This is a genomic window from uncultured Tateyamaria sp. (assembly GCF_947496075.1).
Taxonomy (GTDB): Bacteria; Pseudomonadota; Alphaproteobacteria; order Rhodobacterales; family Rhodobacteraceae; genus Tateyamaria.
This window is the reverse complement of record NZ_CANMBJ010000007.1, coordinates 53196-103494: the sequence shown is the minus strand read 5'-3', so window position 1 is coordinate 103494 and position 50299 is coordinate 53196. Positions and strand designations below refer to the sequence as shown.

At 56.2% G+C, this 50299-nt stretch carries 46 protein-coding genes and 2 pseudogenes (1 of these 48 running past the window's edge); 11 read left to right on the top strand and 37 right to left on the bottom strand.

What is annotated here, in order from left to right:
* From Q1A51_RS23260 to Q1A51_RS23220, 9 genes and pseudogenes are all read right to left on the bottom strand, one after another.
* Nucleotides 1–76, bottom strand: a pseudogene (locus Q1A51_RS23260) (sulfopyruvate decarboxylase subunit alpha); the annotation flags it as partial.
* Nucleotides 77–116: 40 nt separating this feature from the next.
* On the bottom strand, nucleotides 117–530 hold the full coding sequence (locus Q1A51_RS23255) for a universal stress protein (RefSeq protein WP_299606198.1): 414 nt from the start codon (nucleotides 528–530) through the stop codon (nucleotides 117–119).
* A 33-nt stretch (nucleotides 531–563) separates the two neighbouring features.
* Entirely contained in the window at nucleotides 564–1544 is a 981-nt protein-coding gene (locus Q1A51_RS23250) for an alcohol dehydrogenase catalytic domain-containing protein (RefSeq protein WP_299606195.1), read from the bottom strand.
* Complete coding sequence (locus tag Q1A51_RS23245; RefSeq protein WP_299606192.1) at nucleotides 1541–2302, bottom strand: SDR family oxidoreductase; 762 nt, start codon at nucleotides 2300–2302, stop codon at nucleotides 1541–1543. Before Q1A51_RS23245 ends, Q1A51_RS23250 begins: the two co-directional genes overlap by 4 nt.
* Nucleotides 2295–3602, bottom strand: coding sequence for a histidinol dehydrogenase (gene hisD, locus Q1A51_RS23240; protein ID WP_299606190.1), 1308 nt, complete (start codon nucleotides 3600–3602; stop codon nucleotides 2295–2297). The genes Q1A51_RS23245 and hisD overlap by 8 nt, the downstream gene beginning before the upstream one ends.
* Before the next feature lie 12 nt (nucleotides 3603–3614).
* On the bottom strand, nucleotides 3615–4943 hold the full coding sequence (locus Q1A51_RS23235) for a TRAP transporter large permease (protein ID WP_299606188.1): 1329 nt from the start codon (nucleotides 4941–4943) through the stop codon (nucleotides 3615–3617).
* Nucleotides 4944–4955: 12 nt separating this feature from the next.
* Nucleotides 4956–5468: a TRAP transporter small permease gene (locus Q1A51_RS23230; RefSeq protein WP_299606186.1), complete on the bottom strand. Its 513-nt coding sequence runs from the start codon at nucleotides 5466–5468 to the stop codon at nucleotides 4956–4958.
* A gap of 114 nt (nucleotides 5469–5582) precedes the next feature.
* Nucleotides 5583–6731 (bottom strand): TRAP transporter substrate-binding protein, encoded by a 1149-nt coding sequence (locus tag Q1A51_RS23225; protein WP_299606184.1) that lies wholly within the window; start codon nucleotides 6729–6731, stop codon nucleotides 5583–5585.
* A 22-nt stretch (nucleotides 6732–6753) separates the two neighbouring features.
* Nucleotides 6754–6939: a hypothetical protein gene (locus Q1A51_RS23220; RefSeq protein ID WP_299606182.1), complete on the bottom strand. Its 186-nt coding sequence runs from the start codon at nucleotides 6937–6939 to the stop codon at nucleotides 6754–6756.
* A gap of 144 nt (nucleotides 6940–7083) precedes the next feature.
* Here Q1A51_RS23220 and Q1A51_RS23215 point away from each other — a divergent pair, with 144 nt between their 5' ends.
* Nucleotides 7084–8103, top strand: a complete 1020-nt coding sequence (locus tag Q1A51_RS23215; RefSeq protein ID WP_299606204.1) for a LacI family DNA-binding transcriptional regulator — start codon at nucleotides 7084–7086, stop codon at nucleotides 8101–8103.
* Nucleotides 8104–8675: 572 nt separating this feature from the next.
* Here the strand turns inward: Q1A51_RS23215 and Q1A51_RS23210 are convergent.
* From Q1A51_RS23210 to Q1A51_RS23185, 6 genes are all read right to left on the bottom strand, one after another.
* Nucleotides 8676–9401 carry a hypothetical protein gene (locus Q1A51_RS23210; RefSeq protein ID WP_299606180.1) on the bottom strand — a complete coding sequence of 242 codons (726 nt, stop codon included), beginning with the start codon at nucleotides 9399–9401 and terminating at the stop codon, nucleotides 8676–8678.
* Between the two features lie 799 nt (nucleotides 9402–10200).
* Nucleotides 10201–10650, bottom strand: coding sequence for a cyanase (gene cynS, locus Q1A51_RS23205; protein ID WP_366870330.1), 450 nt, complete (start codon nucleotides 10648–10650; stop codon nucleotides 10201–10203).
* Between the two features lie 19 nt (nucleotides 10651–10669).
* Complete coding sequence (locus Q1A51_RS23200; protein WP_299606174.1) at nucleotides 10670–11149, bottom strand: nuclear transport factor 2 family protein; 480 nt, start codon at nucleotides 11147–11149, stop codon at nucleotides 10670–10672.
* A 4-nt stretch (nucleotides 11150–11153) separates the two neighbouring features.
* Nucleotides 11154–12065 (bottom strand): ABC transporter ATP-binding protein, encoded by a 912-nt coding sequence (locus tag Q1A51_RS23195; protein ID WP_299606172.1) that lies wholly within the window; start codon nucleotides 12063–12065, stop codon nucleotides 11154–11156.
* Nucleotides 12066–12075: 10 nt separating this feature from the next.
* On the bottom strand, nucleotides 12076–12909 hold the full coding sequence (gene ntrB, locus Q1A51_RS23190) for a nitrate ABC transporter permease (protein WP_299606170.1): 834 nt from the start codon (nucleotides 12907–12909) through the stop codon (nucleotides 12076–12078).
* Nucleotides 12909–14297, bottom strand: coding sequence for a CmpA/NrtA family ABC transporter substrate-binding protein (locus tag Q1A51_RS23185; protein ID WP_299606168.1), 1389 nt, complete (start codon nucleotides 14295–14297; stop codon nucleotides 12909–12911). The genes ntrB and Q1A51_RS23185 overlap by 1 nt, the downstream gene beginning before the upstream one ends.
* A gap of 477 nt (nucleotides 14298–14774) precedes the next feature.
* Here Q1A51_RS23185 and Q1A51_RS23180 point away from each other — a divergent pair, with 477 nt between their 5' ends.
* Nucleotides 14775–16331, top strand: a complete 1557-nt coding sequence (locus Q1A51_RS23180; RefSeq protein ID WP_299606166.1) for a sigma 54-interacting transcriptional regulator — start codon at nucleotides 14775–14777, stop codon at nucleotides 16329–16331.
* A gap of 712 nt (nucleotides 16332–17043) precedes the next feature.
* Here the strand turns inward: Q1A51_RS23180 and Q1A51_RS23175 are convergent.
* From Q1A51_RS23175 to Q1A51_RS23160, 4 genes are read right to left on the bottom strand one after another with little or no spacing between them, the layout of a single operon-like run.
* Nucleotides 17044–19425 carry a 1-deoxy-D-xylulose-5-phosphate synthase N-terminal domain-containing protein gene (locus Q1A51_RS23175; protein ID WP_299606164.1) on the bottom strand — a complete coding sequence of 794 codons (2382 nt, stop codon included), beginning with the start codon at nucleotides 19423–19425 and terminating at the stop codon, nucleotides 17044–17046.
* Nucleotides 19426–19438: 13 nt separating this feature from the next.
* Nucleotides 19439–19999, bottom strand: coding sequence for an OsmC family protein (locus Q1A51_RS23170; protein ID WP_299606162.1), 561 nt, complete (start codon nucleotides 19997–19999; stop codon nucleotides 19439–19441).
* Nucleotides 19999–21315 carry a PLP-dependent aspartate aminotransferase family protein gene (locus tag Q1A51_RS23165; RefSeq protein WP_299606160.1) on the bottom strand — a complete coding sequence of 439 codons (1317 nt, stop codon included), beginning with the start codon at nucleotides 21313–21315 and terminating at the stop codon, nucleotides 19999–20001. The genes Q1A51_RS23170 and Q1A51_RS23165 overlap by 1 nt, the downstream gene beginning before the upstream one ends.
* Nucleotides 21316–21345: 30 nt before the next feature.
* Nucleotides 21346–22551, bottom strand: coding sequence for a methionine gamma-lyase (locus Q1A51_RS23160; protein WP_299606158.1), 1206 nt, complete (start codon nucleotides 22549–22551; stop codon nucleotides 21346–21348).
* Nucleotides 22552–22645: 94 nt separating this feature from the next.
* Here Q1A51_RS23160 and Q1A51_RS23155 point away from each other — a divergent pair, with 94 nt between their 5' ends.
* A complete protein-coding gene (locus tag Q1A51_RS23155; RefSeq protein ID WP_299606156.1) occupies nucleotides 22646–23125 on the top strand; it encodes an Lrp/AsnC family transcriptional regulator in 480 nt (159 codons plus the stop codon).
* Here Q1A51_RS23155 and Q1A51_RS23150 read toward each other — a convergent pair.
* The 9 genes from Q1A51_RS23150 to Q1A51_RS23110 all read right to left on the bottom strand — a co-directional run bounded on the left by Q1A51_RS23150 (nucleotide 23122) and on the right by Q1A51_RS23110 (nucleotide 32995).
* The gene (locus tag Q1A51_RS23150; protein WP_299606154.1) at nucleotides 23122–23904 is read right to left on the bottom strand and encodes a TetR/AcrR family transcriptional regulator; all 783 of its coding nucleotides are present in this window, start codon (nucleotides 23902–23904) and stop codon (nucleotides 23122–23124) included. The two genes, Q1A51_RS23155 and Q1A51_RS23150, sit on opposite strands and share 4 nt — an antisense overlap.
* On the bottom strand, nucleotides 23837–24262 hold the full coding sequence (locus tag Q1A51_RS23145) for a hypothetical protein (protein WP_299606152.1): 426 nt from the start codon (nucleotides 24260–24262) through the stop codon (nucleotides 23837–23839). Before Q1A51_RS23145 ends, Q1A51_RS23150 begins: the two co-directional genes overlap by 68 nt.
* A gap of 175 nt (nucleotides 24263–24437) precedes the next feature.
* Nucleotides 24438–27227 carry an FAD-dependent oxidoreductase gene (locus tag Q1A51_RS23140; protein WP_299606149.1) on the bottom strand — a complete coding sequence of 930 codons (2790 nt, stop codon included), beginning with the start codon at nucleotides 27225–27227 and terminating at the stop codon, nucleotides 24438–24440.
* Nucleotides 27224–27490 (bottom strand): sarcosine oxidase subunit delta, encoded by a 267-nt coding sequence (locus Q1A51_RS23135; RefSeq protein WP_299606147.1) that lies wholly within the window; start codon nucleotides 27488–27490, stop codon nucleotides 27224–27226. The genes Q1A51_RS23140 and Q1A51_RS23135 overlap by 4 nt, the downstream gene beginning before the upstream one ends.
* A 13-nt stretch (nucleotides 27491–27503) precedes the next feature.
* The gene (locus Q1A51_RS23130) at nucleotides 27504–28757 is read right to left on the bottom strand and encodes a sarcosine oxidase subunit beta family protein (protein ID WP_299606145.1); all 1254 of its coding nucleotides are present in this window, start codon (nucleotides 28755–28757) and stop codon (nucleotides 27504–27506) included.
* A 14-nt stretch (nucleotides 28758–28771) separates the two neighbouring features.
* Nucleotides 28772–30061 (bottom strand): TRAP transporter large permease, encoded by a 1290-nt coding sequence (locus Q1A51_RS23125; RefSeq protein WP_299606143.1) that lies wholly within the window; start codon nucleotides 30059–30061, stop codon nucleotides 28772–28774.
* Nucleotides 30058–30639: a TRAP transporter small permease gene (locus Q1A51_RS23120; protein ID WP_299606141.1), complete on the bottom strand. Its 582-nt coding sequence runs from the start codon at nucleotides 30637–30639 to the stop codon at nucleotides 30058–30060. Before Q1A51_RS23120 ends, Q1A51_RS23125 begins: the two co-directional genes overlap by 4 nt.
* Nucleotides 30640–30700: 61 nt before the next feature.
* Nucleotides 30701–31693 carry a TRAP transporter substrate-binding protein DctP gene (dctP, locus tag Q1A51_RS23115; RefSeq protein WP_299606139.1) on the bottom strand — a complete coding sequence of 331 codons (993 nt, stop codon included), beginning with the start codon at nucleotides 31691–31693 and terminating at the stop codon, nucleotides 30701–30703.
* 963 nt (nucleotides 31694–32656) lie between these two features.
* Nucleotides 32657–32995: a RidA family protein gene (locus Q1A51_RS23110; RefSeq protein ID WP_299606137.1), complete on the bottom strand. Its 339-nt coding sequence runs from the start codon at nucleotides 32993–32995 to the stop codon at nucleotides 32657–32659.
* Nucleotides 32996–33018: 23 nt separating this feature from the next.
* Between Q1A51_RS23110 and Q1A51_RS23105 the strand changes: the two are divergent.
* The 3 genes and pseudogenes from Q1A51_RS23105 (at nucleotide 33019) to Q1A51_RS23095 (ending at nucleotide 34616) form a co-directional block, all read left to right on the top strand.
* Nucleotides 33019–33680: pseudogene (locus Q1A51_RS23105) on the top strand (type 1 glutamine amidotransferase domain-containing protein).
* Between the two features lie 15 nt (nucleotides 33681–33695).
* A complete protein-coding gene (locus Q1A51_RS23100) occupies nucleotides 33696–34106 on the top strand; it encodes a hypothetical protein (protein WP_299606135.1) in 411 nt (136 codons plus the stop codon).
* Nucleotides 34107–34118: 12 nt separating this feature from the next.
* Complete coding sequence (locus tag Q1A51_RS23095; protein WP_299606132.1) at nucleotides 34119–34616, top strand: EamA family transporter; 498 nt, start codon at nucleotides 34119–34121, stop codon at nucleotides 34614–34616.
* 429 nt (nucleotides 34617–35045) lie between these two features.
* Here Q1A51_RS23095 and Q1A51_RS23090 read toward each other — a convergent pair whose 3' ends face one another.
* On the bottom strand, nucleotides 35046–36065 hold the full coding sequence (locus Q1A51_RS23090; RefSeq protein WP_299606129.1) for an IS110 family transposase: 1020 nt from the start codon (nucleotides 36063–36065) through the stop codon (nucleotides 35046–35048).
* Nucleotides 36066–36656: 591 nt separating this feature from the next.
* The gene (locus Q1A51_RS23085) at nucleotides 36657–37277 is read right to left on the bottom strand and encodes a TetR/AcrR family transcriptional regulator (RefSeq protein WP_299606128.1); all 621 of its coding nucleotides are present in this window, start codon (nucleotides 37275–37277) and stop codon (nucleotides 36657–36659) included.
* Nucleotides 37278–37988: 711 nt separating this feature from the next.
* Here Q1A51_RS23085 and Q1A51_RS23080 point away from each other — a divergent pair.
* Nucleotides 37989–39281, top strand: a complete 1293-nt coding sequence (locus Q1A51_RS23080) for a hypothetical protein (protein WP_299606125.1) — start codon at nucleotides 37989–37991, stop codon at nucleotides 39279–39281.
* Nucleotides 39282–39545: 264 nt separating this feature from the next.
* Here the strand turns inward: Q1A51_RS23080 and Q1A51_RS23075 are convergent, their stop codons facing one another.
* Nucleotides 39546–41852 carry a TRAP transporter fused permease subunit gene (locus Q1A51_RS23075; protein ID WP_299606122.1) on the bottom strand — a complete coding sequence of 769 codons (2307 nt, stop codon included), beginning with the start codon at nucleotides 41850–41852 and terminating at the stop codon, nucleotides 39546–39548.
* A 31-nt stretch (nucleotides 41853–41883) separates the two neighbouring features.
* On the bottom strand, nucleotides 41884–42939 hold the full coding sequence (locus Q1A51_RS23070) for a TAXI family TRAP transporter solute-binding subunit (RefSeq protein ID WP_299606120.1): 1056 nt from the start codon (nucleotides 42937–42939) through the stop codon (nucleotides 41884–41886).
* Nucleotides 42940–43075: 136 nt separating this feature from the next.
* On the opposite strand from Q1A51_RS23070, the gene Q1A51_RS23065 reads away from it, so the two are divergent.
* The 3 genes from Q1A51_RS23065 to Q1A51_RS23055 all read left to right on the top strand — a co-directional run bounded on the left by Q1A51_RS23065 (nucleotide 43076) and on the right by Q1A51_RS23055 (nucleotide 45721).
* Nucleotides 43076–43585, top strand: coding sequence for a MarR family transcriptional regulator (locus tag Q1A51_RS23065; RefSeq protein ID WP_299606117.1), 510 nt, complete (start codon nucleotides 43076–43078; stop codon nucleotides 43583–43585).
* Entirely contained in the window at nucleotides 43582–45228 is a 1647-nt protein-coding gene (locus tag Q1A51_RS23060) for a sulfatase-like hydrolase/transferase (protein ID WP_299606114.1), read from the top strand. Before Q1A51_RS23065 ends, Q1A51_RS23060 begins: the two co-directional genes overlap by 4 nt.
* Before the next feature lie 160 nt (nucleotides 45229–45388).
* Complete coding sequence (locus Q1A51_RS23055; RefSeq protein ID WP_366870328.1) at nucleotides 45389–45721, top strand: recombinase family protein; 333 nt, start codon at nucleotides 45389–45391, stop codon at nucleotides 45719–45721.
* A 40-nt stretch (nucleotides 45722–45761) separates the two neighbouring features.
* On the opposite strand, the gene Q1A51_RS23050 is transcribed toward Q1A51_RS23055, so the two are convergent.
* The 5 genes from Q1A51_RS23050 to Q1A51_RS23030 form a co-directional block, all read right to left on the bottom strand.
* On the bottom strand, nucleotides 45762–46043 hold the full coding sequence (locus Q1A51_RS23050; protein WP_299606107.1) for a hypothetical protein: 282 nt from the start codon (nucleotides 46041–46043) through the stop codon (nucleotides 45762–45764).
* Nucleotides 46040–46294, bottom strand: coding sequence for a hypothetical protein (locus tag Q1A51_RS23045; RefSeq protein WP_299606104.1), 255 nt, complete (start codon nucleotides 46292–46294; stop codon nucleotides 46040–46042). The genes Q1A51_RS23050 and Q1A51_RS23045 overlap by 4 nt, the downstream gene beginning before the upstream one ends.
* A gap of 91 nt (nucleotides 46295–46385) precedes the next feature.
* Nucleotides 46386–46772: a hypothetical protein gene (locus Q1A51_RS23040; RefSeq protein WP_299606100.1), complete on the bottom strand. Its 387-nt coding sequence runs from the start codon at nucleotides 46770–46772 to the stop codon at nucleotides 46386–46388.
* Nucleotides 46773–47049: 277 nt separating this feature from the next.
* A complete protein-coding gene (locus tag Q1A51_RS23035; protein ID WP_299606097.1) occupies nucleotides 47050–48027 on the bottom strand; it encodes a hypothetical protein in 978 nt (325 codons plus the stop codon).
* Nucleotides 48028–48311: 284 nt separating this feature from the next.
* Complete coding sequence (locus Q1A51_RS23030) at nucleotides 48312–49466, bottom strand: helix-turn-helix transcriptional regulator (RefSeq protein WP_299606094.1); 1155 nt, start codon at nucleotides 49464–49466, stop codon at nucleotides 48312–48314.
* A 595-nt stretch (nucleotides 49467–50061) separates the two neighbouring features.
* On the opposite strand from Q1A51_RS23030, the gene Q1A51_RS23025 reads away from it, so the two are divergent.
* A protein-coding gene (locus Q1A51_RS23025; protein ID WP_299606091.1) for a hypothetical protein crosses the window boundary here: on the top strand, nucleotides 50062–50299 show its 5' end (the start). The gene runs 755 nt beyond the window's last position; 238 of the gene's 993 nt are visible here — the first part of the coding sequence; its start codon is at nucleotides 50062–50064; its stop codon lies off the right edge, out of view.

Genomic DNA, 50299 nt, shown 5'->3' with positions numbered 1-50299 from the left:
GTTTGCAGGGCACCGTCGTCACAAACGAAATGTCGTTCGCAACCAGATCATCGGTAATCTTCTTGTCTATGGTCATGTTTCGGAGGTGCCTTTCTTGAAGGGGAAGGAGCGCGCCGTCATGAGGGCGCGCGATGCACATGGACAGCGCAACTGGCGTGCCGCACAACGCGGGCGGCCGTTGAGCCAAGGAAATAATCGCTGAGACCGGGTTTGTGAGATCCCATCACAATGCAATCGACGCCATTCGCCTCCGCATAGTCGATGATTGTGCGCGCGGAATGGCCCTTGACGATCACGGGTGTGACACCCGGCTGTCCAGACAGTTTGTCTTCCAAACCGGCCCGCGCTTTTTCAAACCCGGCGGCAACAGTTTCTTCGTCCAGATACGCACTGACAGAGCCTTGGGGGGCCTCATGAACGTGAAGGGCGAAAACCTGAGCATCTTTTGCACGCAGCGCGTTGGCAATCTCAAGCGTGTGGGTCGACACGCCATGGTCCAGCGCCATCGGCACGAGGATTTTATGATACATGCAGTGTCTCCATTTTGTTGGTTATCATGGATGTCAGGCCCACGGATTGAGGATGATCTTGGGCGCCGCAACCGCTCCTGACCGCAGATCGGCAAATGCCTGCGGTCCATCATCCAGGCTGCGGTGTTCTGCCCAGTCCAACAGGCCGAGCGATCCATCGAAAATCGCGGCGCACGTATCACGGAAGTCCTGCGGCGTGTAGGTGTAGGTTCCGATGAACGTCACCTCCTGCAAGGTCATCCGCCGGATGTCGAGGCCACCTGTATCTTCTCCCAACCCAACGTGAACGATCACACCACCCGGCTCAGCCAAAGCAGAGGCTGCCGCGCGTGTCGCAGCGTATCCGACGGCGTCGATCACGATGCCATACTGACCTGTCCCCGCGGGGACACTTACCTCATCACATTGATTTTCAAGGAAAAGGCGTCGTGCGTCATTGGGCTCCGCAATTGTGACGTCGTTTAGCCCTTGGGCTTTCAAAGCCAGCGAAGCGGCCAGTCCGATGGCGCCGCCACCAAGAACCAACGCCGTTCTGGATGCGTCCGGATCAAGGGCCACCAGGCCCAAACGGACGGAATGCCAGCTGACGGCCAAAGGTTCAGCCAAGGCCGCCTTCTGCAATGGGACGTGATCCGGAACAAGGATGAGATTATCGTCTTGCATCGCCAAGTATTGTGCAAAGGCCCCTTCGCGCGGCGGCATGGAAATGATCATGCGATCCGGACACAGATTATCGCGGCCCGTTCGGCATGCAGTACAGGTGCCACAGCTGACCAGCGGGTTGATCGTAACCCTTTCACCGTCACGCGCACCGCCTTCAATCACACCTGCAGCCTCATGGCCCAGGATCAGAGGCGCGGGACGCCTGTCGTCATGTCCGAGATAAGCGTGCATGTCGGACCCGCAGATGCCGGAGGCCTCGACACGAACCAGCGAATGGCCTTGGCCGACCTCCGGGCGCAGGACGTCGCGCACGCCAAGCGTTTCTACACCTTCATAAACCAACGCTTTCATTTTGCTGTGAACCCTCCATCGACCATCAGCGTTTGCCCGGTCACGTAGCCGGAGGCGTCAGAACAGAGAAACAACATCGGGCCATCAATATCTTCCAGAAGCCCATTTCGGTTGATGCAGGTCTGGGCAGCATTGCGCTTGGCCCGGTCCGGGTCGGAAAACACGGCCTTGGTCAGTTCAGTTGGGAAAAACCCGGGCCCGATTGCGTTGGCCGTTATTCCATCTGCAGACCACGCTTCGGCCATGGCGCGGGTCAACTGGGCAATGCCTGCCTTGGTCGTGCCGTAAGCGATGCCGCCGGGAAAGGCGCGCGTGGTTTGGAGTGACGCGAAGTTCACAATCCGCCCCCACCCTTTGGCCTTCATCGCGGGAACCAGCGCCTGGCTCAGGAAGAACGGGGCCGAGATGTTCAGTGCCACGGTCTGATCCCAACCTTCGGGAGTCACGTCGTCCGCCGCCTGCCGGGTGTTGATACCGGCGGCGTGCACGATAATGTCAGGCGCGCCGAATGGTGCACTGATCACTTCGACAATGCGCGGGACTGCGTCCCGGTCTGCGACATCCGCTGTAACGTAGTCGCAGCTTGCGCCGATCTCGTCCTGCAAATCCCGTAGTGCCTCTGCACGACGGGCCACGCCCACCACACGTGCACCGGCCCCGGCCAGTGCGATGGCCGCGCGCCGACCAAGGCCAGAACTGGCCCCGGTCACACAGGCCACACGCCCGGTCAGGTCAAAAAGGGATCGTGGATCAGCCATTGGCGGTCAGGTCGAACGCTTCATCGGGGAAGTACTTGGCCAGACGGACATCAGCCGCACGGGCGTGCCCTTCCATCCCTTCAAGCCGGGAAATACGCGCTGTGGCTTCGGCCACCTGCTTCGCACCTTCGCGTGTGGCACGCTGCCATGTGACGATTTTCATGTACTTGTGAACCGACAAGCCGCCGGTGTAATTTGCGGCCCCCGACGTGGGCAGCACGTGATTGGTGCCCGTTGCCTTGTCGCCGTAGGACACAGTGGTCTCTTCCCCAAGGAAGAGTGAGCCATAGCAGGTCAGCCGGTCGAGCCACCAATCCAGGTCCTCGGCCTGCACGGTCAGGTGCTCGGGTGCGTAATCATCAGAACAGGCCGCCATTTCCTCGCGATCTGAACAGACGATCACTTCGGCATAGTCGCGCCAGGCGGCGAAAGCATTGTCGCGGTTGATCTCTGGCAGATCGTCGATCAGGCCCGGTACAAGCTCCATCACTTTTTCGGCCAAGGCCCGGTCATCCGTGACCAACCAGACGGGCGAATTGTAGCCGTGTTCGGCTTGGCTGACCAAGTCGGTCGCCACGATATGCGCGTCGGCGGTTGTATCCGCCAGGATCAGGCTGTCGGTTGGGCCTGCGATCATGTCGATGCCCACGCGGCCAAACAGGATACGCTTGGCTTCGGCCACAAATTGGTTGCCGGGGCCGACAAGGATGTTCGCTTTGGGCAGACCAAAGAGGCCAAAGGTCATCGCGGCTACGCCCTGCACGCCACCCAAGGCCATGATCTTGTCCGCGCCACATAGGTGCGCGGCATAGACAATGGCCGGCGCAACACCGACGCCCGGACGCGGTGGTGAACACGCGGTGATATGGCCACAGCCCGCAACCTTGGCCGTTGTCACTGTCATTATGGCTGACGCAATGTGACTGTAGCGGCCGCCGGGCACGTAGCAGCCGGCGGCATCGACAGGGATCGCCTTTTGGCCCGCGATCATGCCCGGTACGATTTCAACCTCGACATCGGATACGGTTGCCTTCTGCGCTTTGGCAAACCGTTTGACGTTATCGTGCGCGAACTGAATGTCTGCCTTCAGCTTGTCAGGCACAAGCGCCGCCGCCGCATCAATCTCTTCCGCGGTCAAAAGGACATTGCCCTCGTACCGGTCGAATTTTGCGGCGTACTCCATAGCTTTTGCGTCTCCGCCCTCCTCTATGTCGGCCAGGATCGTCTTGACCGTTTCGTGGACTTCGGACGCATCGGACTTGGCGGTCAGGGTCGCTTTTTTCAGATATTCTCGTTTCATTATAACGGGGTCCTACTTGTAGATTTCAGGCAGGAACGTGGTCGAGATCGCCGGCACGTAGGCAATCAGCAACACGACCAAGAACATGCAAAGAACGAAGGGAACGGCCCGGGCAGCGATCTTGAGGATGGATTCCCCGGTGATGCCCGACACCACGAAAAGGTTGAGGCCCAAGGGAGGCGTGATGAAGCCGACGCCAAGGGCGGTGATCATCATGATACAGAACTGGATTTCGTTCATGCCGATGTTGTCCGCGAGCGGTTTGAGGATCGGTGCGAGGATCACGATGTTCGGCGTTGTTTCCATCACGCAGCCGGCGGCGATCAGGATCCCGATCATTAGCAGGATCAGCAGCCATGGTTCGTCCGTCAAACCCATCACCGATGTCACGAAACCTTGCGGCACGCCCATGATCGCAAGGGCTTCGGCCAATGGCGCTGAAAAGGCGATGATGGGCAGGATCACACCGTTCACTTTTGCCGAGCTGACCAGCATGGCCGGGAAATCGGCCAGTGTGAGCGTGCGGAGGATGAAACCCATGATGATCGTTACAACGACCGCCGTGGCACCCGCCTCGGTTGGTGTCAGGCGGCCTGAGAAGATGCCGTAGAAGATGATGCCGGGTACGATGAACGCGTACCAGCCGGATTTCAGGGCGCGGCCCAAGTTGCCCAGCCATTCGGCCATGGTCATCTGGCCGCCGCCTTCATAGGCGTAGATACGGTTCACGATCAGGTTCGTGATCAGGATCGACAACAGGATTGCGATGCCCGGGATCAAGGCCGCGAGGAACAGGGTTGACGCGGATATCCCCAGCACGAGGCCGATGATAATATAGGCAATGGACGGTGGGATCAGGATGCCGGTACACGCACCTGCCGCCACCAGTGCGCAGGCGTATGGGCGCGGATACCCGCTTTCCACCAAGCGCGCGATGGTCATGCGCCCAACCGCCGCCGCTCCCGCGGCGTCAGAGCCGGAAATGGCCGCGAACATACCGCAGACGAGGACCGTGGCAGACCCGAACCCGCCCTTGGTAAAGCAGGTCAGTGCCTCGGCCACATCAAGGAATTTTCGACTGAGCCCGGTTCGGACCAGTACGTCACCCGTCAGAATGAACAGAGGCACGGCCGTCAGGGCAAAGGCATCAATACCGGTGAACAGTTTTTCGCCGACAAGGCTCAGGGGCAGATCACCGGACATCACCAGCATCAGGATGGCTGACGTTCCAATCGCCGCCCACACAGGCACCGCCAGAGCAATCAGCGAGACGAATATGATGACGGGCAGGTAGAAGTCCCAGCCCAACTCAACAGTTTGATCAAAGGTTTGCCAAAGCATTCAAGTCATCCCTCAATCAAAGAGCGTGTCACCCTCGAAAACGGGTTTGCCCGTTCTGAGGGAATGGATGTCGCGCAGCAGGGATTGGATCAGCCGCCATATGATCAGGGCGAACCCCAGCGGAACCGCCATCAGAAACCACACTTTGGAGATGCGCAGGCCGTCCGTGACCGAACCGAATTTGGCGGACACATGCACAGCCTCGTAGGACCAGTAGAGGGCAATCACGGCGACACCGAACATCACCAGATCGCCAAAGATGTACAGCAGGGCCTTGGGCCGCGGCCCAAGATAGTGCATCAGCACGTCGATGCGGATGTGCGCGCGTTCTTTTACGGCTGCGGCGGCACCAATCCATGCAAGATAGATGAAGGAGTACCGCACGATCTCTTCCCCCCAGATCGAAGAGAACGAGAAGATTTCGCGGCGCAGCACTTCGATCGCCATGGTGATGACGAGCATCACGTAGAAGACCAGAAGCAACCAGCGCTCGGCATCGCGGTCAATTCGGCGCAAAAAATCCATGTGAGAACCTGCTGACTTGCCGAGCAAAACGCACCGCGCTGACGCGTTCGGGCTTTGCTAAGGCGGGAAAGAAAGTATCACCGGGCGCGCAGAGCGGCACGCCCGGCGCGGCAGTTACGCGTCGTGGACGTAGTATTTGCCTTGGGTGCCTGCGGCTTCTTCCATCTTGGCAAAGTTGTCCATGGAACCGGCCAGATCGACCTTGAACTCGTCCCATTCGGACCGCTGGTAGCCACCTGCGGCTTTCCACTCGGCCAGTTGATCTTCGTTCAGCGAATGGAACTCAACCCCTGCCTTGACCAATTCGGCCATGGCATAGGCGCGGGCCGATGGCACTTTGGCCAGGTTCTGGTGCGCGGTCATCTCGGAACCCCACATAATGCCTTCCTGCACGTCGGCTGGCATCGAGTTGAACCATTCGAGGTTGCAAGAGTAGACTTGGCTGTCCGGCACAGCCTGCGTGAAGGTGACGTGGCTGAGGATGTCCTTGAAGCCAAACACCTCCAGAGCGCCAACCGACGGATCCAGCGCGTCCGCAACGCCTTGCTTGATGGCCGAAGGTGTTTCGCCCCATGCCACTGGCGTTGGGTTGGCACCGACCATGCGGTAATACTGTTGCAGCATTTTGGAACCGGGCACGCGGAACTTGACGCCTTCCAGATCGGATGGCGTGATCACCGCACCAGCGCCGCCTTTGCGGACCGCAACAACACGCGGGTCGATGTTGACGTAGAACAGCGCCTTGAAGCCGTTTTCCTCGACCTTTGGCTCGACCGTGTCCTTCCAGAACTGCGAGTTGACGAGGTTCGTGAAGCGCTGGTTGGACCCGCACAGATACGGCATGTTGATCAGGTCAACGGTCGATGCAAACGGCGCAAAGTTGGACAATGAATGCTGTGCTGCCTGGATCGTGCCGCCTTGCACGGCCTGCACCAGCGCACCGCCTGCTCCCAACTGACCGCCCGGCGCGAGTTTGACATAGACCTTGCCATTGGTGGCGTTCTGAATGTTTTCTTTCAGGTCCAGCTGCATGATCGGGTAACCGCGCGATGCGCCCACGGGATAGGCTGTTGCCAGAACCATCACATGATCTGCTGCCGCTTCGCGTGCGCGCTCTTCGCTGGCACTTTGCGCTGCGGCTTCAGTAGACCACAGCGTCCCCGCGGCACCCGCGACCATGGCCGCCGTAAAGCCGCCCGTTGCCGTCAATTTCAGAAAATTCCGGCGTGCCGCCGACGCAAGGTCCTTGCAATCTTTGTCCATGATGTGTCCTCCCAGAAGGTCGTTAGCTGCCGTTCTTGTTGTTTCGGTCAGCCTCTTTTTGAAGAATGGCGACGACAAATAATATCGACGCAGCAAACAGAACCAGCATTTCGCCCACGTCCCCCAGGAATGCGCTTGCCGCAAAGGCCCCCAGTGCGACATTGACGAAGTAGACGACAAAGACGATCAGCGAGGCGGCAAGGAACATAAAACAGGACCCGATAAAGTTGCGGTTCTGAATGGCATTGTAAGCGCTTACATTTGATTCTTGCAAGCGCTTACATTTGAAATGAACTTTTTGACTTTCTGGAAGTTTGCGTTCAAGAAATTCGAAACAAGATACAGGCTGGCGATGTCCCGAATTCGAACGGTTCCAACACTTGAAGATGTTGCCAGAAAGGCAGGGGTTTCAACGGCGACGGTATCGCGCTGCCTGAACTCTCCTGAGCGGGTTGTGGAACAGAAACGGGTCAAGGTCATGCAAGCCGTCGAAGAGCTAGGCTATACGCCGAATTTCGGCGCACGTGCCATGGCGGCGAAAAACACGTTCACAATCGGCGCTATCATTCCGACCATGGACAATGCGATCTTTGCCCGAGGGCTTCAGGCCTTTCAGGAAGAGTTGCACACGCAAGGATACATGCTGCTTGTCGCGAGCAGCTCGTACCGCCCCGAGATCGAGGCAGAGCAGATCCGCTCCCTTGTTGCACGTGGGGCGGATGGATTGCTTTTGATCGGTTACACCCGCGATCCCGAAATCTATAGCTATCTACGGCAACGTGAGATACCCACCCTGATTGCGTGGGCCTACCGGAATAATGCAGAACAAGCCTGCATCGGGTTTGACAACCGAAAATCCATGCGAATGCTGGCAAACAAGGTCATCTCGATGGGTCACCGGGACATTGCTGTCATTTCCGGTGTAGTCGAGGGGAACGATAGGGCTGAAGGACGCCTGCAAGGCATCTTGGACGGGTTGCGGGAGAATGGGCTCGACCCGAAGAAAACACCGATTATCGAAACACCCTACGAGATCGAAAATGGCGCCATGGCTTTTGAACAGTTTATGCAGAACAACACGCGTCCAACGGTTGTCATGTGTGGCAACGACGTTTTGGCTGCGGGTGCCTTGCGTCGCGCTCAAGAGATGAACTTATCAGTGCCGGAGGACATTTCGATAACCGGCTTCGACGACATCGAACTCGCGCGAATTCTTACGCCTTCCCTGACGACGGTGCATGTCCCGCACCGCGAAATGGGACGACGCGCAGCTGTTGAATTGGTAAAAATGGTGAAGATGGACAGCCCAGGCGTGTCCGAACAATTGGAAAGCTCGCTGAAAATGCGCGGGTCTCTCAAAGCCCTTGGTTGACGCTGCGGGGCCAGCGAAAAGTTCGGCTCTGATTTCACTAGGCAACCCGTTCGAAATCTCTTTGCTTCACCCAGAGCGGCAGTATTCAAACAGTCTTTTTGGTTTGGTTTGCAAATTGCCCGGCAATGGTCACATCAGACAAATATTTGTGACTTAAGGTACGACTAAGCCTTCGCTCCGACCTACCCTCACCGGGAGCAGATTGCATAAACGAGCGCCTTGACACCAGGTGCACATAATAGCTGTGATTGAGGGGCGCTCTGTCGCTTCTGCGGAAACAAACCTGGAGGCGTTGGCAGATCTCAGTCTGCTCACGATTGAGACAGTTGTGAAACACTGCCACAAGAAGAAACTCAAAAAGTGGTTTGCACGGCCCGCACCAATCGTGATCGACGAGGATCCGATCCCGCTTCAACGAACGAGCACGCTGAACCGCGGTCGGCGGCACAAGTGTTCCCGGACCCGCCGAAACGCCGCCCTGCAAAGCTGCATCCAACGCAGCGAGCTGACTGCGTGCAGCGGACGTTAAATTCACATCGCGACATCGGCATCGAAACGCAGCCGCCACTCGGTCACTTTGCCCCGGCTGTGACCAACTCATCCGCGACCAGCGACACGAAACCATGGACCCCGTGTCTCGCTGCCTTGGAGTCGCCGCTGACGGCCAGGATGTCGCTGGCCATCGCCTGCACGACCTGATGCTTCGAGCCTTTCTTGTAAATCGCCATACCGAGTTTCTTGAGATCTTTCTTCGCGCCGTTCTTCAGCTTGAAGCCCTTGATGATCGAATTCCAATTCGCCTTGCCTATGGCTTGCTCGTTGAAGTTGTAGTATCTGATGGCGTGAACGTCGTAATACTCCATTGCGGCTTCGAAATCGGCCATGCTCGCTCCCGCCGGGATTTCTCCGGCATCGACCATGACCTTGTAGAGTCTTTCGCCTTCCTTTTTGGCGGCAAGGACACCTTTGCTGTGAAACATCGTCGTGATGCCCCTCAGTTTACTGGCGTTCTTTGCCAGGACCTTGCCAAAATCGAAATGCCCGTACTTGGAGATGAACTTTGCAAGTGCCTTGGCGAAATCGGCAACACGTTCTTCCTTGAGCACATGAACGACCCTGAGACTGCTGACGATGCTTCGGATCTGATGACGGACGGCGGTTTTATTACCCATTCGGTTGTCGTCAAGCGCCTGTTTCATCGCCTCGTAGAATTTAGGCTTGTATGCCCCCAGTTTGCGTTCGTTTATCTTCTGTGAATCTAGAAACGCATCAATACGTGCTTGGTCTTTCTTGCTCATGCGAAAATCCTCTAACGTAGGGTGATTGTTTCTGTAGGTGCCGGCGAAAGCCCAAACGGTTCATTGAAGGTCTTGTTCAGGCCTTTTCTTGCCCCGATAAAACAGTTCTCTAGCGAAAAGGCGGCCTACACCAATGTTCGCAATTACTCATTTGGGTATCGTCGGGGCGGGCCTAGATCGCGAAAACGTTCATTGGTCGGCAGCGCACCATCTCGCACTCCGGACTCGAAGCACGAATTCGCTGCGATCCGCATGACGGTCAGCTTTCCGGCTTTTTAAGAATTTGGGTCAGTTTTTGATGTGAAGGTCAAATTTGTATAACGTTCCACAGTGGGGAACGACACATGGTTTTGCCATTTTCGGGAAGGTGAGCGACTGATTTTAAACAGGAATTTTGAGAACCTAAGCAGCAAATTTACCTTTTGCGGCTTATAGATCTTCCACTCAGCACATCGGTCTAGATTTCTAAATCCGCCACTATTCTTTTGTTTGATCGCCCTCAGCGGCGCGCATCGCATCCAAAGTCCTCAAAATGTCCGCCAGATCTTTCTTAATTCGCTTGAGGTATTCATTCGTCATAGCCTCGTTGCATCCAGCACGCTCTAGGACGACGGCAAGTACCGTGTCTGAATGCCTCTTCAGTTCGATCAGATGTTCGGCCGTTAATCCGTAAGAGCCAGATAGCCAACTCCTAGTCGTTCGTTGGCTGGCTACATTCCATCGCATAGTTGCCTTTGCTGCCCGGCCAGCGCCGCCAACTGTATTCTGGGTTGACGGCGCACTGGGAGCGATCACAGGATTACCAGCTATTGTAGCCTAGGTATTTACCCGACATTTCAACCTTGACCCGGTCACCTTTGGGGTTCGCGACGCGGGTGACAGACATGTCAAAGTCGATAGCCGACATGATGCCGTCACCGAATTTCTCCTGGATCAGCGCTTTGAGCGTGGGGCCATACACACCGACGATTTCGTAAAAACGGTAGATGCAAGGATCGGTCGGTACGGCCTGTTCCCAGATTTTGGTAGGACTCTCGCCTAGAATGCTGGCGGCTTCCTGTGGCAGCCCCATCACGGACACCATCAGCTCAGCTTTTTCCGGGGGGAAGGCGTTCATGCCCATGGCGGCGGAATGTGTCCACACAGGAGACATGTCAATCCTTTCGGCGATCTCTTCCCATGTCAGACCAGCCTGCTTTTTGGCGGACAGGATCATCGCGGTCACATCCTCTTTGGTCATTTCGGTCATTTCAACTGTATCCCTCATCTTACAATCCTAACTCTGTCAGTCCGGGGTGATCGTCCGGCCGGAGCGTGCCCTCAGGCCAATGAAACAAGCGGTCTTCATCCGCGATGGGCACATCATTGATCGAGGCATGGCGCACGGCCATGTACCCCAGATCATCGAATTCCCAATTCTCGTTGCCATGTGCGCGAAACCACTGCCCGCTGGCATCATGCCATTCATAGCAAAAGCGCACGGCGATCCTGTGGCTATCATGAGCCCAGATTTCCTTGATCAGGCGGTAGCCTGTTTCGGTCGCCCATTTGCGGGTCAAAAACTCCTGCACTTCGGCGCGTCCCTTGGGGAATTCGGAGCGGTTGCGCCATCTGGTGTCCACCGTATAGGCTTGGGCGACCTTAACTGGGTCACGCGTGTTCCAGGCATTTTCGGCCATTCGGACCTTTTGCACCGCCTCATCGTAGGAAAATGGCGGCAGTGGCGTGCGCGGACGGGTATCGCTCATCCCCCTACCCTTCGACAGCGCGCAAGATCGGAGCGGCGGGTTCGGGGTCTTCGCTATCGGTGTCCTCGATCAGGTCGATGCGAACGGTTTCTGGGCTGCTGGGTCCCGCGTCGCCGGGCTGTCCCGCCAACTCGGCTGAGCGTTGGCCAAGGAACTGCACCAGATGGTTGCGGATGGCATAGTAGTTCGGGTGCTCCACAATGCTGGTGCGATTACGCGGGCGTGGGATCGTGATCTCAACACTCTCGGCCACCTGTGCCATTGGCCCGTTGGTCATCAACAGGATGCGATCCGCCAACAAAATCGCCTCGTCAATGTCGTGAGTGATCATGAACACGGTCTGGTCCGTGTCACTCCAAACCTTGATCAACTCGTCCTGAATGGTGCCCCGTGTCAGCGCGTCCAGCGCGCCAAAGGGTTCATCCAGAAGCAGCAGTTTCGGCTCGTTGGCAAAGGCACGCGCGATGGACACGCGCTGGCGCATGCCCCCCGACAACTGGCTAGGTTTGCGGTGGATCGTGTCGCCGGTCAGGCCCACCTTAGCCAGAAAGGCGGTCGAATGCTCGATCACCTTGTCCTTGCTCCACTGCGGAAAGCGGGCGGCAACGCCAAAGGTCACGTTCTTCAGGGCGCTCAGCCACGGCAGAAGCGAATAGTTCTGGAACACCACACCCCGGTCCAGGCTGGGGCCGGACACATGTGCTCCGTCCATCTTGACGACGCCCGAGGTGGGATCGGCCAGCCCTGCAAGGATGTTCATGATGGTTGACTTGCCGCAGCCCGAATGCCCGAGGATGCATACAAACTCGCCCTTTTCGATGCCAAAGGTGGCATTCTCGAAAACGGTGAACTCGCCCCCCAGCCCGTCCGGGTATGTCTGGGTCAGCTGTTCGATACTGAGAAAGGGTTTAACCACGAAACCGCTCCTATTCGGTGTAGGCGACGGTGCGCTGCAAAAGGCCGAACATCGAGTCCAGCAGCATGCCCACCACGCCAATCATGAGGATTGAGAAGATGACAGAGGTCAGATCGAGGTTGTTCCACTCGTTCCAGACATAGTAGCCGATGCCGGTGCCCCCAACGAGCATCTCCGCTGCCACAATTACCAGCCAGGCGATGCCGATGGAGATGCGCATGCCGGTCACAATTGTCGGCGCGGCCGCAGGCAGGATCACGGTAAAGGCGGTTTTGACTGCGCCCAGTTCATGTGTGCGGGCCACGTTCACCCAGTCCTCGCGCACACCTGCCACGCCGAAGGCCGTGTTGATCAACATTGGCCAGATCGAACAAATGAAGATCACGAAGATTGCTGATGCTTCGCTGTCTTGGATTATAAATAATGCGAGCGGCATCCACGCCAGTGGAGAGATCGGACGCAGCACCTGAATAAACGGGTTTAGCGCCTTGTGAGCTACAGACGACATACCGATCAGAAAGCCCAATGGGATTGCGATTACAGCGGCCAGAAGGTAGCCGGTGAGCACACGGTAGATCGAATACCCGATCTGTATGCCGATCCCCTTGTCGTTCGGGCCTGCATCATAGAACGGGTTCGACAGTTGCTCCCATGCTTTGCCCAGCACCTGACTGGGCGGGGGTACACCAGCTTTGGGCTGACCTCCCCCTGTAAGCATTTCATATTCGGTCAACTCCCCAGCCACCTTCTGGGCGGGGATCGACATTTCCCAAATCAGGCAGCCGATCAACAGGATCAAGATCGACAGGACGGCGGCCTTCTTGTTTTCGGTTAGTGTTTGCATCAGTTCGCCTTAATCGCAAAGCTGTCGACATAGGCCTCTGGCTGGGCCGGATCGAAGGTCTTGCCCATGATCGAGTGAGACTTGTAGGTGACATCGGGCGCATCATAGCCAAGGTCGGTCATGACCTTCTTGGCATCCGCAGCGAGGTAGACTTGTTCGGCCACCGCTTTGTAGTCCACGTCGCCCTCGATATAGCCCCAACGCTTCATCTGAGTCAGGATCCATACGCCCATCGAATGCCAGGGGAAGGGATCAAAATCGATCCGATCAGGCACGCGCTGTACCTCACCCAGACCATCTGCATAGGTGCCTGTCAGCACTTGCTGCACCACTGTCACAGGCTGGTTGAGGTAATTGGTGGGTGAGATCGCTTCCGCAATTTCGACCCGGTTTTCCGGGTTCGATGCGTATTGCGTGGCGTCGATGATGGACTTCAAGAGGGCTCCATAGGTGTTGGGCAACTCCTGCGCAAAGCTCAACGGTGCGGCAAAGGCACAGCAGGGGTGTCCCTCCCAGATTTCCTTGGTCAAGATGTGGATGAAGCCGATGCCTTCAAACACGGCGCGTTGGTTGAACGGGTCGGGCGACAGATAACCGTCGAGGTTCCCGGCGCGCAGGTTGGCCACCATCTCTGGCGGTGGCACCACGCGAATCTGAATATCGACATCGGGGTCCAGGCCGAACTCGGCCACGTAGTAGCGCAGCAGGAAGTTGTGCATCGAATATTCGAACGGCACGCCGAAGGTGAAACCCTTCCATTGTTTGGGGTCTCGCTTGTCCAGATGCTCGTTTGACAACACGATAGCCTGGCCATTTATGTTTTCTACGGCGGGCATGATGTAGGGTTCAGCAACGGACCCCGCGCCCAGCGTCATGGCGAGCGGCATCGGTGTCAGCATGTGGCTGGCGTCATATTCACCCGACAAAGACTTGTCGCGCGCCACAGCCCAGCCTGCAGTCTTGATGACCTGTGCATTCAATCCATAACGCTCATAGAAGCCCAGAGGCTGGGCCATGATGATCGGCGTCGCACAGGTGATCGGCACAAACCCGATATTGAGATCGGTTTTTTCTGGTGGTCCCAGATTGTCGAGGATCGCCGCCTTGGCTTGTTCCAATGGAAAGACCGATGCCAGCGCCGCCGCCGCGGTTGTGCCCCCGATCATGCCCATGAACGAGCGGCGCCCAATGTCGTTTTGACCAAAAACAGAACGGACAATTGCGCTTTCGACCGCACGTTCCATCATTTGCTCGGATGACATATTCTGCGGTTCGATGTGGTCCAAGTCGTGCCCGTGGCCCGAAAGGCAGCTGTCGCAACCACAATCGGCACCGTGTCTCAGGTCCGTCTTATCCGAGAACGGATTGCCCAAGCTTTTGATTGTCATGTCCATCTCCTGTCAGCGATTAGCCAATCGTCCCACGTCGAAATTGGCTGGGAAAGACAGTCCGCCTAGCGCCCACAATCTGGCACTTATCTGAAATTATTGATGAAATTCCGTGCAGCAGTTACGAGTTTTCGTGAATTACGAAAATTCGTAAATCGACTACTCCCGTAAGCTGCGATCCTACAGAGCATGTCTGATGTATCTGATTCTGAACGAATGGTTGCTCATAACCCCTTACCGACGGTTCTGTTGAACACACGGACCGACGGCGTAGTGGCGTTCAATACTGCCGCCTTGAACATGTTTGATGAAGGGGCGCTTGGCGCGTCTTTTTCGGGACTCTTGCACAACGATGTTTCAACAGCAGCGGTGTTTTTCGATGCTGTGTCCCATTTCGGATCATATGTAGATCGCGCGCTCGTTTTTACGGGACAAGACGGATCAGTACTGCAATTGCAAACCTATGGCGTCCAAGTTGTGCCTGACCTCGTTCTGCTCAGCTTTCTTGATCTGGAGGAGCATAATCGTCGGAACCGCATTGCTGATCAGCAAGCTCACCAAACGGCAGGATTGCATCAGTGGAAGAATATCTACGGCTTTTTTCGCGAAGTCGAAGCACAAAACCACCTGATCCTCGAGGCCGCCGGTGAAGGCATCTATGGGATCAACGGAAAGGGTCAGGCGACATTTGTCAATCGCGCGGCGCAAGAGATGCTAGGCTGGTCCGCAGACGACTTGATTGGGCGCGACCTGCACGCCACCATCCACCACAAGCACCTGAACGGAGAGCATTTTCCGGCCCATCAATGCCCGATATATGCATCTTTCCGTCGGGATGAGACCGTACGCGTAGACGACGATGTCTTCTGGCGCAAGGATGGCAAGCCCATTTTGGTCGAATACGTGTCCACGCCAATCTATGATCACGGCATCCTAGCCGGCGCAGTGGTGATCTTTCGTGACGTGACCGAGCGGAAAGAGAACGAACGCAAGCTACGTGAGGCGTTGGCACAGGTTGAAGACCTGAAAGTAAAGCTAGAGCAGGAAAACGATTATCTGATTACAGAAATCCGTTCCGCGCGCTCTCACACCGGGGTGGTGGGCGTTTCTCCCGCCATCAAGTCGCTAAATGTTCAGATTGATTTGGCCGCGAAAAGCGATGCTCATGCTCTCGTGGCGGGCCCAACAGGGTCCGGAAAAAGCCTCACTGTATCCGCCATCCATGAAGCCAGCGACCGCCGCCACCGTCCACTGGTTCGGATCAGCTGTGACCACATGTCTGCACCGGAGTTGGAAGCAGAGCTTTTTGGCTACCGTCGCGGTGCCTTCTCGGGTGCGACACGGGACAATACTGGCAAACTAATCATGGCGCATAATGGCACCCTACATCTTGACGAGATCGCGGAGTTGCCGGGGAGCGTACAAGCAAAGTTGCATGATGTGTTACAGCACGGCCATTTCCAACGGCTGGGTGACCGTGCACAGACACCGGTATCCCTGACGGTGATTGGAACCACCTCTCGCGACCTTATGGCCGAGGTCCGCGCGGGCCGTTTCCGTCAGGATCTATACTTTGCGCTCAACCTGTTTTCCATTCGTTGCGAGCCGTTGTGTCATCGGCCCGATGACATTCCGTATCTGGCAAAGCACTTTCTTGATCGTACAACACGACGGCTCAGACTGCCGCAGACCCGGCTATCGCGATCCAACATCGAAGCCCTGGAACAGTATTCCTGGCCAGGCAATATTCGTGAGTTGGAAAATGTTATCGAACGGGCTGCAATCCTGGCACAAGGTGGGCGATTAAAATTTGATTTCCAGCTCTCGGACACTGTTTCACCGCAAAAATCGGACGTTGTACTCACCGGCGAAGAGTTGCGCACATTCGAGCGCAAGAACCTCGAGAACGCGCTAAGACGTGCCAAAGGAAAAGTATCGGGTAAGCAAGGAGCAGCAGCTATGCTCGGGATCGCTCCGACGACCGTTTACTCAAAACTCAAGTCATTTTGCGTCGACCCAGAACGTTTCAAATAATCGAAACTCAAGAAAGCAACTCTTGGCTCCGCCGGACCAGAAGTCAGTTTTGTCCCGCCATTGCGACCGTAAGCCTTCACGGAATTCTGCACAGACCATCAAGGTCTGCTTTGAGCGGCCGCACCACAGCGAAAACGTCCATCGACGAACGACAACTTTGGGCCGTCCCTTGCGCAAGGACACTCGGACCCTGCAACACGTCGCTGCGCTGCTCCTTTGGACAGTTTCGAACTCAAAATCATCGAAGCCGTGCAACAGAAAAGGCAACTTCCCGCAGATTGTCAGACGACATATCGCCATCGTCTAGTTTCGCTTGAGGAAAGAAAACTTATTCCGTCAAGCACCGCAAGATGACCGTCAAGGCCTGCAAGAAGCTCTACAAATGACATGTCCGAAGAACGATGAGCAGCTTTTCTGAGGTGGGTATTTTCGTGTTGGGTGATCCGGATTCGCCGCGCGAGCAACAGAAAAGCATATTCAAGGCGTTGGTTTCGTCGACCGATTTTTTTAGTATTTTCAACCTTAAAAAACTAGTTTCTGAAAACTTGGTAGTACCATCCACGCATAGCTATCCACCTTCACACCAACATTTCGTTTTTCTGACCGTGTGTAAATGTGCCATTTACGTAGCTCTAGCCAGTGTTACATGCCATCGAAGGACAGAGTTTTGAGTATCACGGTCTTGGGCGCGCGATGCTGACATATGAGCCATTCACATGGAAACCGGCAGTCGAATGCAACGTCCATCAGTCAATCCTTTCACCTTTTTGACAATCGACGCGGCATCAAGCCCGTGATGCCGATATAGATCGCCGATCGTCCCGGTTTGTCCGAAATGCTCTACCCCAAGAGAGATGGTCTGGTGTCCTTTCACGCCCCCTAGCCAGGCCAGTGTTGCGGGATGGCCGTCGATGGTGGTGACAATCTTGCAATGTGGCGGCAACGCCTGCATCAGCGTCTCGATATGCGATTGCGCGTGTTTGGCGCCGCGGGACCGTGCCCGTTGAGCTGCGGTCCAGCCCGCGTTGAGCCTATCGGCGGACGTCACCGCCAATACGCCCACATCGCGACGGCCTTCGCCAATAATACCAGCGGCACGTATAGCTTCGGTGGCCGCAGCGCCTTGATAAGCGATCACCACATCGCAATTCGGTCCCGGTTCCCGCAACCAATATGCCCCATCGATGGCTCCTTGGCGAAATGCGTCATCGCGACGTTTGCCCGGTTGTTCGATTGGGTTCGTGGTCAGGCGGAGATAAACGCTGCCCCCGGTTTCATCCCTCAACCAGGTACGCTCATCGGGATCACCCTCGCCATCGCGCTGCATGTAGTCGAAGGCCCACTCCATGATCACCGCCAGCTCATCCGCAAATGCGGGTTCGAAAGCAGCCAAGCCGTCCTGGCTTATCCCGATGAGAGGGGTGCCGATGGACTGGTGCGCGCCGCCTTCGGGGGCGAGCGTGACACCCGATGGCGTGCCCACGATCATGAACCGTGCATCTTGATAGCAGGCGTAGTTCAGCGCATCGAGGCCCCGGCAGACGAACGGGTCATAAACCGTGCCGATGGGCAGCAACCGCTTGCCAAAGAGCGAATGGGACAGGCCGGCCGCGCCGAGAAGCAGGAACAGGTTCATCTCTGCAATGCCCAGTTCGATATGCTGCCCTTCAGGGGTAAAGGCCCATTTTGCCGTGGATGGAATGCGATGTTCGATAAAGGCATCCGCCTGTTCGGACCGTGCAAAAAGCTTGCGCCGGTTTACCCAAGACGCCAGACCCGTGGTGCCTGTTACATCCGGTGAGGTGGTCACAATCCGCGCGGCGAGATCGCTGTCACCCTTGGACAGATCATCCAGGATTTTACCGAACGCGGCCTGGGTCGAGATTTCACGGTCGGTGCTGAAATTGACCGCAGGCACCGGCACCTTGGCGTCGGTAAAACGGCGCGGCCCCTCGGCAAAGAAGGCTACGCGTTTCAAGAAGCCTTCGAGACCCGTAACGTCTTCGACGCCTGCGAAACGGTCCCACTCCTGCCCCTTGGGCACACCCATATGCTTTTGCCATTCAGCAAATTGGGCCTTGTTCATCAGGCCGCCATGGTTGTCCTTGTGGCCCGCAATCGGCGTACCCCAGCCCTTGATTGTGTAAGCAAGAAAACAGGTGGGACGGTCATGATCGATGGAGGCGAATGTATCGGCCATCGTCTGCACGCAGTTGCCGCCCAAGTTCTCCATCAGGGCCGCCAACTCGTCATCGCTGCGCCGGTCGATAAGAGCCGAGACCGCGCCCTGATCCCCCAGATCATCCATCAACCGCTTGCGCCAGACTGCACCCCCCATGAATGTGAGCGCCGAGTATTCCTGGTTCGGGCAGGTGTCGATCCAGTCACGCAGTTTGTCACCACCCTGTTCTTCGAACGCCGCCCGTTGCAGGGCACCGTGTTTGATGCGCACAACGTCCCAACCAAAGGCGTCAAATATCTTCTCGATACGTTCGAATAGCCCTTCGCGCACGATTCCGTCGAGCGATTGGCGGTTGTAATCGATGATCCACCACGTGTTGCGCAGGTCGTTTTTCCACCCTTCCTGCAGTGCCTCGTAAATGTTGCCTTCGTCTAGTTCGGCATCACCGACCAAAGCCACCATGCGTCCCATCGGCGCGCCCGTGCCCCAAGATTTGGTCGCGATATAGTCCTGAATGATCGATGCAAACGAGGTGATCGCAACCCCTAGTCCCACAGAGCCGGTTGAGAAATCGACATCATCGATGTCCTTGGTCCGGCTTGGATAGCTTTGCACCCCGCCAAGGCCGCGGAAATCTTCCATCTTTTCGCGTGTCTGGTTGCCCATCAGATATTGTGCTGCGTGAAACACTGGAGAGGCGTGCGGTTTGACGGCGACCCGGTCCTGTGGCTTCAGCGCCGAGAAATAGAGCGCAGTCATGATCGACACCATCGATGCCGAACTGGCTTGGTGCCCGCCAATCTTGATCCCGTCAACCTTGGGGCGGATATGGTTCGCGTGGTGGATCATCCAATGCGAATGCCACAGCAGCAGTTGCTCGACGGTCTTGAGATGGGCGAGCTCGGTCGTCATGGTGCGTCTCCGGTCAGCGGTGTTGATCTTCGATTTGTGTGGTCACGATATCGCCGGTCAGCGATACCGGGGTCATGATCGTTTGCGCGTTGGGACTGTGCTTGACTGCTTTCTTGTGCAGCTCTTCGAACTGCTCGGGTGTGCCGTCACCGGTCACGTAGATCGTGTAGTTGATCTCGGGGAAGCCCACGGGCGCGTTGGAGGCAAGTCCCATGAAACCGCGCAGATCAAGGGTGCCGTCAAAGTCGATTTTAACCGATTCAAGCTGGATGCCCTCCGCCGTGGCCCCGGTGACAAAGGCCACCATCATGCAGGACCCAAGGCCCGAAAGCAGCAGTTCCTGCGGGTTGGGTCCATGATTGTTTCCCATCAGTTGCCGCGGCTCGTCCGCTTTCCATGTGAAGGAGCGGCTGATCTTATGCGGGCCCACAAGCATCGGCTTGGTCGAGGTCCGGGCGCGGGTTCCGCTTTCCCAATCGATCTCGATCCCATAGCTCATCAGACCCTCTTCGGGATCACCGGCAACTTCGTTGACAAATTCACTCAGGGCGGCGGTGGGGATAGAGTTGCGCATTATGCAGCACCTTTCATAGCGGAGATGGCGTTGAGAGCTTGGTCAAAATCAGCAATCAGGTCGTCGGCATCCTCGATACCCACCGACAGGCGGACGCAGCCCGGGTGAATGCCGATCTCGGCGCGTTGGCGCGCTGTCATTGTGGCCTGTGACGAATTGAATGGAAGGCTGATCAGGCTTTCGATCCCGCCAAGGCTGGTGGCCTGTTTCGGCAGCTTGAGATGGTCAAGCAGTGCCAGCGCCGCCTGGTCCCCACCTTTGACAAAGAAGGTCACACTGCCGGTGCCCATCTTCATCAGTTCCTTGACACGGGCGTGGTCGGGGTGGCTGGGCAGCATGGGATACAGGACGTTTTCCACGGCCGGGTGCGTTTCCAGGAACGTGGCCAGCGCCGTCGCGCTTGCCTCGTGCGCCTTCATGCGGATGTCGAGCGTCTTCAGCCCCCGCTCCAGCAGGAAACAGGCATGCGGGTCCAGCGAGCCGCCGTAGTTCAACAGGCGGGGCCAGACCATATCGACCAACTTACGCGACCCGCAGACAACGCCAGCGATCAGGTCGGAGTGCCCGTTGAGGTATTTGGAAGCCGAGTGCACCACCAGATCCACCCCGAGTTCCAGAGGTTTCATCACCGGCGGCGGGGCAAAGGTGCTATCGACAATCAGACGCAAATTGTGACGCTTGGCGATATCCACAAGAGCGGGGATATCGACGACTTTAAGCACCGGATTGGTGATCACTTCGAAGTAAAGTATCTGGGTGTTGGGCTGGATCGCTGCCTCGATCGCTTCGAGGTCATAGCTGTCCACAAGCGTGGCGGACATGCCGAGCGATGGAAACTCCTGGTTGAAGAGATTGTACGTACCGCCATAAAGGTCACTGGCGGCCACCACATGCGCGCCCTTATCTACCAGCGCCATCACCGCGGCGGTGATCGCCGCCATACCCGAGCTGAATACAATGGCGCTTTCTGCTCCTTCGAGTGTCGCGAGCTTTTCCTGCACAGCCCATTGCGACGGGTTGCCATAGCGGGTGTAGATGAATCGGTCGCGCCCGAAGCCTTCTTCGATCGACCCATAGGTTTCCTCGTGCAGGATGAAGGTCGACGTCTGGTAGATCGGCGTGCCCACCGCGCCGGTGCGCGGGTCGTCATGGGTGCCCGCATGCACCGCCTTGGTCGACATGCCCATACCGTCCATCGGATGCGCGCTCAGGAAAGGGCCAGAGCGGCGGTTGCGATCCAACTCATTGATCCACATGCCCGGATTGCGCGTAGCGGCTTGGCTGGTGGTGTCACCGAATAGAGGTTTCTTGGTCATGGATATGTCTCCGGTCGGAGCGTGCGGATGTCATTCCGCGGCAATGGCGTTGTGTTGGGACAAAGCGGTCATCAGATCGTCAATGATATCATCGACCGTCTCCAGACCGACGGACAGACGCACGAGCCCTTCGGCAATGCCGTGTTCGGCGCGTTCTTCGGGCGTGTACGTGGAATGGGTCATACTGGCCGGGTGCTGGATCAGGCTTTCCGCGTCGCCCAGGCTGACCGCACGTTGGATCAACTTCAGTCGGTTCATCATGGTCATGCCGCCTTGTTTTCCGCCCGCGACCTCGAACGGGATCATGCCGCCGGATTGCGCCATCTGACGCTTGGCCAGCTCTGCCTGAGGAAAGCTGTCAAGGCCTGGGTAGTGCACGCGCGCAACCGCCGGGTGGCTTTCGAGCGCTTGCGCGACCTTCATCGCGGATTGAGAATGACGTTCGACCCTTAGTTCCAGAGTTTTGAGCCCGCGCAGGACAAGCATCGCAGTAAAAGGTGACATGACCGCGCCGGTCATATCCTTGAGGCCCACCAGACGGACCTGTTTGATATCCTCGGTCGAACCTGCCACCAGCCCAGCCACCAGATCGCCATGACCTCCCAGATATTTGGTGGCCGAATGCAGCACGATGTCCGCGCCATGTTCCAACGGGCGGGTCACCACGGGCGTGGCATAGGTGTTGTCGACGACCACCTTGGCCCCGACACTACGCGCCAGCTTCGACACGGCGGCGATGTCTACCAGCCGGTTGTTTGGATTTGCTGGGGTTTCGAAATAGACGACCTTGGTGCGGGGCGTCAGCACGGCCTCAAGGTTGGCCGGGTTGCTGATGTCGACGGGAGTGACCTTGACGTCAAACTTGGTCAGCCCGTGGCTGAGGAAGGCAAAGGTGCAACCATAGAGCGTCTTGTCGATGATCACTTCATCGCCTGCCGCGACGAAGGTCCAGAAAACCGACGTGATCGCTCCCATGCCAGACGCCGTTGCCAACCCGGCCGCCGCACCTTCGAGATTGGCAATACGGTCTTCCAACTGTTCGAGAGTGGGGTTCGAGATGCGGCTGTAGAAATGTCCGGCCTGTTCGCCCGCGAACATTGCGCCACCTGCTTCCGCGGTTTCGAAGGTGAAAGTCGATGTCAGGTACAATGGGGGGTTCAGCGCCCCCTGATGCGTGGCTGCATCATATCCGTGGTGGATCGCGCGTGTTGAAAAGCCGGCTGATTTGGTTTTCATCGTAGATACCCCTGCAGAATACAAGGATATTAGGGTGGATCATCCAGCATTAGGTTGCTATTTTGACCCTAAGTAGACATGATATTAGCAAATAATGCCAAAAATTCCAAAAATAGACCTAACGGATCGTAAGATAATTCAGGCCCTGCAAAGGAATGGCAGGATGACGAATCTTGACTTGGCGGAGGCGGTCAATTTGTCCCCGTCACCCTGCCTGCGGCGGCTGAGGAACCTCGAGCAAAAGGGGGTGATCCGGGGGTACAGTGTGGATGTCGATGCAAAGGCATATGGGTTGCCTGTGACGGTGTTCGTACGTGTTACACTCAATGGGCATACCGGCGACATAGTTGCGCAGTTCGAAGATGAAGTGCGCAGAATCCCCGAGGTGCTGGAGTGCTATGTCATGACCGGCGCAGCAGATTACCTTTTGCGCGTCGTTGCGGAAGACCTGGAGGATTACGAGCGTTTCGTCCGCAAGCGTTTGCATGAGATCGGATGCATCAACTCAATCGACACCAGCTTTGTCTACGGCGTGGTCAAGCAGGCCCACGTCTTTCCGGATGTTCCTGGCTAGCGTCGACCTGATACCCGTCCGCGCGCGATGCGATCGGCCAGCGTTTCCCGCCGCGGATAGTTCACGAGGGCAGACTTGATATCTTCGGCTGATTTCAGGTCTCTCAGCCACGTGTCCCCAGCAATTATTTCGGCGTAGTGTGGGATTTGCAGCAGACGCCTTTCCGGATCTTCCTGCACACGCATCGCGTAATACCCGATCTGATGGAAATACATCGTGCGAGCCCTGACTAAGGCTGAAAGACCGTCATGCCCGAAACCTTCGAACACCCATTGATATAGAGAGATCCTCTTGTGATCGACAAAGCGCATAGTGCGCGCGGCCAGCTTTGACGTTTTGCCCCACTCGCGGATTGCAACATCCAAAGGGGCATCGAATTGCGGGTCCAATACCCACACATATGCAAGTGCGAGGTACTGTGCACGTGGTTCATCAGCGGCGTCATCCAACGCTTCGAAAAAGGGCCGAACATTTGTGGCCAACCAGTCTTTCAATAACGCTCGGTAGAGCGCGTCCCGGTTCTTGAAGTGCCAGTAGAAGCTCCCCGGCGTCACCCCAAGTTGCTTTGCCAACGGCTCAACCTTCACCGCAGAAATGCCACGCTTGATGAGAACCGCGCGTGAGGCATCAATCCAATCCTGAGCGGAAATCGACCCTGACTTTGGAGCTCTTTTTTTGGTGCTCAAGGTTTCCAACACAGGTGCCTCTCCTTTAGATGGCTTTGTTGTATGGCAAAATAGCATCGTCACCTGCGAGCGCCAGTTGATCAGTCGCCGCATGTTCCGGAATGACGCCACGCAGGGCCGTCATCTGACGGCCCAACATCTCCCACACGGCTTCAAACTGCGCTGATCTGACATGCATACGATAAGCGTCATCTGGTCCATGACGATACAGCAGGTTGCCGAAACCGTGCCACAACCGCGAAACAGAGGCCGAGAGCTGATCAGGGACAAACTCTGTGCCTGTTGCAATTACGTGCACCGCATTTTCCCCTGAGAGTTCAATTAGGGCATAGGCCGACGACATGTCCGACACGGCAACTCCATGTGTCGCGTGCCATCCATCCTCAAGCGCTGGCCCATTGACAGCCAGCACGCGGTCACGGCGCTGCCGAAGGGCGTATGTGTTGCTCACTGCTTGATCCTCTCCACCCGCGACTGCAGATGTTGCATTGATCAACTGCAGGCAATTGTCCAAGGCGCCGCTCAAAACGGTCTGACGTTGGACTTGAATCCTGTGCGCCTGCACACCGCAACCGATAAGGGGCTCACGCTCCCCATTTCTGACCGGCGGCCATTTGTTGCGATCGTCACGCATCGATACGCGCTCCTTCCGGGTCAAAGGCGCAAGGGGATGCAATCGCAGCAAAACGGGTCTGTCCCATGTGCCAGATATCCACACGTTTTCCCATCGCCTCCGCTCCACCGCTGACAAGGGCGAGCGCCACAGGCTGTCCCAGTGTCGGGCTGTGATAGCTGGATGTGATATAGCCAATGGATTTGACGCCGCCGTCACTGCCAGAGGTTTCGACGACATGTGCACCGATTGGCAACGGATCCTCTAAGGGACCAACTGTAAGGCCGACAAGAGACTTGCGATCTGCCCGGTTGGCCGTGTCAGAATGCAAGCTCCGATCACCCACAAATGCAGCGGTCTTGCGCAAGCGTGGCGCGGCAAAGCCCAAGTCATGCGGCATGGTTTCACCGTCTGTATCTTTACCCGCCAGGATATAACCCTTTTCGGCTCTCAGGACCGTCAGCGCCTCGGCGCCCACGGGTCCGGCACCCAGCGGCGCACCGATAGCGACGGCTTTGTTCCACAAGGCTGATGCGGATATGTTTTGGACAGAAACTTCGAAACTGGTGTCACCGGTAAAACTGACTCGTGCAACGCGGGCCGGAGCACCTTCGAAGGTGCAAAGGCGCAGCGACATGTGCGGAAAATCGTCCAAACTGTCTAAGACACCAAGTCCGGCTACGATGGCCTTGGCCTTTGGGCCCGCAATAGTGACGGTCGACCAGTTTTGTGTGATGTCGTGAATGTGAACTCGCATCGGATCGAACCTGTCCTGCCGCCAATGTTCCAGATGCGCCATCACTGCATCCGCGTGAGACGATGAGCACGAAATGACGAACCGGTTATCATTGATACAGGCCAAAACACCGTCATCGAAAACCAGTCCGGCTTCGGTCAGCATGAATCCATAACGAATGCGCCCGGATTTCAGGTTCGACATGGTGTTGTAGTAGATGAAATTGACGAATGTGCGGGCGTCCGGCCCGATCACTTCGATCGCGCCAAGGGCCGAAGCGTCCATGATGGCAGCGGCCTCACGTGCCATGCGGCATTCCCGCTCAACGGCTGCACGCTCGCCATCTCCACCGTACCAGGCAGGGCGCAGCCAGCCACCGTATTCACCAAGGGCCGCGTCCAGCGCGCGGTGCTCGGGCTCCAGTGTAAGGCGCTTGAGCGGTGCCATTTGCCGATCACGTCGCGCGCCCCTATAGGCTTCAAGCGGGATTGGCACGAATGGTGGGCGAAATGTCGTTGTGCCTGTTTCCGGGATGGTTTCCCCCTTGAGATGCGCCATGGCGGAAAGACCGGAAATGTTTGATGTCTTGCCTTGATCGCCAGCCATGCCAAGCGTCGTGTAGCGCTTCAGATGTTCAACCGAGACCATGTTTTCGCGATGCGCCAACGCCACATCCTTGAGTGTCACGTCATGTTGCAAGTCAATCCATTGGCGCCCACTGGCCGTTGGATCGGCCAGTGAGGGTGGAAGGTGATAAACACCACGTGTCGGGGCCGGTTGGTCGAGTGCCGCATGACGCGCTTCGGTCATCGCGACCTCCTGAGAAAAGGTGCCATTCGCCGCCCCCACAACACGCATCCAGTCCGGTCCATCCGCTGGCACGAAGGTCTGCCGCCCGTTGTCCCATTCCAACTTGCCGCCCGCGTGTCGCCATAGATGGATCAACGGTGTCAGGCCCGCCGAAGTCAGGATCGTGTCGCAAGCATATGTCCGACCGTCTAACCTTATAGCTTTGACCACGCGCCCACCTATTGCGGTTGCTGCGCTGGTCGGGTCGAAACGCGTCACCGCGGCCCCGGCAGCGCGCAGATCTTCTATAGCTGTGTATGTCTCAGGTCGGTTGCTGAGAACGACGATTTCTTGCCCCGCCAACACGCCGTAACGCCCGAGGAACTCCGTTGCCGCCCCAAGCGACATGACACCGGGACGATCGTTGTTGGCAAAGGTGACGGGGCGATCGATCGCTCCAGTGGCCAAAATGATCCTCGCTGGGCGCAATTTGCGGACAATTGGTGCATGTCCCATCCCCCTGTCGGTCGCGACCGAAACGAATTGGTGGTCGTAGACCCCGACTGCGGTCGTATTGCACAGGATACGTCCGCCAGCTGTCCTGATTGCAGCAATTTGCGCTTTGACCCAAAGCTGACTGTCATTCCCATGTTGGTTGCAATACAAACTCCCGCCCGGTGCCGGATGGTCATCGACCAGCAAAACGGATCTCCCCGCCTCTGCCGCGGCGCGCGCCGCCGTCAACCCTGCGACACCACCGCCGATCACCAGGGTGTCGCAATGATCATGCAGGATCGCCGATTGGAACCCGTCTTGCACATCCGGGCTCAGAATACCAAATCCTGCCATCTTCCGAATGGTCGGTTCGAACAAGTGCCAGTCGGGCCACATGAACATCTTGTAGTAAAACCCGGCAGGCAGGAAACGGTGTGCGAGGTCCAGCACACCCTTCACATCTCGGCAGGCATCTGGCCATGCGTTGACGGCGCGCACCTGCATACCCTCTGTCAGGCATGTCGTGGCAGCTTGGCAATTGGGATAGTCTATGCCGCCCAGGCGGATGTTGACGATAGCGTTAGGATCATCGAACCATGCGCCCCAAAGGCCGCGAGGCCGGTGATACTTGAAGCTGCGACCGAAAATGCGCACGCCAGCAGCCAATAGGGCCGAGGCGATAGTGTCCCCTTCAAACCCTTGATACGTCATGCCGTCAAAACTGAACGACAGGGCGCGGGTCCGGTCGATCAGCCCACCTTGTTCAACGCGGCACCCGGTCATGCAGTGTCCCTGCGCATCTGCTGTGTGCCGATCACGGCCATGGTCACCGTGTCCCGCTCCATCATAAAGTATTCCTGGCAGGTGGTATGCACCCAGATTTCGCGCGAAACGCCCTTGGGGTTTTCGTGCGTGTAAAGGTAGTCGCGCCAATCTGCGTCACTGACAGGCTGCGTGGTATCGGGCCGGATATTTCCCGCTTCGCCCGAGAAATGAAATTCCCGTTCGTCACGCAGGCCGCAAAAAGGACAGGGAAACTGTTGCATGAACCTCTCTTTTTCAGTGTGCGATGCCAGACCCGGCTGCTTCGTCGATCAAGGCGCCGGTGCCGAAGCGATTGAGGTCGAAGGGCCGGCTGATCTCATGGTGCGCCCCGTTGGCCAGAAGATGAGCGAATAGATAGCCACCGGCCGGGATGGCCTTGAAACCACCCGTTCCCCAACCGCAGTTGACGAAGATGCCATCTGTGCCGGAGGGCCCGATCAGTGGTGAGCTGTCAGGACTGACGTCCACGATCCCGGCCCAGTGGCGCAGCAGTTTGACCTTGGCCAATGCCGGGGCCATGTCGATGATGCCCGACAGCACGTTTTCCTGCTCTGGGGTGTTGCCGCGTTGGGCATATGACGGAATGCGGTCAAGCCCGCCCCCGATCACCAGGCCGCCCTTGTCGGATTGGCTGAAATAGCTGCCTGTCATGGGGGAAAAGGCGACCGTATCCATCACTGGCTTGATCGCCTCCGTCACGAATGCCTGCAGTGCGTAGGAATGCAGCGGCAGCTTGTATCCCCCCATCTGTGCGAGCACCGAGGAATGCCCGGCGGTCGCAACACCGACGCGGCCCGCGCGGATCACACCCTGCGTTGTCTCGACACCCTTGCAGGTGCCACCCTCGATCAGGAAACCGGTGACTTCGCAATTCTGGATAATGTCCACGCCCAACCGGTCCGCTGCGCGCGCATAGCCCCACGCCACCGCGTCATGGCGACCTGTGCCACCGCGACCTTGCCAGATTGCGCCATGGATCGGGTAACGCGCGTCATCGCGATAATTCAGGATGGGGGCTTTTTTCTGTACGTCCCTTGCGTCCAGCAGCTCGGCATCTGCACCATTCAGCTTCATCGCGTTCACGGTGCGTGCCGCGATCTCCATCTCGGACTCGGAATGGGACAGCACCATCATGCCGCGCTGCGAGAACATGACATTGTAGTTGATATCGCGCGACAGCCCCTCATATAGGCGCACCGAAAGATCGTAGAGCGCGGTGCTTTCGGGATAAAAGTAGTTCGACCGAATGACGGTGGTGTTGCGGCCTGTGTTCCCGCCGCCCAACCAGCCCTTTTCAACAACAGCGATGCGAGACATGCCATGGTTCTTGGCAAGGTAGTAGGCAGTGGCGAGCCCGTGGCCACCACCGCCAACGATCACGACGTCATATTTCAGCTTGGGGGCCGGGCTACGCCACATGGGCGCCCAGCCTTTGTGCCCCCGCAGGCCTTCTCGAAAAACACCAAATGCAGAAAAGTGACGTGTCATCTTCGCACCCCTCGTTAACCAAGCAACAGTTCAGGCAACCAGAGTGCCACTTCGGGGATGAACGTGGTCAGCGCCAGTGTGGGCATCCAGGCGAACAGGATAAAGATCATGGTCGGCCACAACATGCGTTCGACCGGTGCTCCGGTCACGCGTGCACCCAGGAACAACAGCGGTGCCGTGGGTGGCGTGATGTTGCCCATGCCCAAGTTGACCCCCAGAATGGCGGCAAAGTGGATCGGGTCGATGCCCACGCTTTTGGCAATGGGCAAGAGCAATGTCGCGCTGAGGATCAGGCCGCTGAAATCATCCATGATCATGCCGATCAGGATCATTGTCAGGTTGATCATCAGCAACACGACAATCGGGTTGTCGGAGATTGAGAAGATCAACTCTTCGGCCATGCCGGGTATGTCTTCGAAGATCAGGAAGCGGCTGACGATCAGCACCATAAAAATCATCACCATGACGACGCCAATGGTGACACCGGATTCCTTGAGCGTGTCCAAGAACACGTTCCATGTCAGGCCCCGGTAGACGAAGAAGCCAATCGGAATCGCGTAAAGGACGGCGACACCTGCTGCTTCGGTCGGGGTCATGATCCCGCCGTATATGCCACCGAGGATGATGACTGGCATCATCAAGGCTGGCATGGCGATGAAAGTCTTGCGGCTGAAGGCGCGCACGAACTGTTCCTTGTCCTCGAGTAAGATGATGTCGGTTTGCTTGCGCATCATGATCAGGTTGATGATCACCAGCAGGGACGCGACGATGATGCCCGGCACCACGGTAGCGAGAAAGCATTTCAGGACCGATTGCTGCGTAATCCAAGCATAGATAAGCTGCGCCGAACTTGGCGGGATCAGTAGGCCGAGGGGACTTGCCGCAACCAACAATGCGGCCGAGAAACCGTCTGGATAGTTAGCCTTGCGCAGATGCGGCATCATCACCGAACCGATGCAGGTCAGTGTTGCCGCCCCGCTGCCCGAGATCGCTCCGAACATCGCGCTTGCAACGACGGACGCGCCGGATAGTCCACCACGAATGCGCCCCAAGAGCATCTCGGCCAGATCCACAATGGGTGACGCAATGCGGCCGTTTTTCATGATGTCACCTGCAAGGATGAACAGCGGTATCACGAGGATCACAACGGTGTTCATCTTCCAGTGACCGGTGGGCATGAACCCCGACACGTCATGCCCGCCTGTGTAGGCGAGAAATAACAACACGCCACCGAATGCGATAGGGACCGCAACGCCTGCAAAGAGCAAAACGCAAATGAGGAGAACAGAAATTCCGATAATCATTGTGCCTGTTCCCTTTCGGATGTGGGCGAAAGGTCCTCAGGGGCCATGCGTTGCACTACGCCTTCAGTCCCCAGTCGCAACAGGACGTAGAGGTGCAGTGCACTGTAGAGGGCCATGAAAACAAAGCCGGCAAATATGCCAAACCGCGGCACAAAGAACGGAATGCGCAAAGCAATGGTCGTCTGCCATTGCGGGTATGATGCGATCTCATCCCGTAGCATCAAAGCTGCCCAGTAGACCAGGAATACAGTTACCAACAGCTCGACCGACGTTAGAATTGTGCGCCGCCACCAGATGAAAACAGGGTTCTTGAACCAGCTTTCCAGAATGTCAGCCTTGATCTGGCTGTCTTCGTAGGTGCCAACTGCGCTGCCTAGGAAGAATAGCCAGAAGCACATCGGCATCAGCCACTCTTCATAAGCAAACAGATCACTCTGAAGGACGTATCTGAGCAATACGACTAGAAAGAAAGTCAGTGCGAGGATGAAAGTTGAAATGATCAGGAAGGCTGACTTGAGTTTCAGCAGCCGCCTGACCGTGGCTCCCAGCCTAGGGGGAAGTTGATCAGCGAGTTCCACCACGTGTGCACCTCCAATTGGGCGAAGTGGGCCGGGGAGAGATGACCCACTTCGCAAGGGTTCAGTTCGCGGTCAGGCGGTCCAGGATATCTTGGCCGACGACATCGGCGACGTTCGGCCAGACAGTGGTCTGAATGTGTGCTTTGATGGCGTCGCGCTCATCTTGTGTGAACTCGACAACTTCCCAATTTGCATCCTTGAGCTGATCAACGAAGCCTTGGCTGCGCTCCCAGGCCAGCTGGCTGATCTCAGCCGCCGCTTCTGCCGTCTCCTTGTCAACGACAGCGCGCTGTTCGTCATTCAACTCGTTGTAGAAGTCCTGGTTGGCGTAAATCATCGTGCTTTCGATGAAGGCATTGTAAGGTACATAGGTGTTGCCAACATCACTTGCTGCAAAGGTTGTGTAGGCCCATTCGGGCGTGCAGCAGATCGCACCATCAATGGTGCCAGCCTGTACTGCCGGAAACACTTCGGCCCAGTTCAGTGTCGTGACCTGATACCCCAGCTCTTCCATTGTTTGTTTTGCGATCTGCGAGGACCAGGCACGCACGTTCATGCCCTGATTGTCGATTGCAGTCGGGTTTTCCGGACGTTCGGTGGCAATCATGCCAATCAGGCCTTCGCCTATTGTACCCAGAGGCTGGATGCCAAAGGATGTCAGGATCTCTTCTAGGATCTTGTTGTACTCAGAGTTCGGGTCACCGTAGACCGCGTCTAACTCTTCTTTCGTCGTCACAAGGAAAGGCAGGCTGTTGATTTCCAGCCGTGGATCCTTTTGTGCATAGACCGTGGCATGGACCATATCCACATTGCCCCTGATCGCGCTCTCCAGAAGTTCCTCGCCCGAACCAAGTTGACCAGCAGGGAAGTATTTCACTTTCAGGCCAACATCTGCATCCTCCATGTCCTGGGCCATTTGTTCCAGAACAGCGTTTCCGAAATGCTCTGCCGGCACAGTCCCGGCAATGCGCAAGCGTACATCCTGCGCCGCTGCAGTGGATGTGATCAATGCGACTGCCGCAGTCATCATGGTGAGGCGAGTGTTGAATGACATTTTGTCCTCCTGTTGGTTTTTGAGTTGGTGAGCTGGCGGCAACTCTTTAACATAGGTTACCCTACGGATAACCATAGGGTGCTAATTTATCAGCTGGCAAGAGAATGTTTTGCGTTGCTGAGCAGGAGTGGATTTCGGGCGTAATTGTGTCACCCAAGAGCGCTTCAATGCATTGTTTCTAATATGATTTCTTGATGCTCACATTTTTGAACCGACGAAATCAGAGGCGCTGGCTTTCCCGAAAACTTAATCTTTTGCGGGTTTGGAAAACCATCAGATAGCGTGAAGAATCGGGTGCGTTCGGCTGTCATCGGCGCGGCGGAAGGAGCGCGCTGCAGAGCAGTTTTAAGGGCGGACTGAGGTTTGCCATCGCTCGTTTGAAACGCCACGGATGTCGACTGACGCGGGTCCAAGGCAAGAGTAGCGGCTGTAATCAAATGTAAAAAAAACCGCACCAGTTTTTGGCGCGGTTCTCTGCATGCGCACATCGCGACCGCGTTGGTGGAACGAGGCCAATGGGCAACGTATTCAGCTCAGCTTTACATCATCAACAGCGCCACGTTCCCCGCAACGGCGAGGACTGTGACCGCAATGAGAAGGGATGCATCTCTTACAATTTTGAACGTGCTGTTCATCTTGCCATACTCACAGGTTCAGGTTGGTTCTAAGCGGCAACTAGACCAAAATCCTGCCCTTTAGAAGCGCGGTTTCGACAACGCTGCTATGCAATTTTAGGGACGGGACTCACAGCCAGTATATGACGAGCGATGTGAGGTCGACGACGGACAGGAACACCGTCATGTACGTACAATCAAATAGACCACTCAGGTGCGCTGTTCACTACCATCTGCCTAGTCCAAACTTCGCATCACGCACTGCATATCTTCTTCCAATTTCCAATTCCGCATCCAGCTCCGGGTTTGGGCAGCGCCGGGGCAGTGAAACCGGAGCTGCCTCTAGCTGCTATTCGCTCTTGTAGGCTACCATCGAAACTTCAACCAAGACTGGCGCACCGGGCTTACCACCTGGCAGTTCCTTGACGGCGACTGCAGCACGTGAAGGTGGCATATCAGTCTCGCCCCAGTAAGTGCCATAGACCTCATTGAAACCACCATAAAGCGAAATGTCGGACATATAAACGGTTGCTCTGACCGCGTCGTCAAAGTCATAACCTGCTTCGGCAAGAACTGCCCTCAGGTTCTCCATAACAATTTTGGACTGATCCTGAATGTCATTCACGCCATCGTTGGCATGATCCGGAATGGCTCCATTCACGTATGGGATCTGGCCTGAGACGTACAAAAAGCCGTTGGCGGTCTTGACCCCTGGGGTATACGGGCACCAATACCGGCTTCTGGCTGGAAGAGTTCGCTGCCCCTTACTACGTTTTCCCGACGCAGGCGCAGATGTAACGCTTGCCTCACCGGCAGGCGGGCATCCTCCCATCGACTCCAAAAGTGCCGAGCCCGAGTGGCAGACTGATGCCACCCACCGCTTTGAGGCGGACGACGTAAGTAAGGCTGCTCTGGCAAACACTCTCAAACTGTCAGACGTCGATGCCGGCGATTATGACGCCGTGTTCTTCCCAGGAGGGCATGGACCAATGTGGAACTACCCGGATGACACAACGCTGGCTGGGTTGATCGAGGCCTTCGATGAAGAGGGCAAGCCGATTGGCGCTGTATGCCATGGACCCGCGGCCCTGGTCGGCGCACGCAAGGCGGATGGCCTGCCGTTCGTGGCTGGCCGCCGGGTGACCGGGTTCACCAATGGAGAGGAGGATGCCGTTGATTTCAGTGACGTTGTGCCCTTCCTGCTCGAAGACCGGCTGCGCGACCTTGGCGCGACAATCGACAATGCCACCGACTTCACGGAGCACGCGGTCACGGACGGCAACCTTGTCACCGGCCAGAACCCGCAATCCTCCGAAGCAGGTGCCAAAGCGGTCCTGGCCCTTCTGGCCACCCGCTCCGGCGCTGCGGCTTGAGAGGGAGATGTAAAGATGTCGCTTGTCTTGTCGCCAACCGCCGCGCACAGATCCACCGGTACACGGCTTGGGCTCGTCGCGGGTTTGAGTGCTGCCGCCATCTGGGGGGCCTATCTTGCCCTGTCTCGTGCGGGTATGGCGGCGGGGCTAGACGGGTTAGATGTTGCCGCGTTGCGCTATCTGGTGGCCGGTCCTGTGATGATCGCGATCGTGTTGGCCCGACATGATGGGCTGCGCCCGCGTATGACTGTCGGACAGGCCATCAGCGTCGCAGTCTTGCTCGGTCCACCGTTCGTACTGCTGAGTGTGGGCGGCTATGCGTCCACTCCGCTCGCCCACGGCTCTGTTCTTGTGTCAGCGTCATTGACCTTGGGCGGTCTCGCTTTGTCCCGCCGCCTGGCACTTAAGGAAAAGCTCGGGTCTTAACGTATGATTGGCGTGGTCATCATACTGTTGGGTCTCGCCCTGATCATCAGTTTGGAGCGGGGCCTGTCCGGCACATCCGTGGTCGGTGACGCCATGTTTATCCTCGCCGGCCTATCGAGGGCTACGTTTGCGAACCTTCAGAAACGCTGGCAGCTTCCTGCTATGGATGTCACCGCTGTGGTCGGCATCGCGGGGCTTGTCGCTCTTGTCCCGGCTTATCTTATTGTTCGCGGACCCGATGCGCTGATGAAGTTATCTCCGGCTATGCTGGTGGCTCAGGTCAGCGTGCAGGGGCTGCTGTCCGGCGTCATTGCGATGATCGCTTTTGCGACCTCCGTGCGTCTGCTCGGGGCCGCTCAAGCGGCGACCTTCCCTGCACTGGTACCGGACTTTGCCCTCCTGATCGGACTGCCCCTGACGGGCGAAGCTCTGTCTATGCCACAGATCTTCGGTCTGATGGCGCTTGGTCTGGGATTGCTGACCGTTCTCCGTGCGGCGCGAATGCAATGAGGCCAATGTTGGAAGGATCGCTGCGAATGTCTTTGTGGAGCCGCCCTTTGGAGGACCGCAGCGAGAGAGTGAATGGTCGGCGATCTGCTAGTTCGCCAATCATTTGATTTAGCAAGCGCAGCGAATGTCTCCTTGGACGGGCCGCACCGCAGCGATGAGGAGACTCGGTCAATGGCATCTGTGGGTGGCTCCTGCATTGCAAGAGTTTTCTCGCGATTTTTTGCGGTCGTTTTCGTCAGTACCGTCGTCTGTCTGGCCTGTTTGTGCGGTGGTGTTCCGCTGGCCATGATGAATTCCGCGAGCGAGGTTCCAATCGGGTTATCGGCCTTAGAAGAGGACCACTGCCATTCCCGGAGTGTCCTTGCTCTTGGTTGACTTACTTCCGCATCATCATTTCAACGTCTTGCATCTCGTGGGCAGTCGGCGCGGTTAGAACGCAGGCTGCCGGTATTCCTGTTTCTTCGTGAGCATCGCCCAGATGATCCTTGCTGCCTTGTTTGCCATCGCAGTGGTTGCTAGCCGGAACGGCTTGTCCGCGATTATCTTTGCGGTCCAAAGATCGACCTTCTCGGGCGAGCGCTTCGCCATAACTGCCCGCGAAGTCATGCTCACGACCAGCAGCTTTCGTATGTACCGGTCGCCTTTCTTGGTGATCTTGCCCAGTTTCTCCTTGCCGCCGCTCGACTTGTTGAGCGGCGTGAGGCCCGGCCACGCAGCCAGGTCACGTCCTGTCCGGAACTGATGCGCGTCACCGATCGTCGCGACAATTGCTGAGGCGGTGATCGGTCCGATGCCAGGCATGCGCATCAGCCTGCGCGCATCCGTATTGAGTAGCGCGTGTTGCTCGATCATCTTGGAATAGCCTTCGATGCGCTCGTTCAAACCGATGAACTGACAGCATTCGATGCCGAGCATACCATTGGCGATCTCAGGCATGCCCGGGCGATCGCCACTCAAGTGGCGCTTTGCGAAAGCCGTCACCGCTTCGATCCCAATTCGCAAGATGTGCCCGAACTCGCGCAACAGGCTGCGGATCATGTTTGCGATCTGTGTGCGTTGCCGAACGGCTAGGTCTCGAGTGCGGTGAATAGATAGAATGGCTTGCTGTTCCTCTGTCTTGATCTCGACAAACCGCATGGTTGGTCGTCGAACCGCTTCACAGATTGCTTCGGCATCGACAGCGTCATTCTTACCACGCTTCACGTATGGCTTGACGTAACCGGCAGGTATGAGCTTCACATCATGACCCAGCTTGCGCAGCTGGCGGCCCCGGTGATGGGACGACCCACAAGCCTCCATGCCGACCCTGCAGGGCGGGAGTGTCTCAAAGAAGGTCAGCAACTTTGCGCGCTTTATGGCCTTGTTGAAGATCACTCGACCGTTCTCCGAAATGCCGTGCACTTGAAAAACATCCTTGGCCAGATCGAGGCCGACTGTCTTAACTGTCATTGGGTGGCTCCTTTCCTAGCAGTCGTTGACAACTGCACTTTGGCACGTTCGATGCCGGTCGAGCAGGAGCCATCCACCTCATCCGGTTTGGGCCCTGCGCGAGATCCGTTTGAGATGGGGCAAGGGGCAATGCTGTGCGGACTCCGATGGCAGCAGAGAGCCGAACTTGTACATCGCATGATCTCGCTGCGCGCGCGCAGCGCGAAATTCGCTGCATCTGACTGCTTAAGGACGCCGCAAGGAGACAGGAAACTCGGACAATCGTGCATGTTTCCAAGGAATATGGTTTTCTCCAAGCCAACCCGGTGAAGCAAACTAGAGTAGAGAGAATGACGTCACTGTTAACTTAAGCACAAGCATCGGCATGTCCTCAACAGACACCGTTTCCGACGCAGATAGATTTATGTGTCTGCATTCCGCTTCAAAACTGAGCAGTCAAGGCGGCAGCGAGAAGTGAATTGTGTATGGCGCGGAAGTGCTCTTTCAACCAAAGTGAAAGATCGGCCGTTGTGGTCAGTTTGAAAGCCAGTTCTCTATTTTAGATTTCAAGAGTGCCCGAGAATAATTGTATCTTTTTCCTTAAATCGGATTTCAATTACTCTTGCGAACGTACCCATTCACCAGATTGACGAGTTGGCTCTTTAGCGCGTCAGCGTCAAAGTCATGGGGTGAATACTTCACCGCAGCATTTATTATGCCACTCCATCCGCCCAACATTGCGTGACGTTGGGCATCATCGAGTATGCGATAGGCGTTCGGCTGGTGTTCGACCAGCTTGTTTTCGAGACGAAGCGATATGCGATATCTGAGTGCATGAAGCTCACGCGCAAATCTGTCTTTTTCCTGCAAATGCTTGTGTAAGGACCCCCTGACCCATCTGCGTCCGTGAAAGCTATGGACACCGACAGCGGCGACTTGCCGGATCAGATCGTCACCATCATGCCCAGACCAGTTGTCGATTACGTAGCTTGTGCGGTTTTCCTGTCGTTCAGCTTCTCGCCGCACCACAGCGGTCAGGATGCCTTGCTTGTCGGCAAAGTACCGATAGAGCGACCCTATCGAAACACCCGCCCGCTCTGCGATGTGATTCGTGGTAACGGACGCCTCACGCGGGGTGTCCAAAACCTGAGTAGAGGCTTCGAGTATGACATGAACAGTATCCTCTGAGCGCTTCTGTGCCGGTCTTTTTCTCATAGCCCTGTTGGCTTTCATCTATCTAGCTCCTTGTTTTGGTCACTCATCAAGACGCGAGTAGTCGGTTTCCGTAGAGCGGTGTAGCTCAGCGTGGCTACAACTAAACCGAGTTTTATGTCGTGAAAAACCTAGCAACTCTCTTGCACCACCACAAACGCGCAAAGACGACACCTTCTGTTATCTTTGCCGCGCTCCCCCAGTCCTGGCCTCCGCTTGCTAGGCTTGCCAATACAAGGTTTCGTGATGGTCACACTGGCGTTGGATTCGCCTCGGTCAGAGGCCTGACAGGTTATCCGGACGTTGTGAACCATAGTACTTCTGCACCGCCACACTCAAGGATTCGGAAGCATGCAGAGATAGTGGAATTGGCATTCGGCGCTCGCTTGGAGCTGACGTTTCTGGCTGTGCGCTCGACGTACCTGGAAATTCTTGTCTTGCACGTCTGGAACAAGCTGGTCTGCAGAACCGACTCAATACCGCCGATGAGCCAGCCTGATGTGCCCCATGCCGCGGAGCGCGTGCCTGAAGCGGGACGGACCGAGCACTCTGACATGTCAACGCGTTCCATGCGTCCGGTCTCACCAGATCATCAAACACATTCAGCATCCCTGTCTGTTTTGCGTTCACTCCAACGTTAGAACACATGGGCGAAAAAGCGCACAGGGCGGGATTATTCTCCTGATCTGGGGCGTATCAACTAAGAAGCGATCTCAAATAGGAGAACAGTAAATGATCGGTTTTGGAGAAAAGACCTATCCTGACACCATAGAAACGATTGTCCGGGACAAGGCACTTCTGGGCGTTTTTCAAGACTTCCTTAAAGGCGTGATGGCTGACGAAAACATTAACATGTACTTGGCGCCACACGAGCCAGAGGTCGTATACGAAAGATTCATTAGGGAGGGAAGTGCAGAGCAGGTAAATGTTCCCGGCGGCCTTTTCGCGACAGCGAATGCCCTTGCAGGGCAAGCGGAAGAAGACCCTCAATACTGGCAGCATCCCGATTGGGTAGACATCCTCGAATCGTTTAGGTCCATGTGCGCCAAAAATTTGACAAATGATAAGCTGAGTCAATTCTGGCGCTCAAAGCAATTCAAAAAGCATCATGTTGCGAACGGCGGCAAACCCGAGGATCTTTCGAGCCCAAGGAATAATTTGGAGGATCCCACTGCGCCGCCACTTTGGCAACAGGCCGCAGAGCATTTTCAATTCAAAAATGCCAAAGTAATGCAAGCTTACATTACCGCCTTCGAACGCCACGGCGCGGATAGGACGAGGACCGTAGCAGTCAAATTATTGAAGGCCGAAGGCAGCAAGCTCACGCCTAACATCTTCAACAAGGTTCTTGTCAAATATGGGTTTGCGAAAGGGCCCGCCTCGAGCGATACAAAAAACAAGAAGCCCAAACTTGTCGACGACGGAATTGCTGTAAAAGACTGGCAGAAGAAGATGTGGGCGAATGGGTCCTTCACGATCGCTGTGAAGCAGTTTATTGAGGCGAAACTACAGGGCGATAAGCAAAAAATGGTCTCTGCGCTGGATACTGCTCAGAGCATCGCAGCTGTAACCGTCGATAAAGGCATAACCAAAAAAATGGTTGCCACAGAAATCGCTGCTTATGCCAAGCGCAAGGCGCAAGCCGAGAAACCTCAAAAAAATGAGGCGATCGATGCTGCTGCACAGGGAGATACGCCAGTTCAAGCCGACGGCGGCACGCGTCCAGAATTGGATATTTCTCTGGTTCCCAAGGTAGATTGGCAGACGTTTGTTAAACTCCATGACATCGATAATGAAGACACAGAAGATCTCAAGGCGATTGCGCAGGTTCTGATCAAAAAAGGCGAAGATCACGCGTTGATGTCGTCAAAGAAGTTGCACCAAAAGCTGAAGAAACAGAAAAGTAAGTCCAAGTTTCAGAGCGCGAGTCATATTTTAGGGGCAATCAGAGATACGATGATCCGTAAGAAAGACGGTAAAAAGCCTAGGAAAGTGTCTAAGGCACCAGAGGCCGCCGACGGCTGAACCCCGCGGGGTATTGCCAAGTGATCTTTTGCGTGCTGGCACTTTCGAACGAAAGCCGAAGGGCTGGCCCGCATCTCTATTTCTACAGAATTTGGAGGTACAATAGCCAAAATGCGGCGAACGGCCGGATTGTACCGCGACTCGCTCGCTCGAGCATCCCTACCCAATGACGGCTTTGGGCTGGGGGGTGCCCTTGGTGTCAGACGCGGCAGAGGTCGGCAATGAGCCCAATTTACCGGATGCTGCAATTTGTACGAACCTCAGCTAAGCGCTGTTCCGTGCCTTCTTGTCGGCTTTCGAGGTCGCAAAAACATGTGCTGAGACCAGCAGAATGGAGAGCGCAACACCCACACCAATCACAACAGGTGCTTTCCAGAGAATGAGGATGGCTGCGACAATGCGTAGGAACACTTCCCACGACCTGAGAGCCGCTTGGTCAAAACGCGCCAGCGCAGAGGCGAGCAGATAGAGCGCTGCCAGCAGGCGACAAAGTAGTATTGAAAGCGCGCCGAAATCGGTGTTTTCCGTATACCCATCCATAATGACGCGCCGCCCGTTCTCGTCTGTGATCGTGACGGCCTCAGGGATGAGCAGCAGTTCGGGATACCACGCAAACACAAAGGGGATTGTGAACATCACGATGCCGACCCGAACGGCAGACAAGGCTGTACGCATCGGCTCGGTCCGGGTAATCGACGCTGCCGCGAAGGCGGCCACCGCAACTGGCGGCGTGATGGCGGAGGCGACGGCAAAATAGAATACAAACATATTGGCGGTGAAGAAGCTGACGCCAAGCTGGGCAAGAAGCGGGCCAAGCAACAACGCCACGTTTACATAGGCCGGGACCGTCGGCATCCCCATGCCGAGGAGGATCGCGCAGAGCATGGCACAAAGCAGCGCCAGCATAAGGTAGACGCAGCCCGTGATGGGTATCTCAAATCCGAACACGCTAACCGACGTGACCTGGGCCAACCAGGATGTCACGGCGCGGGTCAGTTCGCCCGTCAGGCCGCTTTCATTCAGGAATGCCGCGATGATTGAAACCGCAAACAGGAGCAGGAAAAGGCGCGAGATCAGAATGCCGCCCTCCCCGAGCGCGGTCAGAACCTTGCTTGGTTGTGCTCGGGTCTCGGGATCTATGAACATCAGCGGGAGTAGGAAGGCGACGGCCCACCATCCCGCCGAGACAGCATCGCCGGCTGCATTTACAATCGTTTGCACCACCACCTGTGGCAGCAGCGAGGTCATCCAACCCTGACTGATCGTGTCTTTGTTGCCCAGAAGCAGGAACAGGATTGTCAGGATCGGCAGGAAGATGATCCAAAGGTTGCGCCAATCCTGTCGTCCCATGATCAAGTCGCCTGGAATGTCCCGCATCGGCGCAACGTTTTCGCGTCGGGCCTGAAACATCACTGCGAGAAAGATCGAAACAAAGAATGCAATTGCAGGGATGAAGGCCGCAGTGATCACCTTGGTGTAGGGCACAGCCGTCAGCGCCACCAGTACGAAGGCCGCAATGCCCATGACCGGCGGCATGATCTGTCCGCCCGAGGACGCTGCCGCCTCGACCCCTCCCGCAAATTGAGGAGAGAACCCATTGCGTCGCATCATCGGAATGGTGAGCCGACCCGTAGAGAGCACATTGGTTACAGGGCCGCCAGTGATGGTGCCAAACATCGCCGATGAGACGATGGCAGCATGCGCGGGGCCACCTCTTAAACTGCGCGTCACCCGTACCGCCAGCTTGATCAGCGAGGTGCCACCTGCTGACGCGCCAAACAGTGCGCCCAGCACCACATAGGGAAAGACCTGGTTTATGATTATGTCCATGAAGCGGCCCATAAACCCATCCGGCGTTATGAAAACATTCGTCGCCTTTTGCACCGCTGCAGCCAAGGCGTCGCCGCCATCCGCCCCCAACTTGGTCAGCAAGAAATTATTGTCGCTCAGGTCAAACACCCATACCAGCGCGGTGACAACGGTATAAAGCACCACCACGCTGGCCACTATGACCAGCGGCAGGCCCCAGACCCGGATGTTGTACAAGAAAAAGAGCAGGATGATGGTGAAGAGCAGCGGTAAGCTCCAAACCCCAAGCCGGGCCTGACAAGCAGGCACCTCAGCCTCAAGGGTCAAGCCGGGGATCAAACCTTCGGACCGGTTCAGGGCGTCTTCGATTAGGCGTGCGCGCTCGCCGGTGATCTGGTCGATCAAGCAGACAGAGTCGATTTCGATCCAAAACCCCAAAGCCCCTAGAAGCGCTGCCACGACCAGCCCGATGTCCAGTGCGGCCCCAAGCCAGGCCCGTTTGGGATGCGCCTCGCGCCAAGTTCGGTACAAGCTCCCATCAAGTGCCACAATCACCATCATCAGCACGAAGAGCGGCGGGAAAAAGTACTCTGTTGGAAAGCCCGAGATACGGAAAAACCGAATGCCGGTGAGCTCGCGCGCCCAGATCTGAAGTCCCGGTATCTCCGGCAGCGTGTTCACCATGCCGACCAAGACGAGCAAAAATGCGAGGAGCAGCGCGATGCGCTGCCCCTTTGGTCTTATCTTGGTCGTATCGTTCATGACCGGACCCTATTGCGAATTGCCGGAGACCTTAAGGTTTTACGCAATCCGCGATGCTGTGCCCCGCTTCCTCATAGGCGCGGACGGCACCAGGGTGCAGCTTCATCGTCACGGCACCGCAAACACCCTGACTTGTGCCGTCGATGTCTCCGAAGCTCAGGAAAAGATAAGGGCCACGGGGCGAGCCGGTTTCGAACCTTTCCTGCCCGGCGAGGTATGATTTGGTAATCTGATAGGCGAGGTCTTCGTCCATCGTCGCGGGCACGATCTGGGCGAATGCCAAGGCAAACGTGTCGAACGTGTCATCGTCAGTCACGATTGTGATGTCGTTTCCTGTGTAGGCGGCCCGGTATTCTTCGATTGGGATCGAGTATGGCGCGTTGCCAGGCGCGTTGACGATCTGTTGCCCCAACTCGCTGTTCAGCAGTTCGGAGGGCATATCATAAATTGTCGTGCCGCCAGCGGCAGCAATCGCAATCTGACGTCCAGACGGTAGACCTTCGGGAAGTGTCCAGCCATCGACCGCACCACCCGTAATCGTCGAAACCGTATCGGGCCAAGGTGTTTGGACGCCCTCATAGCCTTCGCCATCCTTCAAACCGGACAAAAGCTGGATTGCCGCCCGACCCGTTGTCAGAGCGGCACCGCGTGGCGGGCCATTGTAGATGCGCTTGCCTTCAATATCCTCGATCCCCTGAATCGCGCCACTATTGTAGTGACCGAACAATTGGGCAGACGGGGCCGAGAAGAACAATGCCCGAATATTACCCGCGAGTTCCGCTCCCTTTTCGGCGCCAACGCCTGAATAGGGGCCGACTCCGCGCGACAAGAGAAAGGGCAAGATCAGCGGCGCAGGTGCCATATCAAGCTGTCCTTCTGCAACAGCCTGAACCGAGTTCGTCAGCGTGGCCCCTTCGGTGATCTGCATTGTCGCCACACCGTCCGCGTCCAGAACGGCGGCAAGCGTTGTGTCAATGTAATGTGGTGTAGACCCCGGCGAGGTGGTTTCCGCGGTCAGTGTCGCTTGAGCGAAAGCTGCAGCGGGCAACAACGCCAGTATCGCTCCCGCGATGGATGTCTTGATCATTTTTTTCCTCCCTGAACGGTGCGCTTGCGGGCGCACAGTATTTCCGCTTGTCACGGGGCTCCGGCCTAAGATTTGCAAAGATTATGTGACTTGTCACGTAAAATAATTGCTGATTTTATTGCCGGCAGGAGGACCCATGACAACAGCCCAGAATGATCGCGTAGATCGCTACAAAGCGCGGTGTCTCACACAGGAACGTAACCTGTTTGGTCGTCTACAGGCGGCGGCGTTGGCCTCCCGCACGCAAGCCAAGCGTTTGCTCAAATCCAAAGGAGATCTGTCGATTACCGAGTGGCGCGTTCTTTGGGATTTGGCAGAGGCCGGTCCTTTGACAGTGACAGAGATGGCCTCCATCCAGAGAACAGATCACGCCCTGATCAGCCGCACCATCCCGGCCATGATTGAGAAGGGCTATGTCGCAACCAAAACAGGCACAACGGATCGCAGGACGTCTTTGGTCGCGCTGACAGCTGCTGGGCGCTCCGTTTTTGAGGGAACATCCGTGATCATGTCACAGCGGCGGGCTGCTCTTTCAACTGCGTTTTCCGAAGCCGATCTCGACGTATTCCTCGGCCTGATCGACCGTTTCGAGCAGTTCGTAGAAGACCCGAAATCACTCAGTCCGGCGACCGAGGGCACGGCATGACCGATAGACCCAATGTATTGTGGATCATGGCAGATCAGCTTCGTTTCGACTATCTAAGCTGCTACGGACACCCCCATCTTCACACGCCCCATATCGACGCGCTGGCCAAGCGCGGTGTGCGTTTTGATCGTGCTTATGTGCAATCGCCCGTTTGTGGGCCATCACGCATGTCCGCCTACACAGGGCGTTACGTGCGCAGCCATGGGTCAACCTGGAATGGCATGCCGCTTCGGGTCGGTGAACCCACGCTGGGCGATCACCTGCGCCAGGCCGGTGCCCGTGCTGTGCTGGTCGGCAAAACCCACATGATCGCCGACAAAGAAGGTATGGCTTGGCTCGGTATCGATCCGAAAAGCGAAATCGGAGTGCATCGGTCAGAATGCGGCTTCGAGCCATTCGAGCGTGACGATGGTCTTCATCCCGATAGCCCGCGTCAACAATGGTCTACCTATGACGACTACCTCGTGGCCCATGGTTACGACAGCGACAATCCTTGGGAAGATTTTGCCAATTCCGGCGTAGACGAGAGTGGAGAACTCCTGTCGGCCTGGCTGCTCAAGAATTCCCGTCTTCCTGCCAACGTCCCCGAGAAGCATTCGGAAACCGCCTACATGACGGACCGGGCCATGGATTTCATGGAAGAGGCCACGGCAGACGGCCGTCCGTGGATGTGCCACCTCAGCTATATCAAGCCGCATTGGCCCTATATCGTTCCGGCACCCTATCACGACATGTATGACGAGACGCATATTGTTGATCCGATCCGGTCTGATGCCGAACGCGAAACCGATCATCCTTTGATGCGCGCCTATCTCGACGCCCGCGTCTGTCGCAGTTTCTCGCGTGATCATGTGCGCGAACACGTCATCCCAGCCTACATGGGCCTGATCAAACAGTTGGACGACAATCTGGGCCGACTGTTCGCTTGGATGGATGAGAAGGGGCTGAGCGAGAACACAATCATCGCCGTTACCTCCGATCACGGCGACTACATGGGCGATCACTGGATGGGAGATAAGGACTTCTACCACGAAATGGCGGTCAAGGTGCCGCTGATCATCGCGGACCCTCGCGCTGAGGCCGATCCGAACCGGGGGACGGTTTCAGACGCACTTGTCGAAATGATCGACCTCGCGCCCACGTTCATGACAGCGCTCGGCTGCGCGCCAAAACCCCACGTGATCGAAGGGCGCGATCTGACGCCGCTTTTGCACGGGACCGAAGGATTTTCCCGCCATTATGTGATCAGCGAGCATGACTATCACTGGTCCGAGATGGCGTCATCGCTCAGCGTACCGCAGGAAGATGCCCATACGACCATGATCTTTGACGGCCGATGGAAATACATTTGCTGTGAAGGGTTCGCACCGGTCCTTTTCGACCTTGAGAACGATCCGGACGAACTTGAAGATCTCGGACGCTCAGACGCGCCGAAGCATGTCGAGGTGCGCTCGCGAATGGACGCAGCCTTGCTTAAATGGGCAACACGTCACCATACCAGGATCACGGCCACACCTGCTGTTTTGGCACGCCAGAAAACGGCCGCGAAAGATGGAATTCTCATCGGGTTCTGGGATGCAAAGGAATACCTAAATGCGACAGGGCAAGCCTTCAGTGACTTGGAGCCGTCCGGGAATAGGTGAATTCCGAGGCGCGTGTTTCCCAACAATGAACACATTGGCTCAGCAGCAGTACTCCTTCGATTAAACTGGTGTCACAATTTTTTAACCGGTAGCGGTCATTCGAATTGAATTCACTAAAGTCAACCTCGTCCGCTTTGCAGTCTTCGGCTCGGCCAACTTGATGCGCTCAGTTGCCAATGACCGCTTCAGGGAAGCTGCACCGCAGCGTCGCGATCGCCTGCGAATGTCCGCAATGGGCCGTCTTTTTCCGAGCAACAGGCGCTTGATGAGCGGATGCTGCGCCTGCTCCGATGGCGGCAGTGAGCCCATTTCGCCGGATGCTGCATATCGCTTGAATGTCTGTATTCCGCAATCTGCGCGAACGTTCCGTCGCCAGATCGCGGCGGAATTGAACGCGCGGGGTATCAAAACCGCACGGGGCGGCAAATGGCACGCGACCACGGTTCAGAATATTCTAACGGTAGCAAACGGGGCTGAGTCATGTGCGGCATAGTCTGGACAAGCACCCCGCGCGGAATACCGCAAGCGTGTAGTTACTCAGCGTCAACCACTCTTGCGGCATAGTGAGGGTTGTCGCCACCTGAGATCACGAGCGGCGACTGCGTGCTATGACGAATATCCAAGAGAGCTGTGCGTTTAGTCTTGCGGTTGAGGCTGGCCCCGACGACTTCATTCTCTGTGAGATGCCGACTCACTAACCTTCTTATGAGTTCTTCGATCTGCTTCTCGGAAAGCAGATAGTGCGGGATGTCGGATTCAAAGATCAGATTTGTTCCATCAAATCCCTCAATACGCCAGTATCGAGTTACGGTCATGTGCGCTTCCGACCCCGAAGCCACCAACCTAATGTAGCCGTGAGTACCGCAACAAAAATGGCCATGATCCAACTGATCGGGGCTACGCCGGTGTAGCGCATCGACACCAATACGAGCGTATCAATAACACCAAGAGCCACTCCGACACCCGCAGCCATTGGCCAACGCTTTATAAACAGACCGGAGATGAACCCTCCGATACCAGCTATGGAAAGAAGCTTAGCGAGGAAAATTCCGAGCAGGACAGCCATTTGTCTTTAATTCCTTCTTACCTCACACATCGGCATGTAGCATCATAGTTACTTGATCACCTCAGGTGACAACATCTCTTCGACGGTCCGATTATTCTAGGAATGCCCCAACAGATAAGTCAAAATCGGCAACGCTCATGAACCCGTGTTTCACATCTAAATGCGCCTGATGGATTGCCCCAACAAGAGTGGAGCCGCTAACGCATCCATGTCTTGTTGGCTCACTTTTGGGGGCAGACTTAGAGTATAGTTGGACGATCCAGCCTGTTTTTCTTCGCAAAAGTCCCTTTCTCGAAACTTTATGTATCTCAAAGATCATGATTGAGCCATCACCCGCAGCGATGTTCTCCAAGGCGAGTACCACGACGCCCGATGCCTTGCCGGATATGTCATAATCGCCATACTTATTGTGCTTCTTCCACTCATTAACTTCATTTGTGATTGCGGCTAGGTCGTAGTCGTTAATGCTGGTGTGCATGAAAATTCTCTCTCACTACTCGATCGCCTCAGACTACAGCATATTCTCAACGGACCCGGCAATGACCGCTGCGCCAGCATCAACGAAAGCTGACATTGCTTCATGAGATGCGCACGACCGCTTTGTCCGCCCTGCGGTCACCTGACTGGCCAGATCCAATGACGGCTTTGGGCTGCAAGAGCCATAGGTTTCGGTGCGGCGGGTGTCAGCATCGCGTCCAAACTGACCAGCGTCTAGCGGCGCAGCGGATGGCGGCATCGCACGTCGAACCATCGCGTCATAAGCTGCGAGGCATTGCACAAACATCGAACTGACGTTCATGGGGCGGAAATGCAGGCAAGACACGAGCAGCGAGCAATGCACGTTGGGCAGCCAAAACTTCGAACTGCCGATTGGCAATGATCGTTCTCGCATAGAGCGCTTGGTAGTCGCGATGGCTTAGTGCGTTGCTATCAATCAGGAAGTGGATGGGCTGCTTTTCATCTTTCAATTCAGTTTTCGCTCGACGTGTCTCCGATTCAAAGAACTCGAAATACATGCGGTGCGCTAATGCTTCGAATTGTCCAATCTCGCCCTTGTCAAACGCTGCAGACGCCTTCCGGCCCTTCTCAAGATCGTTGTCGACAAGGGGTGCGATGGTTGCGCGTGTTTCATTCAGGGCCTTGGTACGCACCTGCGTGTCCTCAACGCCACCAAGGTAGTTTTCCGGTAGGCATCTGGTTTGATGGGCAACAAGGCGTGGAAAATCTCTGAAATGTGCCACTGACTTCCAAGCATACAACATTGCCTGCGCAGCGCCTCCAACATTCAATGACACCGATTCAACATAAAAGCTCTCGAAGTCCGCTACCGGCAGAAAGTGGGCTGCCCAGCCGCCAATATGACTATCGAGTCCCTGTTCTGAATTGTGCAACATCTCTGCGCTACCTGCAGTCTTTGGGCGCGTTGCTTCCGATGTGAGATGAAGAAAGAAACTCCGTTTAAGACCGGTTGCTTCTGGCCGAGAACCTTCCAAGAGATCGGAATGTGACCGCCGCAGTATATCCCTGCGGATTTGTTTCCAGTCATCCAGGCGCTTTGCGCGCTCCGCTGCGGTCTCCTGTTTGATGAGTTTTTTGCGTAAAACCCAGAGAACGTGCTGCTTTAGCCCGTCACACTCCTCGGTTACTGTGTGCCAGAGGTTCGACCAAAACTTGGGACGTTTCAATTTTTTTCCTTTGATCAAACGCAGTTCCGCTAGTTCCTGGTCGGTCAACTAGCAACAAATCAGGTCGAAATCATGTCGTGTAAGTTTATGGCGAGCGCTTGAACGAATGAGCAAGCTGCGAACAACAGCGGACATTCATCCTGGGAACCGGCTGTCCGGTTTGTCCCGCCCTGCGGTCACCTGACTGGCCAGATCCAATGACGGCTTTGGGCTGGTGAGGTCATCGAGGTGCATCGCAGCAGATGTCCGTGAAGAGCACATAGTTCCAAATGCTGTGCTTTACACAAACGACCGTTTTTGGCGCAAAGGTTCTGGCACAATGCTTTCACCGATCATTCAACAGGTGGAAGTACTCGTATGACCATCCTGATTAACTCACTTCGACGCCCAACGCCGGTTTTGCTGAGAATTGCCGATATTTGGTTCTTCACAGTCACCGGAGACGTGCTGCGCATTTCCGCCATTTCCATAATTGAAACGCCTTGCAGTACTAACTTACATACTTCTGCTTCCGCTTCCGCTTCCGTGAGTCCATATAAGGCAACAAATCGATCCACGCGGATGTGTGGCACCCGATCAGGATCAATGACCGTGACTAAAGCACCTTCCAATGGTCCCTCTAGCTCGGCTTTGCTGTCTTTCAGAGGCGCTACATCAAGCAACAGAGGCGACTGTCCAGAAGGTCGCTGCAACGCGATCAACCATTCGTCACAATTGTCCTCACCGCGCGCCGTGTTTGCGGCTTTTTGTATGGCTTCGCTTAGTTCTGCGTTTTGGTCGTGATCATGGCATCTCAATCTGCCGTTTCGTTCTTTCGTTAGACCATCTTGCTGATCAAGAATCCGCTTGGCTTCATCGTTCTCAACGATGATGTCCCCTGATGGCAAAGCTATAGCAAGCCCAGCTTTGACCCGATTGAGAGCGGTTAGAGCCGCAGAATACCGAGACTTAAGCTCGGCAAAAGTACGCCCTAATTCGACAGCCTTTGTCAGATGCGGCAGCAGGAAGTAGGTGTCTTGGATTGCTGCTACAGGCACTTGATTTGCGCCTGTTGGAAACGCGATGCTCATTGCATCGAACCAAACCTTGTCAGAGTTCAGGCGCACTCCCAACCGTCTTCCCAATTTCAATCTCTTTCTCAGAAAGGCATAGTCAGCTCTTGCATCCAGTTCAGCTGCTGATGGCCCAATCTTAGTGTCCGGCGTCAGCTGATGAGCAGGCTGCTTACTGAGAAACTCCCAATCTGGGTCTTGGAGACGGCTAAGTCTAAGGCCATAGTAAATGCCCCACGGGCTGCGGACGAAGTTCAGATAGGTCGAGTTGAGCATTTGTAAGTCTTTGGACGCCGGATCGGACCTTCGGATCAAAAGCGCTATTGCTTTTGCTTCAACGGCGTTAGCAACACCATCTAGTGCTCGCCGCCAACGTCCAAGATTGACTGCAGCATCGTAGATTTCCGCCAAAGCGGCATACCCTTCTGGCTTCATTGCACAACCAACCAAGATAGCCGGTAATATTTTCTCTCATGATCCGAACAGATCATGCGCCGCCTAGGCTATCCGAATAAACTCCCTACACAAAGTCCTACTACGTACTTTCGGGCCAACATGCCTATCCAACGAAGCAGCTGGATTGTTTCGTGGACGTTGGCCCTTGCAGCCACGGAAAAAAGACAAGGGAGAAGTATTTTGCTAACCAAATTCTTACTAGCCGCTTCAATCGTGATATCAGCCGCGCCTCCGGTGCTTGCTGACAGTCATCAGCTAACACCGCAAACTGCTTGTATTCCCTGCCAACACGGTGGGGTGATACGCGGTCAAGCTCAAAACGGCACATTTTTTGATGTCGTCTTTCCCGGCAGCTCCAAGATGTGTGTCGATACGATTCAGCTAGGTGCGGAGTCTGGGCCATACATAAACTTTACGCGAAACGGTGAAGCGTGGCCGAGCCGCCCATGGGGCGTCAAAGCAAACTCTTGGTCAATCACATGTGCAGAATGACCTAGTGGATCAAAAGTACCGCAGTTCTGTACCGCGTGCAAAGCTTGATGGCTCATTTCGGACGAGAAAGGACAAGAAAAATATGAAAAAAATCGTTTTTGGCGTTGCTAGCATTTTTTTTCTACCGACAGCTCATGCGTATGCAAACTGCGAAGCCGTCCTGGTTCAGGATCGAAGTGAGCTCAGATTTGAAAGCCACACGCTTTATGCTTTCTCTCAACTCGTTTCGAATAACTCAAGTTCATTTGAAGAGTTCGAGGGGGGAGCCACCATTCCCATCAAGGGTGTTCCTGTAGAGTTCGACGGGCAGTTTCGACAAG

What these genes read in the sequence shown, in the direction of transcription:
- Q1A51_RS23065 (WP_299606117.1), top strand. Translation starts at nt 43,076, where the DNA reads ATGACAACAGCCCAGAATGATCGCGTAGATCGCTACAAAGCGCGGTGT.
- Q1A51_RS23030 (WP_299606094.1), bottom strand. Translation starts at nt 49,466, where the DNA reads ATGAAGCCAGAAGGGTATGCCGCTTTGGCGGAAATCTACGATGCTGCA.
- Q1A51_RS23150 (WP_299606154.1), bottom strand. Translation starts at nt 23,904, where the DNA reads ATGCGGCGACTGATCAACTGGCGCTCGCAGGTGACGATGCTATTTTGC.
- Q1A51_RS23220 (WP_299606182.1), bottom strand. Translation starts at nt 6,939, where the DNA reads ATGTTCCTTGCCGCCTCGCTGATCGTCTTTGTCGTCTACTTCGTCAAT.
- Q1A51_RS23090 (WP_299606129.1), bottom strand. Translation starts at nt 36,065, where the DNA reads ATGACAGTTAAGACAGTCGGCCTCGATCTGGCCAAGGATGTTTTTCAA.
- Q1A51_RS23060 (WP_299606114.1), top strand. Translation starts at nt 43,582, where the DNA reads ATGACCGATAGACCCAATGTATTGTGGATCATGGCAGATCAGCTTCGT.
- Q1A51_RS23070 (WP_299606120.1), bottom strand. Translation starts at nt 42,939, where the DNA reads ATGATCAAGACATCCATCGCGGGAGCGATACTGGCGTTGTTGCCCGCT.
- Q1A51_RS23040 (WP_299606100.1), bottom strand. Translation starts at nt 46,772, where the DNA reads ATGCACACCAGCATTAACGACTACGACCTAGCCGCAATCACAAATGAA.
- Q1A51_RS23140 (WP_299606149.1), bottom strand. Translation starts at nt 27,227, where the DNA reads ATGACCGGGTGCCGCGTTGAACAAGGTGGGCTGATCGACCGGACCCGC.
- Q1A51_RS23225 (WP_299606184.1), bottom strand. Translation starts at nt 6,731, where the DNA reads ATGGACAAAGATTGCAAGGACCTTGCGTCGGCGGCACGCCGGAATTTT.
- Q1A51_RS23210 (WP_299606180.1), bottom strand. Translation starts at nt 9,401, where the DNA reads ATGAGCAAGAAAGACCAAGCACGTATTGATGCGTTTCTAGATTCACAG.
- Q1A51_RS23215 (WP_299606204.1), top strand. Translation starts at nt 7,084, where the DNA reads ATGTCCCGAATTCGAACGGTTCCAACACTTGAAGATGTTGCCAGAAAG.
- Q1A51_RS23200 (WP_299606174.1), bottom strand. Translation starts at nt 11,149, where the DNA reads ATGAGCGATACCCGTCCGCGCACGCCACTGCCGCCATTTTCCTACGAT.
- Q1A51_RS23045 (WP_299606104.1), bottom strand. Translation starts at nt 46,294, where the DNA reads ATGGCTGTCCTGCTCGGAATTTTCCTCGCTAAGCTTCTTTCCATAGCT.
- Q1A51_RS23085 (WP_299606128.1), bottom strand. Translation starts at nt 37,277, where the DNA reads ATGAAAGCCAACAGGGCTATGAGAAAAAGACCGGCACAGAAGCGCTCA.
- Q1A51_RS23100 (WP_299606135.1), top strand. Translation starts at nt 33,696, where the DNA reads ATGTCGCTTGTCTTGTCGCCAACCGCCGCGCACAGATCCACCGGTACA.
- Q1A51_RS23050 (WP_299606107.1), bottom strand. Translation starts at nt 46,043, where the DNA reads ATGACCGTAACTCGATACTGGCGTATTGAGGGATTTGATGGAACAAAT.
- cynS (WP_366870330.1), bottom strand. Translation starts at nt 10,650, where the DNA reads ATGACCGAAATGACCAAAGAGGATGTGACCGCGATGATCCTGTCCGCC.
- Q1A51_RS23165 (WP_299606160.1), bottom strand. Translation starts at nt 21,315, where the DNA reads ATGACCAAGAAACCTCTATTCGGTGACACCACCAGCCAAGCCGCTACG.
- Q1A51_RS23245 (WP_299606192.1), bottom strand. Translation starts at nt 2,302, where the DNA reads ATGGCTGATCCACGATCCCTTTTTGACCTGACCGGGCGTGTGGCCTGT.
- Q1A51_RS23185 (WP_299606168.1), bottom strand. Translation starts at nt 14,297, where the DNA reads ATGACAATCAAAAGCTTGGGCAATCCGTTCTCGGATAAGACGGACCTG.
- Q1A51_RS23235 (WP_299606188.1), bottom strand. Translation starts at nt 4,943, where the DNA reads ATGCTTTGGCAAACCTTTGATCAAACTGTTGAGTTGGGCTGGGACTTC.
- Q1A51_RS23160 (WP_299606158.1), bottom strand. Translation starts at nt 22,551, where the DNA reads ATGAAAACCAAATCAGCCGGCTTTTCAACACGCGCGATCCACCACGGA.
- ntrB (WP_299606170.1), bottom strand. Translation starts at nt 12,909, where the DNA reads ATGCAAACACTAACCGAAAACAAGAAGGCCGCCGTCCTGTCGATCTTG.
- Q1A51_RS23135 (WP_299606147.1), bottom strand. Translation starts at nt 27,490, where the DNA reads ATGCAACAGTTTCCCTGTCCTTTTTGCGGCCTGCGTGACGAACGGGAA.
- Q1A51_RS23230 (WP_299606186.1), bottom strand. Translation starts at nt 5,468, where the DNA reads ATGGATTTTTTGCGCCGAATTGACCGCGATGCCGAGCGCTGGTTGCTT.
- hisD (WP_299606190.1), bottom strand. Translation starts at nt 3,602, where the DNA reads ATGAAACGAGAATATCTGAAAAAAGCGACCCTGACCGCCAAGTCCGAT.
- Q1A51_RS23130 (WP_299606145.1), bottom strand. Translation starts at nt 28,757, where the DNA reads ATGACACGTCACTTTTCTGCATTTGGTGTTTTTCGAGAAGGCCTGCGG.
- Q1A51_RS23125 (WP_299606143.1), bottom strand. Translation starts at nt 30,061, where the DNA reads ATGATTATCGGAATTTCTGTTCTCCTCATTTGCGTTTTGCTCTTTGCA.
- Q1A51_RS23075 (WP_299606122.1), bottom strand. Translation starts at nt 41,852, where the DNA reads ATGAACGATACGACCAAGATAAGACCAAAGGGGCAGCGCATCGCGCTG.
- Q1A51_RS23080 (WP_299606125.1), top strand. Translation starts at nt 37,989, where the DNA reads ATGATCGGTTTTGGAGAAAAGACCTATCCTGACACCATAGAAACGATT.
- Q1A51_RS23170 (WP_299606162.1), bottom strand. Translation starts at nt 19,999, where the DNA reads ATGCGCAACTCTATCCCCACCGCCGCCCTGAGTGAATTTGTCAACGAA.
- Q1A51_RS23250 (WP_299606195.1), bottom strand. Translation starts at nt 1,544, where the DNA reads ATGAAAGCGTTGGTTTATGAAGGTGTAGAAACGCTTGGCGTGCGCGAC.
- Q1A51_RS23055 (WP_366870328.1), top strand. Translation starts at nt 45,389, where the DNA reads ATGCGCTCAGTTGCCAATGACCGCTTCAGGGAAGCTGCACCGCAGCGT.
- Q1A51_RS23175 (WP_299606164.1), bottom strand. Translation starts at nt 19,425, where the DNA reads ATGACGACCGAGCTCGCCCATCTCAAGACCGTCGAGCAACTGCTGCTG.
- Q1A51_RS23255 (WP_299606198.1), bottom strand. Translation starts at nt 530, where the DNA reads ATGTATCATAAAATCCTCGTGCCGATGGCGCTGGACCATGGCGTGTCG.
- dctP (WP_299606139.1), bottom strand. Translation starts at nt 31,693, where the DNA reads ATGTCATTCAACACTCGCCTCACCATGATGACTGCGGCAGTCGCATTG.
- Q1A51_RS23155 (WP_299606156.1), top strand. Translation starts at nt 22,646, where the DNA reads ATGCCAAAAATTCCAAAAATAGACCTAACGGATCGTAAGATAATTCAG.